Genomic DNA, 43188 nt, shown 5'->3' with positions numbered 1-43188 from the left:
CGCTTTATGGGGTAAGGGGATTTTGTGTCTGCGACATTTCTGTTGTGCAAGAAATATGTACAATAAAATGAATTTTGTCGCTTTGCAAGCAAAATCCCACTAAACCCTATAGGTTGCGGATTTGAGGTTAACAATAAAATAATCAGTAATAAAGAAGGTACACAAATGGAACTACGCAGCACATTTCAGTCAATCATTTCCTTGCACCAAGAGGAATTACCTTTTGCCTTGCAAGAGAGAAGCACCCAACTTCCGTTGGATGGAAACCGCATCGTGACTGTTACTGGCATTCGCCGTTGCGGAAAGTCATCATTATTGGGACTTACGATTAATCGCCTGCTACAACAAGGAATTCCAAAAGAGCGCATCCTCTATGTAGGTTTCGACGATGAACGTTTTCTTTCCATGTCGCCCGAAAATTTCGATGAATTGCTGCAAGCTTATCGTGAAATGTATCCTGACACATCGCTTAAGGATGTTTATATGTTTTTTGATGAGATACAACTCATAGAGGGCTGGGAACTCTTTGTTCTCCGGGTGTATAAGAATTATTGCAAGCATATCTATATAACAGGTAGCACAGCCAAGATGCTTTCAGAAGAAATGGCTTCCGCTTTGCGAGGATGGCCTGACGAATATCGCGAGTATCCTTTGAGTTTCAAGGAATATTTGGCGTTCAAAGGCACCAAGGCAAATCCATTTAGCGAAGCAGGAAAGGCAAAGATGGCTGTCTCCTTCCGCGGTTATTGCGAGGAGGGCGGTTTTCCAGAGGTAGTTCTCGAAAAAAGCAAGATGGAAAAAGTAAAAATCCTGCAGTCTTACTTCAACACCATGCTCTTCAGGGATATGGTGGAGCATTATCATATCGGAGCTTCTCCTTCGGTGGTGCGTTATTTCTTAAAGCGTGTGATGACAATCTCACGAAGCCGACTAGCGTGAACAATATTTATAACGACTTGAAATCGCAAGGCTTAAAGGTCTCCAAGGATTCCCTCTATCTGTGGCTCGACTATGCTTGCAACATTTTCATGTTTCGCAAAGTGGAAAAATACGATAAGTCGATGGTAAAACAGCGTTCTGCTCCTGCCAAGTATTATGTGGCAGACATTGCCCTGCGCAATGCCGTATTATTGCCTGAGAGCGAAGATGCAGGCAAGGCTTTGGAGAATATTGTTTATCTCAACTTAGAGAGAACACTTGGAGAAGAGGACGGGATATTCTACTTCTATGAATCGAAGGAATGCGACTTCGTTGTGAAAAAGGGCGAGCGTGTAGCTGAGCTGATACAAGTCTGCTGGACATTGAATGATGATAACGTAGAACGAGAGATAGGAGGCTTGATAGCTGCCTCCTCTGTTACAGGCTGCAAACAGGGTAAAATCATCACTTCCTCCCAACGGGAGACCTTCGAACGAGACGGAATAAGGATTGAGGTTATGCCGATATGGGAGATGGAATAGGAAAAGGGAAGTCGTTCTTTTCATCATTTTTCTTGTTTTTATGATTCTACTTTGTTCATAATACAACATCCCCCTGGAATCGGGTACGCCTATTTTTAAAATAATGTTGCAAAAGTACAAAAATAATAGGAGAGAAAGGAAAAACTCTCCTTTCTAAAAAGAAATAATTGCCGTTTTCTTTCCCTTTTAAAAGGAAAGTTTGTATTTTTGCAACCAAAAGTCCCTTGAAAAAGTGGCAGAATAGAGCAAAAAGTCCCTTGAAAAACGTGCACAAATTCAAGAAAAGTCCCTTAAAAAACGTGCACAGTATCAAGAGTAATACATCATAAATCATTAGAAAACAGATGTTTAAACGAAAAATCGAGAAATATCTCAAAGAATGGAAGAGTGATGAGCACAAACTCTCATTCTTCCCCTCTACATGGCTTTCCTGCTGAAAAACAAATAATCTTTGTTAAAATATCGGAATCCTAAGAATAATCCCGACAGAAATGATTAAATTTGCAAATAAAAACAGATACTGTAGATAAATGCAGAGGATAACGCATAAGAGAATCAGAATTTCCTGGCTGCTGCTATTGGTTTATATACCGATGCTGTTGGTTGTTACGTTTCACCATCATGGGGAAGCGCAGGGAAGTCAGGCTGGTTTCTATTGTGCAGATTGCGCCCATCATATTCATCACGACGGGCATCTGATAGCTCTGCAGAATACCATGCACGACTGTGTGCTCTGCCAATTGCAAAGCACTCCTTATCTGGCTCCATCCCTCGTGGTTTGGGTTGCCCTCGCCGTGCTTCATTTCTCCCCTCGCCGTGCCTACTGCTCTCCTTGCTTGTGTAGGGCGAAGGGGGTAAAATCTACCCGTGCTCCACCTTATTATCTTTTTCACTAATTGTTTTTCTTCTAAAGGATTGATTGTATCTAAACGATGAATCCCGGAAGATTTATCTCTAAACGATGAATCTCAGCAGGATTGTTTCTATACGATTTATCCCAGCTGAATAGTCTCTATATGATTAGTTGCAGGCGAATAGGCTCTGCGCGATGAATCCCAGATGATTTATCTCTAATCGATAGGAAAAAGAATAAAATAAGGTAATAAAAATAAATAATGAGAACAATATTGAAAGCAATATTGCTGATGAGTCTATGCTCATCGGCAACAGCCCCTGCTATGGCTATAAACAGAGCAAATCATGATAAGAAGGAAGCTAACATTCATGAAGAAGAGGCAAACGATTCTACCAGACACCAGCCGCTGACGGAATCGAGCGTGAAACTGAATGAAGTGGTGGTTACGGGATTGACGGGCAGCCAGAAACTGAAGCAATCGCCTGCACCTATCTCCTTCGTTTCTGCCCGCCAGCTCGAAATGCAACCTTCAACCAACATCATCGACGCCATCGCCCACCAGCCAGGCGTTTCGCAGATTACCACGGGAAGCGGAATTTCAAAGCCTGTGATCCGTGGCCTGGGCTATAACCGCGTGGTCGTGGTAAACGATGGAATCAGACAGGAAGGACAGCAATGGGGCGATGAACACGGAATAGAAATTGACCCGGCTTCGGTGCATTCCGTAGAGATTCTGAAAGGTCCGGCAAGTCTTATGTATGGCTCGGATGCGATGGCTGGCGTACTCATCTTCCATTCTGCTCCAACGCTTGCCAAAGGCGACATGAGAGCAAATTTCTCTACCGGTTATCAAACCAACAACGGACTTTTCGATTATTCGCTCAACTTTGCCGGCAACCAGGGCGGATTTGTATGGAACACCCGCTACAGCGGAAAGATGGCGCATGCCTACAAGAACAAATACGATGGTTACGTCTTCGGTTCATCACTCCGAGAACAGGCCCTTTCACAGCTCCTCGGCTGGAATTATCGCCAGGGACATTCGCATCTCACACTCGATTATTATCATCTCACTCCGGGCATCGTAGAGGGAGAAAGAGATGAGAAAACGGGCGAACTGGAAATTCCGGAAGGCTACGATGCCAAGAGTTACGGCAAGCCGATGCCTTATCAGCAGATTCGTCATTACAAGGCTGTACTTGATAATTCCTGGTTCCTGGGCGACGGCAATCTGAAGTTCCTTCTGGGTTATCAGCAGAACCGCCGTCAGGAGTTTGAGGAGGAAGAGAATCCGAAGGAATGCGGACTCGACTTCATGCTCCATACCGTGAATTACGATCTGCATTATCTCTCGCCGGAAATGAATGGATGGAAGTTCTCTATGGGCATCAACGGCATGTGGCAGCAGTCGATTAATAAAGGTTCTGAGTTCCTGATTCCAGCCTATCATCTCTTCGATTATGGTGTATTTGCCACGGTGAGCAAGGAGATAGGCAAACTGAACCTGAGCGGCGGCATCAGATACGATCATCGCCATCTGCACAGCGAGGCTTTGAGAGAAGAGGATGATGCAGAATCGCATCGTTCTGAATCGAATGGTTCTGAATCGAATGGTTCTGAATTGAATGATTCTTTCCGTTTCCAAGCCTTTAAGCGAAGCTTTGTGGGAGTGACCGGAAGCATCGGCTTGGCTTACGAAATCCTGCCCGATTTCAATATCAAGTTGAACTTAGCAAGAGGATTCCGTGCTCCAAATATCAGCGAATTGTCTTCGAATGGCGTGCACGAGGGAACCCAGCGATATGAGTTGGGAAACACCCGTCTGAAGCCAGAGAACAGCTGGCAATTCGACCTTGGTCTGGATTATTCTTCGCCTATCATCTCGGCTTCCCTTTCTCTGTTTGCCAATCGCATCAACCATTACATCTATAGCGAGAAGTTGGCAGATGAGAATAATCAGCCTGTCCTTATCGACGACACGCCTGCCTATCAGTTTACTTCGGGCGACGCCCGCGTCTTAGGTGGTGAGGCAAGCGTCGATGTTCATCTGTTGGAGCATCTTCATTTCTGCAACACCTTCTCGTATGTCAACTCCGTACAGTTGCATCAGCCATCCGAATCGAAGTATCTGCCATTCACCCCAGCTCCTCGTTGGGTTTCGGATGTAAGGTATGAGTTCCTCTGCAACAGCAAGATGTTCGAGCATCTCTTTGTCAAACTGGAGATGGATTGCAATCTCCGCCAGAACCATTATTTCGCAGCCAACGATATGGAGACCGCTACGCCATCCTATACCTTATTAAATATGTATGCAGGAACCGATGTGAAGCTTCATGGCAAACGCCTTCTCTCGCTCTATCTTTCGGGTGAGAACCTTACCAACCGTGCTTACCAGAACCACCTGAGCCGTCTCAAGTATCTTGACGTAAACCAGGTGACGGGCAGAAGAGGCGTTTACAATATGGGCCGCAACTTCAGCATAAAAGTAGTGGTTCCGATAGAGTTGTAATTCCCCTTTTAGAATAAGCAATTCCTCATCAGGAATCAGAATTTTGAATAAACAAGTGCCGATAAGGGTGCCAAAAGCTGCAGGAAAAGTAACTTTTGGCGCCACTATCGGCATTTTTTCGTCTAATTATTAGACAATAATGACCACTTTTCTATGATATTTCGTAACTTTGCACCATGATTAAGAAACAAGGAACGATATTGATTGTTGATGACAACCGCAACATTCTTACTACGGTAAGGATGCTGCTGGAACCCATATTCGATGGCATCATCACCATCGCCAACCCTAACTCCATCCCAGCCAAACTGAGAGAGGAGCACCCCGATGTGGTGCTGCTCGACATGAACTTCTCCAGCGGAATCAATTCTGGCAACGAGGGATTGTACTGGCTCAGGGAAATCAAGAGTCTCAACCCGAAAACCGAAGTGGTGCTCTTTACCGCCTATGCCGACATCCAACTTGCCGTAACAGGCATCAAGGAAGGTGCCGCCGACTTCATCGTGAAGCCTTTTGAAAATGAGAAATTGGTTCGTACGCTGATAGAGGCAAGGGATAAGAACAAGCCTACAGATAAAGCTATCAGCAGAAAAGGTGGAAATGATTCGACTGGCATGATGTATTGGGGAGATAGCGAAGTTATGAACAATTTGAGAAGTATTGTGGAAAAAGTTGCCGCAACTGATGCAAACATCCTCATTACGGGCGAAAACGGAACGGGTAAAGAGGTATTGGCTAATGAAATACATCGTATGTCCACAAGAAGTGCGAAAAAGATGCTGCCTGTGGATATGGGAGCCATTACGGAAACCCTTTTCGAGAGCGAACTCTTCGGTCATGTGAAGGGTGCTTTTACTGATGCCAAGGTGGATAAACCGGGCAAGTTTGAGCTTGCCGACGGCAGTACCATCTTCCTGGATGAGATAGGAAACCTATCCTACAGTCTTCAGGCAAAACTCCTTACCGCCCTGCAACGCAGAAGCATCGTAAGAGTGGGGGGAAGCACGCAGATTCCCATCAACGTACGACTGGTTTGCGCCACCAACCGCAACCTGCAGCAGATGGTAAACGATGGCGAATTCAGAGAGGACCTGCTCTATCGCATCAACACCATCCATCTGGAATTGCCTGCCCTGAGACAGAGAAAATCAGACATCGTTCCATTGGCAGAAAGATTCCTCCGTCAATATGGCGATTTATATAATAAGGAGAATCTCCGTCTTTCGGAAGAAGCAGAGAAAAAACTTACCAGTTTGCCATGGTATGGCAACATACGTGAACTTCAGCACGCCATCGAAAAGGCCGTGATTCTGTCTGATGGCGGAATGATTTCTGCCGAAGATATTGACGGCGGAAACCAGCAGAGAAGAGAGAAGCCTCTGGAAGAGGTTCAGACGCTCGATGAGATGGAGAGCAGAATGATAGAGAAAACCATCAGGGAATGTGAGGGAAATCTGTCGGTGGTAGCCGCAAGGTTAGGTATTTCTCGCCAGACGCTTTATAATAAGATTAAGCGATATGGGATTTAAGTGAAGAACGAAAAGTGAAGAATTCTATAGTTTTTTGAGGTATGGATATTAATAAGGTGATTATTATCGTGCTTTTGCTCGTGGCTGTAGTGGGTTACATTCGCCTCTACCGCCACTATCGCCGCAACATCAAGAAGGTAACCTTCCTTTTTGATGCGATAGATAATGGGGATTTCTCCTTCAACTTTCCTACGGAGAAGGGGTTTAAGGAAGATAAGATTCTGCACAAATCACTCAACCGCATCAAGCTCTTCCTGCAACATACGAGAGAGGAACAGATGGAGCGGGAGAAATATTACGAGCAGATTCTGAATGCAGTAGATACGGGCATACTGGTGGTAGATAGTCATGATAATATCCTGCAGCACAACCAGGCAGCCCTCCGATTGCTCGATACGGATGTGCTTACCCACATGAACCAGGTAAAAGGAAAACTGAAGGATGAACACCTGGCAAAACATGAGACGCAAGCCATGCTGAAAGACAAGCACGTGCGCATCATCGCCCTAAGCGACGTGAGCCACGAGCTGAGCAATCAGGAGGTGGATTCTTGGATTAAACTGATTCGTGTGCTGACCCATGAAATCATGAATACCATCACACCGGTTACTTCGCTGAGCGAGACTCTGCTTACCCGAGTTACAGAGGATAAAGACTTGAAGCAAGGCTTGGAAACCATCCACAAAACAGGAACCGAGCTGTTGGCTTTCGTCAACAACTATCGCCGCTTCACCCATGTTCCCCAGCCTCAGCCTGCTCTTTTCTATGTGGAACCATTCCTGGAAAGAATGGCGTTGCTCTGCAACCACGAAGTAGAGATTTCGGTTTCTCCCAAGGATTTGCTGGTTTACGCCGATGAGAGTCTCCTCTCTCACGTTGTAACGAATCTTCTGAAAAATGCCGTAGAAGCTTTCAAGGAAAAGGGAAAGTTATCTGCAGAAAGAAACAAGCAAGATGGAAATGAGCAGGGTAGGAACAAGCAGGAATGCCGCTCCGCAGATTTGCAATCCGCGGCAAGCAAGAAGGCATTTATCCGTCTCCAAGCCTACACCAATGCCCAGGAATCCATCATCATCGACGTGAGCAACAACGCCGGTCTCATCCCCGTAGATGTAGCCTCTCACATCTTCATCCCGTTCTTCACCACGAAGCCGGAAGGAAGCGGAATCGGGCTCTCCCTTTCCCGCCAGATCATGCGAGTAAGCGGCGGCAGTCTCTCGCTCCATCAGGACAAGGCACAGGGAATCACCACCTTCCGCATCATCATCCCATAAAAAAGTATAATTTGGGGGAGGAAAGTTTGGCACTTTCGCTTTTTTACCATATCTTTGCCTTTATAAAAGATTAAGCTTATGTCAACCGACGATAAGACCATATTAGAGTTAGTCATATAATTACTTACAGAAGATTATGGCATTCGAAAAGGAAATCAAGGAATACGAGGATTTGAGAGGAAAATATCAAACCCTTATCATCAATAAAATGGATAGAGAAGAGTACATCAAATATAATGAAGTACTCTTCTCTACCCATTCGTGCGCCATTGAAGGCAACTCATTCTCCGTAGATGATACTCGGGAACTGAAGGAGAAAGGATTAGGGATGATTCCTGCCGGAAAGACTCTTTTCGAGGCTTTCGAAATGCTCGACCACTTCGAAGCCTTCGAGTACGTGATGCAAAACTCGCAGCATCCACTCGACGAGAATCTTCTGAAAGAAATCAACAGGCGGGTTACCAGCCACACGCTTTCCTACCGTTCTCCAGAAGCCATTCCGGGCGAATACACCACCACGGACATGGCTGCAGGCGATACGGTATTTGGCGACCACGAAGAACTCATCGCCAGAGTTCCCAAGCTGTTGGAATCTACCGAAAAAGCCATCATTTCGGCTGCCGTTCATCCCATGATTCTTGCCGCCCGTTTTCATGGCTTCTACGAATATCTTCATCCCTTCCGTGATGGGAATGGAAGAACAGGACGACTCATCAGCAACTACATTCTCTTAAGATTGAATCATCCTCTCCTCATCATCCCATCCGAAGCTCGCCAGGAATACATTTCTGCCCTCCGCATGATTCGTACGGAAGCAACCGACGAGCACCTCATCCGCTTCTTCTTCAAGATGGCAATACAGAGAATGGAAGAAGAGCTGAAGCAGAAAGAGGCTAACACCAAGCGATTTATGACATTCCTCTTCTGATGAAGCATAGCGTCATACGCTCAGAAGTGACAGAAACACTAAAGCTGATTGCCCTCCTCCACAATCTGTCCATCAAACAGGCGGATGGTGCGATGGGCTATCTTGGCATCATGCTCATTATGCGTTACCATGACGATGGTGGTGCCCTCGTGGTTCAGCTCGGTAAGCAGATGCATCACCTCGGCACCATTCTTGGAATCGAGGTTACCCGTAGGCTCATCGGCAAGGATGAGCTTCGGACCAAAGACCACGGCACGGGCAATGGCTACTCGCTGTTGCTGACCACCTGATAGCTGGTGAGGGAAATGCTTGGCACGATGGCTGATGGCCATTCGCTTCATAATCGCCTGCACCTTTGCCTTGCGCTCCGCCTTCGGAATGTTGAGGTAAGTAAGAGGAAGTTCGATGTTCTCCTCTACATTCAATTCATCTATCAGGTTGAAGCTCTGGAACACAAATCCGATTTCTCCCTTTCTCACATCCGTGCGCTCTTTTTCCTTCAGGTTTGCCACCTCGTGATTACCCAGAAAATATTTTCCCGAAGTTGGGTTGTCGAGCAAACCGAGGATGTTGAGCAAGGTGGATTTGCCACAACCGGATGGTCCCATAATGGCGACAAACTCGCCGTCTTCTACTGTGAAAGATACATTATTTAAAGCAATCGTCTCCACATCTTCTGTGCGGAAAGACTTGCAAAGATTCTCTATTTTAAGCATTTTCTTATCTTTTTACTTTTTTACCTTTTTACTTTTAATATTATTCATCCTTGAGATATTTCACCGGATTACTATTCGCCACCTTGTAGCAGTTGATGACGACGGAAAGCCCGATGATGACGAGCAAGATGATGGTAACGCCGATAAACAACAAAGGCGTCATCGTAATCTTCTCGCTGAACGACATGAGCCATTGTCTGGCTATCAGCCAAGCCCCCAAGTCGCCCACGAAGATGCAAGGCAAGGCTATCTTTATGATGTCCTTTAGGAAGATGCGAAGAATGTCCTTCACCTTCGCCCCGTTCACCTTTCTGATTGCAATCTCCTTGCGGCGGCGGTTCACCTCATCACTCGTATAGCCCACCAATCCGAAGAGGGCGATGATCATCGTTACGATGCCTGCAACCAAGATTCCGTTGCGGAAATTGAGCTGGGAAGCATACTGTGTCTTGAACTCGGATTCATAGTCGAGTACCGTCACGGCATTATTTGGATACATCGACTGCACTTTATTTCTCAACTCTGTTAAGGCATCTTCCGTCAGATTATTGAACTTGACGAGCATATAAGAAGCTGTCCAAGGAGCATAGAAATATACGTATGATATATTCTTGAACTCTGCGCCCTCAGAAGTAACTGTTCCATATTTGATATTCTTGACAACACCACAAATCGTCATCGTTTCATCCTGATTACAATGTGCAGAAATCCAAATTCGTTTTCCTACAGCCCCATCTTTCCAATGTCCGAGTGTAGTTAATCTCTTAGCCAAAGCCTCATCAATAATCACTTGGCGAGAACTGTCATTGCGTTCTGTAAAGAACGAACCTTGCACAAAGTCGATTCCCATCATCCTGAAATAGTTGTCATCTACTCCCCCTGCATCATGGATAAGCTGAATCGACTTTCTATCATCTGGCAACTGCACATTATTTCCACTTACCGCATAGCTTTCCAACGGAAGAGAATAAGCAGAGGCTACCTCCTTCACATCCGGCATACGCTTGATTTCAGACAAACATCGACTGCGTTGATCACCATTGATAGCATCCACATGTACGATAGCCACATTCTCATAATTGTAACCAGGATTCATATTCACCATCAAACTATACTGTTGATTGACAACAAACAGCAAACTAAAGAGTAAGCCCGAAATAACGAACTGTACACCTAAAAGAGCTAACTTCCAACGGTTACGGTTTTCATTATATCCTCGGAATGCAATGGCAACGGGAATCTTATTGTAGAGCCAACCTGGAACCAATCCACCAACCAACAATACCAATAAACAGATGGAGACCAATATCCAACTGCCACGATTGAACACCAACGTGCTTACCGGGGCAGAGAGGAAATTCTCGATGGTTCCCTTGCAAAGAAACACGAGAACAGCAGCAAGGATTACCGCCAACCCCACATGCACCAAAGCCTCGGAAAAGATAATGGCATGAATATTCTTTGGTTCTGCACCATAACATTTTCGGACAGCCATCTCACGAGAGCGAGTCACGAGATTTCCTACGATGATAAGCAGATAGTTCATCACGGAAGTGAAGAGCAACACGAAAGCTATAATGCCTAAAATCCATCCCATCATCTTGATATAAGAATTCTGGGTAAACACCTTGCTGAGTATGGTAAATTCATAGTCAAGGGTGAATCCTGGCGTTTGAGTCGCCACTGCAGTAAAATGGTCTTTTTTCATTTTTGTGATGTAAGGACGAAGTTCACTTATTTCATGTCCTTTCGCCAAACGGATGTAAGAGAAATAGTTGTCATTTCCCACCCATTGATTTCTGCCATCATAGCCCCAAAGGTCTCCTATACTGCATAAAGACACCAGAATTTGTCTGTTATGTAGAGATGCGCCCCAAGGAAAGCTTTCGAAAATGCCACCTATAGTGAATGTTTTGTCTGGATATTCAGGAATAGTAAAATGCTTGCCTACCACATTTCCTCCCATTTGCTCTGCCAATTTGGAATCAATCATGCAATATAGCGGACGAGATAAAGTTTCCTTTGCCTTTCCCATCAATATCTTTTGCGGGAAAATATCAAAGAAACAACTGTCTGCCATCAAAACGTTAGCCTCCATGCTGTTTTGATTTTCCAACTTACATTGTTCTTTATCCATATCAACAAATCTTGTAGCAGCTTCTACCATTGGAGCATAATCCTTCACACCAGGGGCAATCGCTCCAGATGTCTGGTTAAAACTAAAAGGTTTACTACCATTGAAGCTTGGCATACTGCCCACTTCTGAAATCTGATACGTCCTTTCCCATCCAGGGAAATACGTATCGTAAGTCTGCTCGAAATAAATCTCGGCAATAATTACCGAACTGATTGCCAATCCGAGCGCCAGACACAAGATCTTCACGAAATTATGCTGGCCCCTCCGAGGCAGATTCTTGAATGCGTTAATAATATGTTTCATCGTATATTGTATATAAGGGCGTATGCCCCAATTTCACAGTTCTAATTTCTCATTTCTAATTTAACATTAGAATTTCATTATCCTTATAGGCCTCATAGCCGCTAACGATAACCTGCTCGCCTGGCTCCAAGCCCTCAATCACCTCATAATACTGAGGATTCTGGCGACCGATGGTTATCTTGCGGCGATAAGCCTTCTTGCCACTCTTGTCTAAAACAAAAATCCATTGACCGCCCGTTACACTATAAAACGTGCCTTTAGGGATAATTATTGCCTGCTTCGACTGACCGAGCTGCAAATCTACATAATAGGTCTGACCGGTTCGGATGTTGCCAGGTCGAACGCCTTTGAAGATGAAATCGATGCGGAATCTGCCGTCTCTTACCTCGGGATAAACCTTGCGGACCTGCAGGAGATAATGCTTGCCGTTCTGGTTGAAGGTAGCAGTAAGTCCCGGTTTTACCCGGTCGATGTAATGCTCATCCACCTGCGCCTGCACCTTGAAATCGCTGAGGTCGTTGATGACTCCAATCTTCTGTCCAGCCTGGATGCTCTGTCCTAACTCCACATCGAGCAAGCCTATCTCACCCGATATGGTGCTGCGGATGTTCAGCTTCTCCTTGCGCTGGCGAACCAGTTGCACATTCTTCTGCATGGCTTCCAGATTATCGCCCATCTGATCCATCTGCGAACGGCGGAGCTGTGCATCCTTCTTCAATCGCTTGCTGATGAGCGCATGCTTCTTGACGGCAAGGTCGTAATCTTCCTTAGCCTTCAGATATTCCTCGCGCGAATTGAGTTCTTCCTTGTGCAACGCCTCCTGATGCTGATAGGAGCGGCGCTTGGTAATGACATCCTGCGAAAGCGACAGTTCCTCGTTGCTATTGTTCAGACGGTCCTGCTCCATCGAAATCTGGGTGTTGCGAAGCATGTCCTGCTTTTCGGCAAGTTCACTTTCGGCATTCAGAATTTCCAGGTCGAGATTCGAATTGCTCAGTTTCACGATCACATCGCCCTTGTTCACGTGGGCACCTTCATCCACCACTTTCTCCAGAACAATACCGCCTTCCTCGGAACTGATCTGCACCACGGAGATAGGAACCACCTGTCCATCCACCGAAACATAATCGTTGAACTGCGCCTTCTCCACAGTTCCGATGCTCAATCCCTTCCTGTCCACCTTCAGGGTGGAAGAGAAATTGCTCAATCCCAACCAAATGAGGACTGCGATCAAAACCGCTCCTCCGCCAATCCATGCCCAATACTTGCGAGGCACGAGATATTTTTTCTTTTCTATCTTTATATCCATAATTTAAGTGAAGAGTGAAGAACGAAAAGTGAAGAATTCACTTGCATTCTCCAGGTTTATTTAATTAAATTTTCTCCCTGGTAATAAGCAACCAATCTCTGTTTGATAATGAGCAGCATCTGCATCTGGAGTTCTTTGATTCTGCTTTCCAGAAGCGTTTGGGCTGCGGTATGAAGATCGAAGGTGGAAAGCATTCCTTCTTCAAACTTCCAGCTCGACATGTGATAGGCGAGCGAATCGGAGGCCACCTTCTTCTGCATCTGATGCAACTCCTTGGCGTAACCCTCTGCATCCATCACCGCCAGGGCTATCTGGTCGTGAAGCTTGCGACGGGTTTCCTCCAGGTTTACCTGTGCCAGTTGCCAGTCGTTGCGTGCCTTCTTCACGCTGTGCCAGCGGTCACTATTATAAATAGGTATGGAAAGGGTCAATGCGAGGTATTCGCCCTGGTTGTTGCGAAACTGAGAGGCAAACCCATCGTATTGCCCTTTCTGAGAGAGATTCTTGTAATAGTTGGTAGAAATGCCGCCACCGAGAGAGAGTGATGGCAGCAATCTGCCTTTTGCTATCTTGTAATCATACCGTGCCCGCTCCACTTCGTATTCTGCCGACTTCAAATCGGGAGAAATATGCTGGAAACCCTGGTAAACGGTTTCGTAGTTTACTCCAGATTCAGGAACCTCTTTATTATCAGACGTTAACTTCAAATTCTGCTCCTCATTAATCAGAATTTTCAGCTCTTCATCCATCGGAAAATTCATCGCAGATTTCAAGGCGAGCAGACTCTGTTTTGCCACATTCTCCTGATGCGTAAGATTGTATTCGTCTTCCGCCACCTGCGATTCCATCTGCACCACATCCGGGCGGCCTTTCTCGCCCAGTTCATACAGGCGCTTCATCTTAACTAACATCCGCTTGCTTTCGTTCAGTTTCTCGCTTGCTATCTGAATACTTGTCTCAGCATAGGCAGCATCCACATATTTCTGCATCACGTCGATGGCACGGTCGTCCTGAATCTTCTGCATCGCCGTGGCTGAATAATCCCGGCTCAGCTTAGCCTGTTTCAAGGCGTTGATGGTGGCGAAACCATCGAAGACATTCAGTTCGGCATAAAGCTGATAATAGTTGTTGAATGTCGTTACATTATTATAAGTATTGGTTTCCGGGTCGATGTTTCGTCCCCAGGCGTACTGTCCCTGCACGCCGCCCGTAACGGTAGGCAGGAATCCTGCCACGGCATGCTGGTAATCCTGCTTGCGCTGGCGGGCATGTACCACCTCACGCTTCACCTCCGTAGCGTGCTCCACGGCGTATTTCATGCAGTCGTCAAGGCTCCAGCTCTGTGCCGAGACTCCAGCCGCCCAGACCAGCCATCCTATCAATATTCCTATTTTTTTCATAATCTTCTTCATTTTGGCATGATAAGGACAAGAGCCGTGCCAATATTTTAATCATGCTGATAATCAGGTTGTTATGTGAAATAGTCAATAAGTAAGCTGTCTAATAATTAGACATAACCGTCTAATTCTTGGACAGTAGATTGCAATCTAACAATTTACGGATTTCGATATATTTATTCTGAAATATTTTGAGAATTTCGCTAAAAGTCTTATCTTTGCATAAGATAAGCTGCACTCGGCAATTTGAAAACAAGTTTTCATTGCGCTCATTTGCATTATCTTTGCAGCAGAAACTACCTTTATAAAAAAGGAGTGGTGGATTAAGCAAAAAGTCCCTTGGAGACGTGCATAAGTTTAATAGAATAACAGAAAATCAGATATGAAAAAAGACAAGAAGATGATGCCCTGGAAGAGGAACTCAAAATGCCTGATGGCAACTGTGGCGTTCAGCCTTTCTTTCTTGCCGGCGCAAGGAGAGGCGGTTCATTTTACCATTCTTCCTACTTTGCCAGAGCAGCATATCCAGCACTTTGGCGCAAGTGATGCGTGGAGTATGCAGTTTCTCGGTCTCTGGCCAGAAAAGCAACAGGAGCAGATAGCAGACTGGTTGTTTTCCGTGGAAAATGATGAGATGGGGAAACCGAAGGGAATTGGTCTGTCGCTCTGGAGATTCAATCTGGGCGCAGGAAGCGAGGAACAGGGAGAGGCTTCGCAGATTCAGCGAGGAACCCGAACCCAATGCTTTCTGAATGCCGATGGAACCTACGACTGGAATAAGCAGGCGGGGCAACGACGCTTCCTGAAACTCGCCAAGCAGAGAGGAGTTCCTTATTTGCTGGCTTTCTGCAATTCTGCTCCCGTCTTTTATACGCAAAATGGACTCGCCACGAATACCGGACGGGGAGGAACCATCAACCTGAAAGACGACTGCTATCAGAAGTTTGGAAAGTTTATCGCCACTTCGCTCAAGGGGATTGAGGAGCACGACGGTATCCACATCGACTATATGAGTCCGATCAACGAACCCGATGGACATTGGAACTGGACGGGACCGAAGCAGGAGGGAAGTCCTGCTACCAACCGTGAGGTGGCCCGGGTGGTAAGAGAATTGAGCAAGGCCTTGGTGAAGGAAAAAATGAATACGCAAATCCTCATCAACGAGTCGAGCGATTACCGCTGTATGTTGGCTACGCATGAGACCGACTGGCAGAGGGGTTATGAAATCAACGCTTTCTTTACCAAAGACAGTACGAAAACCTACTTGGGCAACGTAAAGCAGGTGCCGATGCTGATAGGTGGTCACAGTTATTGGACCAATACGCCTGTACCTTATATGCGTGAAGTGCGTATGCAGATAAGGGAAGCCTGCCGACAGAAGGGCATTAAGTTCTGGCAGACCGAGACTTGCATCATGGGTAATGATGAAGAAATAGGCGGTGGCGGAGGTTATGATTTCTCCATGAAGACCGCTCTCTACGTAGCCCGCATTATCCATCACGACCTGGTTTATGCCAACGCCGAAAGCTGGAGCTGGTGGCGTGCTGCTGGTGGCGACTATCGCGATGGATTGCTCCGCATCTACAGTAAGGATGGCTGGCAAACCGGTTGGGCAGTTGATTCCAAACTCCTCTGGGCTTTGGGCAACTATTCCCGCTTTATCCGTCCTGGTGCCCAGCGCTACGACATTTCTGCTACTGATGCATCCGGAAAGCAGGTGGAGGAGGGATATAATGATCCTCGGGGCGTGATGTGTTCTGCCTATAGAAATGTGGATGGAAAATGGGTGATGGTGGCAATCAATTATTCTGAGAACGTCAAACCTATTACGTTGCAGGTGGCAGGAATGAGCCGGATGGAGTGGGAAATGTATCGCACCAGCGATGTTTCCTCCGAGAGTTTGGCTCCTGTAGGAAAATGTATGGAGAAGGCAGTTCTCGCACCTCGAAGCATTACGACGTTTGTGCAGGACTAATCAAACATCAATCTCAAATGGGGACTTATCCATTCTTTCAAAGTTTTATAGGATTTAATGGGAATTGATGAATAAAGAAGTTTAATCAATTCTGGAATTTGATGAATAAAGAAATTTGTTCAATCATGGAAATTGATAAATTCCTAATATGAATAAAATAAGCCGTTTAGAGAGAATCTCTGAACGGCTTATAATGTCCTTGGTCGGCAAAGGCGAGCATTTCCTTATCGCCACGACTGTCTCCGAACGCTTCGATTTCATATCGTGTACGGTCGAAATCGAGTGTTGAGGCTCCCTTTCCATTATTGATGGTACGAGTCAGGGCTTCGCAGATGCGATGAACTTTCTCCTCGCCATAGCAGTTGTTGGTCTTGAAATAGCCGGTTACTTTACCGTTGGCTATTTCTATCTGGGTGCCGAGAACTTCCACATCAGTTAGGTTTTGGAAGTCGAAGAAAGGCTTCACCCAGTTGTCGATACTGGCGCTTACGATCAATACCCGCTCTTTCTTGCGCTTAGCTTCTTGTATTTTTCCAATACCACTCAGACGCAGCAGGTAGAGATTTTTAGCAGCAAAATTGACGCAGTAATCATCAAAATCTTCGATGCTCATACCGCCGAAGAAGTGCTTGAAAATAATCTGCTTCGCTTTCCAGTTGGGGAAAAGATGCAGTTTCATCAGCACGAGGATGGGGCTATAGAGCAGGAAACCCATGAGGAAGCGCGTCTTCCCCATGCTGAATTTGATAAACTCGATAAGTGTATCTTTCTTTGTGAGCGTTCCGTCAAAATCGAAACAATATATTTTTTCTTTTTTCATCATTTCATTTCTCATTTCTCATTTGTCATTTATCTCAGTATTTCCTTTTTCCCGAAGAAATAAGTCAATTTTGTTTTTTCCATAACCTTGGCAATAGCGATGCTTCCTGCGATGGCAAGGATAATGGTAAAAGCAGCCAGGAGGATTTCACTCTTGTCGAAGGCGAACAGAGGATGATAGAATTTCGCTGCCATTGTGAAGATGGGATGGAAGAGATAAATCGGCAACGTGTTCTTACCTATATATAATAAGGTGGACTTTCCTATCATTTGCGACTTGTAATATTGGTTCAACCACATAAGCGCAGAAATGCAGCACCAGCAGGAGAAAGCAACAGCTATGTTCCCCCAGTCATAGAGGTCTTCCCTACAGAGGATGAAAGGCCAGAGAATGAACGCCAAGGGAGTAGGGCGGAAAACCTTGTTGAAGTCGATGCGGCATTGGCGGATAACGACTCCGGCAAAATAATAAATGGCAGCCGTGATGTTCAGAGCTGGGGTCTTGCTCATCAGCAGCATCAGAATCGCCAAGAGAAAAAGACGGGTTGTTAAAGACAGGGTTTCCTCCTCCGTCTTTCCCTTGTTTATATTGCTGCAAGAATCATTCCCCTTACTATTCTTATAAGAATTATTCTCCTTACTATTGCAGCAAGGCCCAATTTCCTTACTATTGCTACAAAAATCATTCTCCTTACTATTCTTGTAAGAATCATTCTCTTTATTATTCCTGCAAGAACAACGCCCCCTGTATTTGCTGATTATATCACAAGCCCGGAAGCTCCCGTAATACAAGATTCCACAGATAATCATGGTCTGGATAAACCAATATGGACCGATGGAAGTGACGAAAATCTTCTCGCAAATCTGTGTGAGGGAGAGTTCGGTAATGCCATCTCTTACTGGCAGGAAATAGGAGAGCACGGAAAATCCCGTCACCATGATGACGTATGGCAGAGCCAGACAAAGCAGATATTTGCCAAACTGCCTGCTCGTTTTCCCGATGTTCACCAGATAACCCGTGATGATGAGAAAGGTAGGCATCATGAACGAGAGAATGCCTGCCTTCAGATGAGGATAAGCATTCCCGAAACTCACGATATGGATGAGAATCATCAGTATGATGAGAATAGCTCGGATGAAATCTAAATCTGTATTCCGTTTCATGCCTTATGCGATATAGATGAGGAACAGGAAGGCTGCAAGCCAGGCTACTACGATAACCTGGGTGATGCGGTCGCGGAGTAGAATCTTGGTAGGGTCGCCACTCTGCTGGTCAACAACTGCTATTTGGATGTAGCGCAAGAGTCCTACCAGCACGAAAACCGTTGTGAGATAGAGTTTGTCGGTATGGAAATGTTCCAGAACCTCCGGACTTACTGTGTACATAATGTAGCAGACCAGAGTGACCGAGGCGGTAATGGTAATCGCCTGATTGATGAAAGTCAGATTGTAGCGGCTCGTATTCTTGCGTGGAGCCTCTCCGGTCTTTTCCATTCTTATCACATCATCGCGGCGCTTGGCAAAGCTCATGAAGAGGGTGATGAGGAAGGTCATCAGCACAATCCACTTGCTCAGTACCACGCCCGTTGCCACACCACCTGCCAGCAGACGGAGCACAAAACCGAAGGCTACGATGCAGACGTCTATGATGGCATACTGCTTGAACTTTGCGCAATAGCCTAAGTTCAGGCACCAGTAGAAAAGGATAATGCCCATCGTTTTCCAACCATCCAACAGACTGCTGAAACCGATGGAGAGTATCAGCATCAGAAACATCAGTCCATACGCCTGTTTTACCGATACGGCTCCGGAAGCTATCGGGCGATGGCATTTCACAGGATGACGTCGGTCTGCCTCCACATCGTAAATGTCGTTGAAACAGTAGATGCTGGAAGCAGCAAAACTATAGGCGAAGAAAGCGATGACTCCTGCCAGCAGGGCGCCGGTATTGAAAAGTTCTCCGCCAAAGAAGAGCGGCATAAAGATAAAGCCGTTTTTAATCCATTGCTTCGGGCGAATGAGGCGCATCAGAGCAGACAACCCCTTACTGTCCTTTTCTATATTATCTATTTCTTTTTCTTTCATAAAGTCCTATTTTGATTATTTTTTTCCTTTCGTTCCTCTTTTCCCTTTTCCAAAGTCCTTTTTCCTTTTCAAAAAAGTTCTCCTTTCTCCCTTCTAATTTCTCATTCTCCTTTCTCCTTCTCCATCAGGATTTTGCCTAATTCCTTAGAAATCCAGCCCACGATTTTTGCCAATATCCAGGAGGCAGGGAGCGTGATGGCGATGCAGGTGAAGAAGGTAGGCCAATAGCTCCAATGCCATTTCTCGATATAGTAGAGTACGAAGTGGATGTGGATGAGGTAAGCTTCCAGACTCAAAGCGCCCACAAACATGAATGCCTTGTTTACCCATTTCGGAGTGCGGCGGAAGATGCGGTTGAGCAGCAGAATGCTGGTTACTGTGAGCGGGATATAGAGCATTCTTTCCAGAAAGAGTGGGAATTGACCATGCTTCACCTGCTCCAGGAAGATGCTGGAGAGAAGCGTCATCAGAAACATGATCCAGATCATCCAGATGCTTGCCCCGTCGAGCGTATCCTTGCGGCGCACCATCTCGCCCATGTTGATTCCGATGAAGAATATAGGTACGCGACTCCAGAATATCTCCAGATGGCCTACTGCCTGATGGATAGGAGTAACGTATTGCACCAGGATGCACCACATCACCATGACCACAGGCAGCCAACGGTAGATAGGATGGCGCTTGATGAGTTCCATATAGCCTGGAGCAAAGAGATAGAGCATCATCGTGGCAGGAATGTACCAGAAGTTCAACTCATCGTGCAGCCAGAAACCCCAGTTGATGGAAATCTCTCCGAAGAGATAAATCCAGTCCCACGTACTTCCGCCATGAAAACGGGGAATGTAGAAGAGGCAGGCGATGATGAGCCAGGCAGGATAAATGCGGAGATAACGGCGGATGAAGAAACGCTTAACGTCAGGATTCTTGACCCATGAAAACCACAGACCGATTCCGCTGAGGAAGAGAAACATATCTACTCCCACATTTCCCATTCGGCGAAGTCCATAGAAAGCATCTTCACGTGGCAAACCCACATGAAAGAGGATGATGAAGAGCATGGCTGCTCCCATCAGTTCACCACGAAATCGGCTGATATTCGCCAGTTCTATATCTTTTATCTTCATAGGCGTAAGCTAAGTGGAGAGTGAAGAACGAAGAGTGAAGAATCCTCTTGTCTTCTTGTTTGTATTTTTATTATGGAGGTGGAAAACGAAAAAAGCTTCTAAAGCTTCGGATTTGGGATTTTCTTCATCAGTTGCGTGAACAACCAAGCCAGGCAGATGCTCGATACGATATAGAGGAGCAGACCTGCATACATATCTCCCTGTCGGCTGATAGGGATGAAAATCTTTCGTGTGATAGGGTGGCAGACGAAAAGTGCCGCCGAAATGCCGCCCATCCATTCCAATATCCTGTTGACTCCTGACAACCAGTTGACTCCTGAAAGAAATTTGGCGGTCAGTACGCTGAGCAGACAGATGAAGAGGGGTACGAAGGTCCATCCCATCATGCTGCCGCTGAGACTGTAGATGATGGAGCAGCAGAAGATGATGCCGAAGAAATTCGTCACGTTGTGATGGAAAGTCATCAATATCTTCTCGCCATATCGGGCATAGAGTACGCCTAACCCGAATGGCAACATTCCTCCCATGAAATTATAGCGGTAGCGGTTCATCGCCTCGCTCTCTGGATTGTCCCATCCCAACGCTATCTGTATCACTATGCAGACTACCATCAGTCCTACGGTGAATCCCCAATGTTTGCGATAGATGAACAGGCGATAGACAATATAGAGTTGGAGCATCAATCCGAAAAACCAGAATGGTCCTGGCCAGATGATGCGGTCTGGGTCGGGCAATATATTATTAAACATACCTAACATCGCCACAATATCAAGTGTAGCATACTTGTGCGGACCGTATGTGATGTAGTCGAGCATGGTGAAGGCCACGAATCCCACAATCATCATCTTGAAGAGTTTCAGATAATGATAGCGGATGAAGCGAAGCGGCTCTTTCCAGTTCCACATCGTCTTTCCGTTGATGTTGACAAATTGTGTCGAGGCATCAAGATGTGGCTTTGCTTCATATTTCAAGACCAGTCCGTATGCGCTCAGGAAGAGGAATACTGGTACGCCATAATGTCCGAAGAATGAGATGAGATGGAACGGCAGATTGAGGTCTGGATTGACCAATACCTGATTCAGCCAGTCCACATTATGTTGAAAATACTGATACTCGTTCTCCTTGACGATAGAACCTATCCAATGGCAGTAGTTGTGCAGGAAAATGCCGATAATGGCAAGTCCTCGCAGCACATTACATTCCGAACGACTTAAAGTGGGTGTATTCATATCTTATTTCTCCTATTCTTTATTTAATGATAGGGGCATATTCTTTTTTATGGGTGCAAAATTACGTATTTTGTTTTGAATATGCAATATTCCTATTTCTTTTTCTTTTTATGTCCCATGGCAGCTTCTGCATCCTTCAGCCTTTTCTGCTTCTCCATTTCCGCATCCCTCAACTTGTCATAGTCGGCGCTGTTTTTCAGGATGCGAGGGCGCATTTCGTCATACTCTGGGCTTAGGATGTTGTACTTCGGATTGTAGGTAGGAGTCTCGATGCCTGCTAAATATAATAATAGGTGAGGCAAGGCATCGGTCATGAAACGCTTGTCCTTCGCTTTGCGAATCTGGCGGTAGATGTCACGATGGCTGCTGATGTACTTCTGGGAACAGAAAATCCAGAAAGGAATCTCAAACTCGTAGTGAGCCAAAGGCCAGTCGATATTGGCAGAATGGTTGCGGCAGATGAAACCGCGGTTGCCTTCATAGCACTCCTCACCATGGTCGGGCATGTAGATGACGATGGCGTTCTTCTTGGAATAGCGCTTCACAATCTGCGCCACGATAGAGTCGTTGTAAAGGGTGGCGTTGTCGTAATGGCTCAGCACCTTGCGCTGCTTGTCGGTCAGCTCAGGGCGCTTGTCCTCATAACTGCCCGCCCAGAAATGGGTCTGACTGTGCTTGTAGCGGGTCTTGTAATCCACGTGCTGACCCATCAGGTGGAAGATGGTAAGATTGTACTTACTGTTGGTTTCAGCTTCCTTCAGTCCGTTGTCATAGTCCTCCAACAGTCCGTCGTCCAGGGCGTGCAGCTCCGTGTTGCGGCTGTCAAACTGCAACTTGCTGAGTTTCGGATTGTTGAGGAAGAAACCGCCGCTGAAGTCATATACGGCTTCCTTGGCCTGCGGCAGAAATTCATTGGTGATAAAGGTGACGTGGTAACCTGCCTTGCGGAAGATTTCCGGGAAGAGAGGATAGTCGCACCACTCGCCCTTTTCGCCGATGACATGGGTGGAGAATACGTTCTTGAAAACAAAGCTGGTGAGATTCCAGCAGGTCACGGCATCCGTAAATTTGGTCAGCTTCTTGGTCTTTTCCAATGCCACCTGATAAGGAGTCGTATCCATGAAATAACCGTATTGCTGGGAATGATGCTTGCCGAAGCTCTCGCCGATGATGAGTACAATCTGTGGCGAACGGTAGGTGCAGGTATCTACCTTCACCTTGTCGGCAGCATGAATCAGTTGGGTAATCTGGTTGGCTGCCAACTTATTGGCATAGATGCTGAAATTGAGACGGTAGATAGGCATGTAGAGATTGGCGCAGTCCTTCTCCGTGAGGGTGTGTTCCACTTCGCCGATAGTCTTGCCCGTCATCAGCTTGTGGATGGCCATCTTGTTGTGCCAGGAAGTGCAGGCGCTCCAGATGAAGAGGGCGATGCAGCAGATGCCGGCTACCTGAGGCAGGAGTCGGGTGATGCGGTCGATATGAATGGTAAGCCAACCGTAGAGCGGTTTGCTGAAGGAGGCAAAGAGTACCGATACTTTCCAGATGAAATGGCGGAAACGGCGGAAGGCGGTGAGTATCTGCACGAGGATAAGCAGCAATACCCAGCCCACACTACTGAAGATAACCTCGGTAGAGAGGCAGGCTGCGATGAAGTTGCTTGCCTCGCTGCTGTTGGTTTCGCCCACCAGCATGAGCATGGAAGGGTTGAGCGTGGAGCCGAAATTGACGAAGCAATAGACATCAGCTATCGCCACGGCATACAAGATGAGATAGAGTACACCTCTGATGCAGAAGCGCACTTTCTTAGGAATCAAAGCCAAGACGGCACAAACGATGTAAAGGTCGAAAAACAGTTCCAGATACAGGTTGTCGTAGAGTTCACCCCATCTCGGGAGCGTTACCACGGCAGTCAGTACGCCCAAAATATACATGAACGTAAAGAAGTTAGCATTACGTCGTATCGGTTCAAATGCCAGGCACAAAGCCTTCTTGATGTATTTCTTCCAATTCATATTTTCCATATTATAATTTCTCATTTCTCACTTCTCATTTCATAATATCTGCATGCCAAGTCCTCGATGGCTTCCGGCACCATTCCGTGGATACTTTCCCCCTGAAGAATCGCCTGGCGTATCTGGGTGCTGCTGATGTTGAGCAGAGGCGTTTCCACGATGGTTACTCCCTGCGGAACGGCTCCGATGCTTGCTCCCTGACGGGGATAGACCACGATAGGGTAGTGGGCGAGAATGTCGTCGTGATGAAACCACTTGTCGAAAGCGGCCCAGTTGTCTCCACCTATTAATAAGGTAAAGTCGATGTCGGGATAATCCTTGCTCAGCGCCTGGAGCGTATGCCAGGTGTAGGAAGGTTTCGGAAGATGGAATTCATAGTTACAAGCTTTCAGCTGGCTTTCCCCTTTGAGCGCCTTTTCCACCAGTTCGAAGCGCAAAGAGTCGTCAAGCAGGTCGGTTGCCGCCTGCTTGAACGGATTCTGTGGTGAAACCATAAACCACACCTCGTCCAGTCCCGCCTTTTCGCAGAGGCTCTTGGCCAAAGCAATGTGACCGGTATGTATCGGGTTGAAACTTCCTCCGAATATTCCTACTTTCTTCATTCTTCGTTCTTCACTTAAAATTCTTCACTTGAATTCTTCACTCTTCGTTCTTCACTTAGGATTCTTCACTCTTCACTTAAAAAATCCTTGATGAGCTGATAAACCTCCTGCTGCGCCTTCTCCAAGTTGTCGTTTACTACTACATGGTCAAACTGTGGAGCAAATGTCAGCTCATAGCTTGCCTTGGCAAGTCGCTGCTCAATCACCTCTGGTGCATCCGTACCACGACCATTCAGCCGTCGGCGCAATTCCTCTACCGAAGGAGGTTGCACGAAGATGCTCAAGGCACGCTCACCATAGAATTTCTTGATATTAACGCCACCCTTGACATCTACGTCGAAAATGACGGATTCGCCAGCATTCAGCTGGTTTTCCACCTGAGATTTCAGCGTGCCGTAGAAGCGGTCCTGATAAACCTCCTCGTATTCCAGAAACTCCTCATTAGCAATCTTAGCCTTGAATTCCTCAGGAGTGAGGAAGAAATATTCCACACCATTCTTTTCAGTACCACGAGGGGCGCGGGAGGTGCAACTGATGGAGAAGGCCAACTTCAATTCCGGGTGTTCCTTCATCAACCAGTTGACTATCGTGCTCTTTCCGCTGCCGGAAGGAGCGCTGAAAATTAACAATCCGTTCTTCATAATTATATCATTAATTTTATGATTCCAATTATAGTGCATTCAGCACCTGCTCCTTGATCTGCTCCAATTCGTCCTTCATCTTCACCACGATGTTCTGCATTTCAGCCTGATTGCTCTTAGAACCGGTGGTGTTGATTTCGCGCCCCATCTCCTGAGCGATGAAACCGAGTTTTTTGCCCACGCCGTGACCTTCCTCGTTCATGGTCTCACGGAAATACTTCAGATGGTTGGTAAGGCGCTGCTTCTCCTCGCTGATGTCGAGCTTCTCGATGTAGTAGATGAGCTCCTGCTCCAGGCGGTTCTTGTCGTAGTTGACTGAAGGAATCTGTTCCAGACCGCTCACGATGCTGGCACGGATTTTCTCCACACGGGCTTTCTCGTATGGTTCGATACTGGCAAGGAGTGCCTGAATATTATCCACTTTCTCCGTAAATTTCTTCTGGAGAGCAGCACCTTCCTGCTTGCGGAAGTCCACCAGATGACCGATGGCCTGCAAAATTGCACTTTTAGCAGCTTCCCACTCCTCTTCAGTCAATTCTTCCATTTCAGTTCGTGTTGTTACATCAGGAAGACGAAGAAGTGTGCCATACCAGTCAGTAGGCTCAGGAATACCGGTCTGAGCCGAAATCTGCTTGATTTGGTGGTAATAATTCTCTACAAGTGCAGCGTTGATAGGAGTCGCATCAGCACCCGCGCTTTTCTCTATCCAGATAGCAAAGTCAACCTTGCCTCTTTCCAGCATTTTAGCGATGATCTGGCGAATCTCCATCTCCTTTTCACGATAGAGAGGTGCTATACGTGTAGAGAGGTCAAAAGACTTGCTGTTTAATGACTTTATCTCTACATTAATTTTCTTTTCTTTGTAGGCAACGGTAGCTTTTCCGAAGCCTGTCATTGACTGTATCATATAATCTTTCACGTTAAATTTCTGCAAAAGTACAAAAAAAAGCGAGAAAATGATTAAATTTGCACCTTATTTAAGAATATATTTTTAAATTATGTCTTGTATATTGAATATTGAAACGAGTACCGACGTGTGCTCAGTAGCAATTAGTGATAATGGACAGGTGGTTTTCAACAAGGAAGATCACAGCGGTCCTAACCATGCAGTTAAGTTAGGTGTTTACGTAGATGAGGCTCTTAGTTTCATAGATGCCCATGGTATTCCTTTGGAGGCTGTGGCGGTAAGTTGCGGTCCTGGTTCTTATACCGGTCTTCGCATCGGAGTCAGTATGGCGAAGGGAATCTGCTATGGCCGTGATGTGAAGCTCATCTCCATCCCTACGCTCGAACTGATGGCTGTTCCTGTATTGCTCGGTGAGCATCCGGCTGAGGAAGATGCGCTTATCGTTCCTATGCTTGATGCCCGCAGAATGGAAGTCTATGCCAAGGTGATGGATCGTGCCCTGAAGGAGGTGCGCCCTATCCAGGCTGATATCGTGGATGCTGAAACCTACAAGGAGTATCTCGACCGTGGAACTGTCTATTTCTTCGGAAATGGAGCCGAGAAATGTATGGAGGTCATCAATCATCCGAATGCCCGACTCGTGAAGGGCATCGAACCGTTGGCGAAGAACATGGCTCCGCTGGCAGAGAAGCGCTTCGTGGAAGGCAAGTTTGAGGATGTGGCTTACTTCGTTCCTTTCTATCTGAAGGACTTTGTGGCCAAGATGCCGAAGAAACTGCTCTAAGGGAAGAAACTGCTCTAACGGCGGGTTTCTCATATATAATATAAAAAGAACATTCATCAATCATCATTAGAATGAATATAGAAGGATTAGATTACAATACCCAACGCGAAAAGTTGGTCTTGCCGGAATATGGCAGGGAGATTCAGAGTATGGTCGATCATGCCGTCGGCATCAAAGACCGTGCTGAGCGCCAGCATTGTGCGGAGTCTATTATCGCCATCATGGACCACATGTTTCCTGATGGTGCAGATGCCGAGGAACATCATCGCAAACTCTGGGACCATCTCGCCATCATGAGCGGTTTCAAGCTCGATATCGACTATCCCTTTGCCGTGAAGCAGGCTGAGGATATTGCCAAAAGACCCGATCCGATGGATTATCCGAAGACGAGAATCCCTGTGCGCCACTATGGCTCCATGATGTTTGAACTCTTCGACAGACTGAAGAATATGGAGCCGGGAAAGGAGCGTGATGAACTGGTGAAGCTGACTGCCAATCAGATGAGACGCGACCTGGCACAATGGAGCCACGGTTCCTGTGATGAGGAAAAGGTGGCTGCCGACCTGGCCCGTTTTACTGATGGCAAGATCCACCTCGACCTGAAGAACTTCAAGTTTGAGAAACTGGTGCTGGTTCACGATAATGTGATGCAGAAAAACAACAATGGGCAGAGAAATAATGCTCAGAAGAACGGTTCTCAGAAAAATAATAATGCTTCTCAGAAAAATAACAAGAAAAGGAATAATAAGTAGCTTATGGAGTCATTCATCATAGAGGGCGGCCATCCGCTCAAGGGAACGATTGTCCCACAAGGTGCCAAGAATGAGGCATTGGAGGTTATCTGTACCACGATTTTAACCAAGGATCCTGTGCGCATCAAGAACGTGCCGGACATCCTCGACGTCAACAATCTCATCAAGTTGCTGAAGGAAATCGGAGTCAAGGTGACACAGAATAGCCGCAACGATTATACTTTCCAGAGCGATGAACTCAATCTCGACTATCTGGACAGCATAGAGTTTGTGAAGAAATGCTCCTCTCTTCGTGGCAGCGTGCTCATGATTGGTCCGCTTTTGGGCCGTTGCGGAAAGGCTACGATTGCCAAGCCGGGTGGCGACAAGATTGGTCGCCGTCGTCTCGACACTCACTTCTTGGGTTTCAAATATTTGGGAGCCAAGTTTATGCATGATGACGAGCGCAATGTCTATCAGATAGAGGCAGACCACTTGAAGGGCTGCTATATGCTGCTCGATGAGGCTTCCGTTACGGGTACCGCCAATATCATCATGGCTTCTGTGCTCGCCAAGGGTACTACCACCATCTATAATGCAGCCTGCGAACCCTATATCCAGCAGCTCTGCCATCTGCTCAATGCGATGGGAGCACGCATCAGCGGTATCGCCAGCAATCTCCTCACCATCGTGGGCGTGGAGAGTCTGCATGGAGCCGAACATACCATTCTGCCGGATATGATCGAGGTGGGTTCCTTCATCGGAATGGCTGCCATGTGTGGTGCTGGTGTCCGCATCAAGGACGTATCGGTCAAGAATTTGGGAATCATTCCTGATGCCTTCCGCCGCTTGGGTGTGAAAATCAAGGTAGAGGGCGATGATCTCTTCATTCCAGAACAGAAGCATTATGTCATCGATTCCTTTATCGACGGCACCATCATGACTCTCTCGGATGCTCCTTGGCCAGGCTTGACTCCAGACCTTCTCTCCGTCCTGCTGGTAGTGGCTACCCAGGCTCGCGGTAGCGTCCTCTTCCATCAGAAGATGTTCGAGAGCCGTCTCTTCTTTGTGGATAAACTCATCGACATGGGTGCGCAGATCATCCTTTGCGACCCTCACCGTGCTGTGGTGGTAGGTCACGACCATAAGCTCACGCTCCGTGCTGGCAGAATGACGAGCCCGGATATCCGTGCCGGAATCGCCCTGCTGATAGCAGCCATGAGCGCCAACGGAACCAGCCGTATCGCCAATATCGCACAGATAGACCGCGGATATGAGGACATCGAAAACCGCCTCAACGCATTGGGTGCCAAGATTACCCGTGTGGAGGATTAATTTCTATGGGATATGATAAGACGTGACGACGTATATAAGATAGGTAAGCTCGGAAAGCCTCACGGCGTGAAGGGAGAAATCACCTTCGCTATTACAGATGATGTTTTCGACCGTGTGGATGCGGAGTATCTCGTGCTCGACATCAACGGCATCCTCGTTCCTTTCTATATGGAGGAATACCGCTTTAAGAATGATGAAAACGTACTGGTGAAGTTTGAGGATATTGATACGCAGGAACAGGCTCGCAACTATACAGGCTGCGAGGTGTATTTCCCGCGCCATCTTTCCGATAGCGATGGTGAACACATGAGTTGGGCTGAAATCATTGGTTTCCGACTGGTGGATGTTCCTACCGGCAAGGTGGTGGGCACCATCGATCATGTGGATGATTCCACTATCAATCTCCTCTTCGAGGTGACTACCCCGGAGGGAGAGGAAGTGCTGATTCCTGCCAGCAACGACCTCATCGAGGAAGTGAATGCAGAGAAGAAAGAAATCAGAATGGCGATTCCGGAAGGATTGCTGGAACTGTAATTTAAGTGAAGAGTGAAGAATTCAATGGCTTTACTCTTCTGAAGTTCTAATTTCAAGAGTAATGAAAAAACAACAGATATGTATTCTCGGTTCTACGGGAAGTATCGGCACACAGGCGCTGGATGTCATCGAACAGCATAGCGACCTTTATGAGGTCTATTGCCTCACCGCCAACCATCGTGTGAAGGAACTGGCTGCTCAGGCGCACAAGTTTCATCCTGCTGCCGTCGTCATCGCCGATGAGACACTTTATGAGGAGTTGCAGGATCTGCTCCGCGACGAACCTGACATCAAGGTCTATGCTGGTGCACAGGCTCTCTGCGACATCGTGGAGGCTGACCCTATCGACATGGTGCTTGCCTCTATGGTGGGCTTCTCTGGATTGGAACCAACCATCCATGCCATCAAGGCCCGCAAGAAAATCTGTCTGGCCAATAAGGAAACCCTCGTTGTGGCAGGTGAACTCATCTGCCAGTTGGCTCAGCAGTATCATGCGCCTATCCTCCCGGTAGATAGCGAACATAGCGCCATCTTCCAGAGTTTGGTGGGCGAGGATCAGAACGAGATCGACAAGATACTCCTTACCTGTTCGGGCGGACCTTTCCGCAATTTCACCCACGAGCAGTTGGAGAAGGTAACGGCAGCCGATGCCCTCAAGCATCCTACCTGGGATATGGGCGCCAAGATAACCATCGACTCCGCTTCTCTCATGAACAAGGGATTTGAGGTGACTGAAGCGAAGTGGCTTTTCGGCGTACCTGCCGACAAGATACAGGTGCTCATCCATCCGCAGAGCGTGGTGCATAGTGCCGTGCAGTTTATGGACGGAGCCGTCAAGGCCCAGTTGGGCGTGCCGGATATGCGCCTGCCTATCCAGTATGCCTTCTCCTTCCCTCAGCGCCTGCCTTTGAAGGGCGAGCGTCTCGACCTTTTCAAGACACAGGATTTGCAGTTCTTCGAACCAGACTACAAGAAGTTCAAGTGTCTGCAACTCTGCTTTGACGCCATCCGCAAGGGCGGTAATATGTCCTGCATCGTCAATGCAGCCAATGAAATCGTCAATGCCGGCTTCCGTCGTGGCGAATGTGGATTCCTGCAGATGGCAGACATCATCGAAGAGGTGATGGCGAAAGCCACCTTCGACAGTCAGCCCGACCTCGACGTCTATCTGCAGACCGATGCCGAGGCTCGCCGCATTGCCACCGAACTGATGCATCATATATAATAAGGTATAATCAATAATCAGAATAATCAATAATTAATGGAAGTATTTTTGATCAAAGCGTTGCAGCTGATGCTCTCGCTTTCCATCTTGGTGCTGCTCCATGAGGGCGGACACTTCTTCTTCTCCAAACTCTTCGGTGTAAGAGTTGAGAAGTTCTATCTTTTCTTCGACCCATGGTTCCACCTCTTTGAGTTCAAGCCAAAGAATTCAGATACTACTTATGGAATGGGCTGGTTGCCATTGGGAGGCTATTGTAAGATTTCGGGTATGATCGACGAGAGTTTTGATACCGAACAGATGAAGCAGCCAGAACAGCCTTATGAGTTCCGTAGCAAACCGGCTTGGCAGCGTCTCCTCATCATGATAGGTGGTGTGCTGGTCAATTTCGTCTTGGCTCTCTTTATCTATTCCATGGTGATGTTCCATTGGGGCGATACCTATGTGGCTACCAAGGATATGAAACAGGGTATGAAGTTCAATACCGAAGCCAAGAAATTAGGTTTCCAGGACCATGATATTCTCTTATCTACAGACTTGGGCGAGATTAAGACCTATGATGGCGACCTGTTTCGTGAGCTCTCCAAGGCGCAGCGTGTAGATGTATTGCGCAACGGCAAGAAGGTAAGCATCCAGACTCCAGGCGATCTGAACATGCTCGACATGATCAAGGAGACCCCTCGCTTTGTAGAGGTCTTCGTTCCGTTGCAGATTGATAGCGTGATGCAGAATTCTCCTGCAGCCAAGGTTGGTCTGAAGAAGGGCGACCGCATCCTGAGCGTCAACGGCAAGAAGGTGGATTCCTATAATGAGTTGACCGAGGAGTTGGGCAGAGTGGATGATGTGCTTTCCGTAGCGCAGACTCCTAAAGACAGTTTGAAGGCTCTTACTGGCACCCTGACTGTATTGCGTGCAGGCGTTGGTAATAAGAATTCTGCAGTAGATACCCTCAACTTGGCAGTACAGTTTGAGTCCACAGACGAAGGCGTGAAGTTAGGTTTCTACAATCATCCTGTGATGATGGACTACCAGCCAACCCATATCAGTTATGGATTCTTCGAGAGTTTCCCAGCCGGCATCAAGTATGGTTGGAATGTTTTGGCAGGTTATGTAGGCGATATGAAGTATGTCTTCTCCAAGGAGGGTGCCAAGAGCTTAGGCGGTTTCGGCGCATTGGGCAGTCTGTTCCCATCCATGTGGGATTGGCATGCGTTCTGGATGATGACAGCCTTCCTGAGCATCATCTTGGCGTTTATGAACATCCTGCCTATTCCTGCATTGGATGGCGGTCATGTCTTCTTCCTGTTGTATGAGATCATTACCGGTCGCAAGCCAGGCGATAAGTTCATGGAGCGTGCCGAGTTTGTCGGTTTCGGTATCTTGATTCTGCTGCTGGTAGTGGCGAATCTGAATGATGTCTTGCGACTGTTTGGAATCCTGTAAAAAGGAAAGAAATTATCTTAAGGAAAACATTACATAAAAACTCACCAGCCGCTTTGGAAGGTATATTGTAACCAAAGTAGAGCTGGTGAGTGCTGGTTGTGTGTTCAGTAAGATTCTAAGAAATAACGTTTAACGTTATTAAAACTCGGCTTCCACCAGCACTAATGAACAAACACTATGATAAAACGCTAACTAAATACCTACAAATTGATTTTTTTCTTGTTTGTTTCAGAAAAAAATATTAATTTTGCCAACGAATAAAGAAATCGAAAATGAGTCCAAAATTTAAAGAACAAAATGGATATACATTCAAGATTTATTCCAATGAGGAATCTCGAATACACATTCATGTGATAAAAGCCGAAAACGAATGCAAATATTGGTTGGAACCCGATATAGAACTTGCTGAGAACTTCGGATTTAGTAGCAAAGAATTAAGTTATATTGAAAAAATACTTAGAGAAAATGGAGACGATTTTAAATACAAATTTACAAGATATGTCGGTAAGCGTCTTGATGATCAACGATAAGGGAATCATGCTTTCCGTGAAAGGTAACGATTATTTCGTATCGTATAATCGTATTCCTTGGATGAAACACGCATGTATTTCTGATGCTCTTGATGTAAAAATGAGTGGAAGAAATTCTATCGAATGGCCAAAGCTTGATGTTGATTTGGAGATAGATAGCCTGAAGCATCCTGAACGTTATCCGCTCATCATGAAGAGAAATGAAGCAGAAATTCTGTAACTCTTTATATTGCCTTGTCGATTCTTGTATATATATAATAAGGTGAGAATGTAATGGACGGTGAGACTACCATTGAGGAACCTCTGAGTGACTCAGTATCTTGATTCTGTTGCTGGTAGTGGCGAATCAGGATGACTTGTTTGCGACTCGTATCTCCGAAAGATAGGAATCTGTGTTTCGGGTTTACGGGTCGTGTCTTACTTGGGCTCCTTTGTCGTTTTTCGGGGGCACAAAAGTGCTCTTGCCCGGGCGCAAAAGTGCCCTTACCTTGGCACAATAGAGCCCTTCCTTAGGCACTTTTCGACTTTAGCGAGACAAGAATATCTGCTTGGCGTTTTGTTCTCTGATTTCCTTATTATAGAAAATGTTTGTATTGGTTTTTATATAAAAATAGCGGTGGTAGATGTTTGGAAAAATCTTTATAGTAGAGAAAAATTAAAATCGAAATACGATTTTACCCTTCACCCTTCATCTTTTCGCCCGGAAAGCTGATAAACACAGAGGATTTGAGGATGAAAGGTAAAATTCAACCCTTCACCACCCTTCACCGTCCTTCATCTTTTTTGCCGTTTTTAGCCCTTTATTAGCTACGATTGACTGGTTATTCGTTAGATTTGAAATTTAGTTGGTTATGAAAAATATATACATATTATTTCTGATTTAGCTTCATCTTATGAGTCTATACAGTCGTCTATTAAGACCAGAGCTTACCTTAAGAGACGACCAATTTCAGCCTTCATAGTAGGTTTTTAGGCTAAATGCGTCTTTTAGATTGAGATGAAGGGTGGTGAAGGGTGGTGAAGGGTGATTTTAAGTTATTGTGCTTGTAAGTACTTGTTTATCAGATGTTTATGCTGATAGGGTGAAGGGTGAAGGGCTTTTCTCGTTTCGCTTTTCAAATTTCCGTTTTTGTAGCATTTCCCGCTATTTCGGTATAAAAATTTGGGGATTCTTCTTTTTAAAAACCAAAATCGTTTGGAGATTCTGGAGTAATATTTTCTGTTGAAAATACAACCTATTCTCTCTTTTTTTCAACAACATTAACGTTAGCCTCTCCTGAAATGATTATATAACGAAAAAAGCAGGAACCTCCTCCCAGAGATTCCTGCTTTATGGTTGTTATTGAAAAAGTATTGTTGTAAAGTCCTAAGATTAAGAGTAGCGGATAATCTGACCTGGAGTCAGCTTCTTATCCTTCTTGTAACCGTTGAGGCGGCAAATCTGATCTACTGTTACACCACGCTTCTCGGCGATGGAATTCAGAGTCTCACCATACTTAACCTTGTGGTAAAGCTTCTCGCCACCAGCGTTGGCATTGTATCTGCCCACTTCGCCACCATTAACCTGTTCACGGGTGTAACCACCATTACCAATCTTGCCACGAGCTGCATTGGCATCTGCAGACTCACGCTCGTAAGAGTCGCGACGGAAATCGTAAAAATCGCCAGTAACGTCCTGATTGCGGAAATCGAACATCAACGCAGGGTTGAGGGCTACACCGCAAAGACGAGTCTCGAAGTGAAGGTGAGAACCGGTACTACGACCTGTATTACCTCCCAAACCAATCACATCGCCTGCTCTTACCTCCTCGTTCTCAGAAACGAGCTGCTTAGAGAGGTGACCGTAGATGGTCTCCAAACCATTATTGTGACGGATGACGATGTACTTACCATAACCACCACCTTCATATCTTACGATGCGAACTTTGCCTGAGAAGGCTGCGCGGATTGTGTCGCCAATATAAACCTTGATGTCCATACCTTTATGTTGGCGGCCAAAGCTTGCACGGTAACCGAAGTTACTTGTGACAACGCGACTTGGAGTTGGCATGCAGAAATGACGGAGGTCGATACGGAAGTGCTCAGGAAGCGCAGTCCGGCGGTGAGCATACTTGTTGGAGAAATCCTGATACAACTCTGCTGAAGGATTCTCTCTATCTTCCATCATTCGATAATGAGATACTGCTAATGTGTCTATCGACTTCATGCGATGGTCAACTGGTGCCTGACGGGCAAGCAAGTCTTGACCAAATGACGGCACGGTTGTTAACGCCAACAATGCCACTACGGAAATCTTCTTTATTTTCTTTTTTAAACTCATACTTTTTAATTAATATTCTTTTTTAGGTTCGTCACCATTGAAATGAAATCATAAATGAAATTCCACTACAAAACACCTAAGTAAAAACCCCTTATGTGCGTGACTTTGTTAAATAGACTTTGCAAATATATGAAAAATATTCCAGTCTGCCAAGGCCATTAACACGAATAAGGGGATATTTAACGCGAAAAGTTGATGTTTAACTTTTGTTAAGAAGAAGCGCTTTTTGATTTAAATCAATTTTGCAGTATTTCGTTTTTGCAAAATTATGCAGGTTTCGTACGAAAGTATTTGCATTTTCTATTGAAATTACTTTCGTTTCCTCATGAAGCCTGTTTCATTCCTTTATGAAGTCTGTTTCATTCCCTCATGAAGCCTTTATCGTTTTTTCACGATAAATTCTGTGCTTTTTCTTTCAGCATTCGCAGCAGGGTGACGGCTGGAGAGTGACCCATAAAGATGATTCGCTTGACTTCCGGACTTGTAAAGCGGAGGCATTTCTGATAGGCCTGATACAGTTCACCGAGATTGATGGTGAACTCCTTGCCGGAACTTTCCCGGATGCCTATCAACATCTTGGCTGTGAGGTGGATACGGATGTATCGGATGCCTGTAGCTGTCTCTATCTCCGTAATACCTTCCAGAAGTTCTCTCATCTGTTCTGGCGTGAGGGGCGGTCTGTCTTCCGTCACCATAGAGCGCCTTCTTCCTCTGCGGCAGGGGGCATCTGTGGATTCTGTGCCTTCTGATGTCTGTGTGTCCGTTTCCTGCTTTCCGATTTCTTCTGCATCAAAAAGGAAGCCTTCTTCTATATTGTTTTTCTCCTTCATCTCTTGATTCCTTTTTATCTCTGATTTCTTTCTCAGTTATTCTCTTTTTAATCCTCTTTTTTAATCCCGGTCATGGTTTCCCTAACTGATTGCAGCCCAATTGATATGGGTTTTCTTCATTTCTTTCAGTCGGTTCCAGAGCAGGGCATTCTGAGGCAGGTTGCAATGTGGGTCGGCATCGATGATGGTCTGTGCTTCTGTGCGTGCCAACTGTACAATCTGTCCGTCTCTTGCAATATTGGCTATCTTCAGGTCGAAAGCCATTCCGCTCTGTTGGGTTCCTTCCAAATCGCCCGGTCCTCTGAACTTGAGATCGGCTTCGGCAATGCGGAATCCATCGTTCGTATCACACATGATATCAATGCGTTTGCGGGTTTCCTCCGACAACTTATAGTTGGTGACGAGGATGCAGTAACTCTGGTCGCAACCTCGTCCCACTCTGCCTCTGAGCTGGTGGAGTTGGGCAAGTCCGAAGCGCTGTGCATCGAGGATAACCATCACGGAGGCATTGGGCACATTCACACCCACTTCTATCACGGTGGTGGCTACCAATATCTGCGTCTCGCCCTTCACGAAATGCTCCATTTCTTCTTCCTTCTCAGCCGGTTTCATCTGTCCGTGTACCTTGCTGAGGCGGAATTCCGGGAAGGCTTCCTTCAGCGTTTCAAATCCTTCCTCTAAGTTCTTGAGGTCGCTCTTTTCGCTCTCCTTGATCAGCGGGAAGACGATATAAACCTGTCTGCCCATATTGATCTGGCGGCGGATGCTCTGGTAGAGGCTGGTCAACTGGTTGTCAAACTTATGCAAAGTCTGGATGGGTTTTCTACCTGGCGGAAGTTCGTCTATCACACTCACGTCGAGATCGCCATAGATGGTCATCGCCAAGGTTCTCGGGATAGGCGTGGCGGTCATCACCAATACATGAGGCGGATTCTCGCTCTTTGCCCATAGGCGGGCACGCTGGGCAACTCCGAAGCGATGTTGCTCGTCGATGACTGCTACGCCGAGATGGGCGAACATCACGGGGTCTTCGAGGATGGCATGTGTGCCCACCAATATCTGGACATCTCCACGAATCAGAGCATCGAGCACTTCCTTGCGCTTCTTTCCCTTCACCATACCCGTGAGCAGTTCCACCCGGATGTCCATCCCCTTGAGAAATTCACGGATGGTCTGCAAGTGCTGTTCGGCAAGAATTTCGGTAGGAGCCATCAGACAGGCCTGATAACCATTGTCGAGGGCGATGAGCATGGTCATCAGCGCCACAAGGGTTTTACCAGAACCCACGTCGCCCTGCAGCAACCGGTTCATCTGTCGGCCGCTGCACATATCGGCACGGATTTCATGCATCACCCGTTTCTGTGCGCCCGTGAGTTCGAAAGGAAGATGGTGGGCATAGAAATCATGGAAGATGTCACCGATGCGGTTGAAGATGTAGCCACGGTATTTGCGCCGCTGGTCGCTCGCGTACCTTAATATATTAAGTTGCACATAGAAGAGTTCCTCAAACTTGAGTCGCACCTGTGCTTTCTGCATCTCCTGATGGGTATGCGGATAGTGGATGAAGCGGAAGGCTTCATCGCGGGAAATCAGATGCAGGCGGGAGGTGATGGAGTCGGGTAATGTCTCGGGCAATTGAGGAAGCAGTCCTACCAAGGTCTTGGTGAGCTTCTCAATGGTGCGGGAGGAAAATCCGTACTTCTTCATCTTTTCGGTGGTATTATAGAAAGGTTGCATTCCCATTTCTGAAATCTGCAGGTTGCTGGCATCATCCATGTCTGGATGGGCAAACTGATAGCGGCCGCCAAAGAGGGCTGGTTTGCCGAAGACGATGTATTCGGTACCTACATGATAGGTCTTGAGAATGTACTGGGAACTGCGGAACCAGACTAAATCGACCACGCCGAAGCCATCGGAGAAATGGGCAACAAGACGCTTGTTGCGTTTGCCAGTATCAAACTCCTCGTAACTTAGTATTCGGCCTTTGATCTGGACATAAGGCATGTCGGGGGTGAGTTCGCTGATGTGGAAAATCCTCGAACGATCTACATATTTATAAGGGTAGTATTCCAGCAAGTCACCATAGGAGCTGATACCGAGCTCCTTGCTCAGTATCTCTTTCTTTTTGGGTCCTACGCCGGGCAGGAACATGATGTCTTGGTCTAAAATACTACTCATATTTTTAAGTGAAGAGAGAAGAATTCTCTTGTTCTTATTCTGATAACAATGCTTCAGCGATCTTGATGTCGAATGGGGTGGTGATCTTGATGTTCTCTCGATTTCCATCCACCATCGCTACCTGACAGCCGAGACTTTCTACAACGGATGCATCGTCGGTAAACTGTTCCTTGTAACCCTGGTTGAAGGCCTGTTTTGCCAAACTGATGTCAAAGGTCTGTGGAGTCTGCACGATGCGATAATCATCACGGAGCACATTCTTGCCACCGCCACGCTTGTCAATATATCTTAGGGTTTCAGTCACCGCATAGACAGGGATGGCTGCATATTCCTCGCGTGCCGTCTCGTAGCATTCGCTGATGACGTCGGTAGAGACGAATGGGCGCACACCATCATGGATTCCTACCACACCGTCCTCTCCATCGGGGATGAGTGCAAGTCCGTTTTTCGAAGACTGGAAGCGGGTGTCGCCACCATTGGCAATCTGATGCTTGATATCGAAATGATGCTCCTCGCAAAGCTGGTGCCAGTATTCCTGCTGGCTCTCCGGCAATACCAAGATGATATTCAGATGCTCATCGTATTCATGAAAGCGCTCGATGGTGCGCATCAGGATAGGCTTGCCTGCTACTGGCAAGAACTGCTTGGGAATCTCACTTCCCATGCGGAGACCTTTGCCCCCGGCTACTATAATTACGTAATCCATATTTTTCTTTTTACTTGCTCTTCATGAGATGATCATACATCATTCCGTCCTGCAGGGCAGCCACGGTTTCCTTGCTCACGAAATAACTCAATATCTGGTAGGCATAAGGAAGGGTGGCTGCAGGACCTTCACCTGTAATCACATTGCCGTCTTCCTGGAAGAGGGTGCCTGTATATTCTGTGCTGGCATCGAAATACTGTTCGAAACCAGGATAGCAGGTAGCTTTCTTGCCGTCGAGGATGCCTGTGCTGGCCAATACCATAGGCGCTGCGCAGATGGCACCTACACGTTTGCCTGCCTTGTGCTGGGCGATGAGAGCCTGGCGTACTCCCTCATGCTCATTGAGGTTGGTGCTGCCTGGCATTCCACCAGGAATCATCAGCATATCGGCATCTTCAAAACTCTCAACATCCTCGAAACGGAGGTCGGCCTTGATGGTAACTCCGTGGGAAGTTTCCACAAATTCACTACCGGTAACGCTGACCGTCTTGATATCTACGCCCCCTCTGCGGAGGATGTCAACAGGAGCCAAACCTTCGATTTCCTCGAAGCCATTGGCAAGAAATTCATATACCTTTGCCATAATTTTATCTTTTTTGTTGAATAATTCGATTTATATTATTACCTTTGCAAAAGTAACAATAATAATTGAAATGACAAAACAAATGGCAGAACAACATTTGAAATTTGCAATATTTGGCAATGAATACCAGGCTAAGAAGTCGGTTTCCATCGAAACTATCCTGGCTTTTCTGGAAAAGAAGAAGGCTGAGATCTATGTGGAGAATGCTTATTACGACTTTCTCGTACGCGACCTCCAACTGGACGTGAAGGTGGCGGGTGTCTTCGAGGATTACAACTTCGATGTGGATTACGTCATCTCCATGGGCGGCGACGGAACCTTCCTCAAGGCTGCCAGTAAGGTGGGGGCGAAGGGAACTCCTATCATTGGTATCAACATGGGCCGATTGGGATTCCTGGCTGATGTGTTGCCAAGCGAAATAGAGACTGCACTGGACAGCCTCTATGCTGGGGAATGCCAGATAGAGGAACATGCGGTTATCCAGGTAGAGGCGAGGGGCGGCGTATTGGCTGGCAATCCTTTTGCCCTCAATGATATTGCCGTTTTGAAGCGTGATGATGCTTCCATGATTTCCATCCGTACTCATGTGGATGGGGAATTCTTGGTTACCTATCAGGCGGATGGTCTGATCGTTACCACGCCTACGGGTTCTACTGCCTATAATCTCTCCAATGGCGGACCTATTATCATCCCGCAGAGTGGAAGTCTCTGTCTCACTCCTGTTGCTCCGCACAGTCTCAATATCCGTCCTATCGTAATCAATGATACGGCTGAAATCCAACTGGACATCGAGAGTCGCAGTCATAATTATCTCGTGGCTATCGATGGTAGAAGTGAGCGCATGACGGAGGAAACCAGTCTCGTCATCCGCAAGGCTGCACATTCTATCAAAATCGTGAAGCAGCGCAACCAGCGTTATTTCTCTACGCTGAGAGAGAAACTGATGTGGGGCGCTGACCAGAGGGAAAGATAGTTTAAGTGAAGAGTGAAGAGGGAAGAGTGAAGAATTCAAATGCTTAGATGGATGAAGATATTCAAGGTTCCAAAGTTTAAGTATGATGTCAAGACCTTGCTGATTTGGCTTTGGCAGGCATGGCGGGGCAACCAGTTGCAGGCTGTCCTCAATGCTTCCGTGGGTTTGCTCTCGGTGGGCGTGAGTCTGGCACAGGTTTGGGCGGTTAAGCGTGCCATAGATGTTGCTTCTCATGTGGTGGAAGGCGATATCTATTGGGCTGTTGCTCTCATGGGCTTCCTGATTCTTGCCGACTTCGCCCTGAATGTTTCTTCCGTCTGGATTCGTAATCTCTTGGGCATCAAGGCGCAAAACCGTATGCAGCAGCGCATGCTCGATCGTATCCTCCGTTCTGAATGGCACGGTAGGGAAAAGATGCATTCGGGAGATGTGCTCAACCGACTGGAGACGGACGTGAGCAATGTGGTGAATTTCCTGACGGAGACCATCCCGAATACGCTGAGCGTATTAGCGATGTTTCTCGGTGCCTTCTTCTATCTTTTCTCGATGGACAAGGTGCTCTCTATCGTTATCGTCATCATGATTCCGATTTTCTTGGCTTTCTCCAAAATCTATGTGGGAAAGATGCGCCAACTGACCCGCCAGGTGCGTGATTCAGACAGTAAGGTGCAGAGTGTGCTGCAGGAAACTATCCAGCATCGTATGCTCATCAAGACCTTGGAGAAGGATGATGCGATGGTGGATAAACTTGAGAATACACAGAAGGAATTGCGTGGACACGTGGTGAAGCGTACGATGTTTAGCGTGTTCAGTAATCTGATAGTCAACTTCGGTTTTGCCTTAGGTTATCTCGTGGCTTTCCTTTGGGCGGCCATTCGTATGAGTGCCGGCAGTCTGAGCTTCGGAGGCATGACGGCTTTCCTGCAGTTGGTCAATAAGATACAGGTTCCGGCAAGAAACCTTACCAAGTTGGTTCCTGCCTTCGTGAGTGTCTTTACGGCAGCAGAGCGACTGATGGAACTGGAGGAAAATCCGCTGGAGGAACAGGGAGAGCCAATCCTGATTCCTTCGCCTTGCGGCATCCGATTGCAGGATGTCTGCTACAGTTATAAGTTGGCTGAGGCTTCTCCAGAGGAAAAAATCTTGTATCAGAACCAGCCATTGGACAAGACGAATATCATCAATCATCTGAGTTTTGATTTCCGTCCGGGCAGTTGTACGGCTATTTTGGGAGAAACGGGTGCAGGAAAAACTACGCTTATCCGTCTGCTTTTGGCCTTGCTCCGTCCTCAGCATGGAAAAGTTGAGATTTATCATTCGTCGAAAAAGCAGGGAGAACTGTCGCCTCGCCACCGTTGCAACTTCGTATATGTTCCTCAGGGCAATACCCTGATGAGTGGAACTATCCGTGATAATCTGAGATTAGGCAAGTTGAATGCAACTGATGAGGAGATGCAGGCAGCCTTGCATACGAGTTGTGCCGACTTTGTGATGGAATTGCCACAAGGTCTCGATACGGTTTGCAGCGAGCAGGGAGGAGGTTTGAGTGAAGGACAGGCACAGCGTATTGCCATAGCCCGAAGTCTGTTGCGCAATCGCAGCATCATGCTTTTTGATGAGGCTACGAGTGCATTGGATCCAGAAACCGAGCGTCAACTCCTTCAGAATATCTTGGCTTCGCATGATAAGACCGTTATCTTCATCACGCATCGCCCTGCCGTAGTAGATTATTGTGATCAGGTATTGAAAATAGAGCGCACCCCGAGATAGAACGTATTTGAAGCAGTCAGTTTTCGTGTAATTATTATTAAAAATCTCGAAAACATTTGGCTATCTCGTTTTTTATTGCGTAATTTGCGTTGCGTAAAAAGCGCAATGGTTATTTGTGTAATGAATAATGATGAGATATGGCAACATTGAACAATCCTTTTGTTGTGTATGGTTATAAAGGAGCAGAGTATTTTTGCGACCGCCAGAAAGAAACCGAGAAGATGATTTCTACGCTGCATAATGAGCGTAACATCACGCTTGTCGCCCCTCGTCGTATGGGTAAGACGGGCTTGATACATCATGTTTTCCATCAGATGGAGGAGCAATATGAAGGGGTGAAATGTTTCTACCTCGATATTTTTGCCACCAAAAACCTGGAGCAAATGGTGCAAATCATGGCTTCTGAAATCATCGGAAAACTTGATACGGTTTCTCAATCGGCCCTTCGTAAAGTTCAGGAGTTCTTCAGTAGTTGGCGACCTACTTTGACGATAGATGAACTGACAGGAATTCCTACTTTTTCTTTAGATTTAAAGCCGAGTGAGGGTAAGGAGAGTTTGAAGCGAATATTTGAGTATTTGAAGCAGTCAGGTAAGCGCTGCTACATCGCCATAGATGAGTTTCAGCAGATATTAAACTATCCTGAGGATGGGGTAGAGGCAATGATCCGTTCTTATATCCAGTTCTTGCCAAATGTATATTTCGTATTTTCTGGCAGTCAGCAGCACATGATGCAGGAGATGTTTCTGTCTGCCAACCGTCCTTTCTTCCAGAGTTCTTTGGTGTTGTCTTTGCCTTGTATCGAAGAGCAGGTGTATTTGGAATTTGCCAATCGCCTTCTTTCTTCTCAGCACAGGTCAATAGATGAATCCACCTTTTCTTATATCTATCAGCAGTCGGATTGTGTAACGTGGTATGTGCAGGCAATATTGCATGGCATTTATGAGCATGGTTCTTCTGAGATTACGAAGTCATTGGTAGATGAGGTGGTTCAGGAGTTGATAGATGAACAGGCGATGGCTTATCAGAACTATTGTGCCTGGCTTACGGAGAATCAGCAGTTGCTTCTATTGGCAATAGCTCGAGAGGGACTGGTGAGTTCGCCTTTGAGCCAGCAGTTTATCAGATCCCATCAGCTTCCTGCTACGAGCAGCGTGAAAACTGCGTTGAAGGCATTGGTGGATAAGCAGTTGGTAAGCAAGACTCCTAATGGTTATTTAGTAAGCGACCGCTTCTTTGCGAAGTGGATTTGTATTCAGTATGCATGAGAAGTTCCTGCTATGCCCTTCAAGCGGTCCCTCGGGGATTGACTTATACTGATATAGATAGACACATTTATGGTTAATTAATAAAATGTGTTTAGTAATGAGTAAAAAGTACAAAAGTTACAGTAAGGAAGACAAATTGTCTTTACTTTGCGACTATTATCAGTCA

The 43188-nt window shown here is 46.5% G+C and carries 37 protein-coding genes; 19 read left to right on the top strand and 18 right to left on the bottom strand.

The window, feature by feature from the left end; genetic code table 11:
- Positions 1-165 precede the first annotated feature (165 nt).
- The 7 genes from EXN75_RS18280 (at position 166) to EXN75_RS11630 (ending at position 8556) form a co-directional block, all read left to right on the top strand.
- A complete protein-coding gene (locus EXN75_RS18280) occupies positions 166-939 on the top strand; it encodes an ATP-binding protein (protein ID WP_246031386.1) in 774 nt (257 codons plus the stop codon).
- A complete protein-coding gene (locus EXN75_RS18275; RefSeq protein WP_246031385.1) occupies positions 936-1460 on the top strand; it encodes a DUF4143 domain-containing protein in 525 nt (174 codons plus the stop codon). The genes EXN75_RS18280 and EXN75_RS18275 overlap by 4 nt, the downstream gene beginning before the upstream one ends.
- Positions 1461-1990: 530 nt before the next feature.
- Positions 1991-2356, top strand: a complete 366-nt coding sequence (locus tag EXN75_RS11650; RefSeq protein WP_134843951.1) for a hypothetical protein — start codon at positions 1991-1993, stop codon at positions 2354-2356.
- A gap of 219 nt (positions 2357-2575) precedes the next feature.
- Positions 2576-4825 carry a TonB-dependent receptor gene (locus EXN75_RS11645; RefSeq protein WP_134843950.1) on the top strand — a complete coding sequence of 750 codons (2250 nt, stop codon included), beginning with the start codon at positions 2576-2578 and terminating at the stop codon, positions 4823-4825.
- A gap of 176 nt (positions 4826-5001) precedes the next feature.
- Entirely contained in the window at positions 5002-6354 is a 1353-nt protein-coding gene (locus EXN75_RS11640; RefSeq protein ID WP_134843949.1) for a sigma-54-dependent transcriptional regulator, read from the top strand.
- A gap of 41 nt (positions 6355-6395) precedes the next feature.
- Entirely contained in the window at positions 6396-7628 is a 1233-nt protein-coding gene (locus tag EXN75_RS11635) for a sensor histidine kinase (protein WP_134843948.1), read from the top strand.
- Positions 7629-7764: 136 nt separating this feature from the next.
- Positions 7765-8556, top strand: coding sequence for a Fic family protein (locus EXN75_RS11630; RefSeq protein ID WP_134843947.1), 792 nt, complete (start codon positions 7765-7767; stop codon positions 8554-8556).
- Between the two features lie 38 nt (positions 8557-8594).
- Here EXN75_RS11630 and EXN75_RS11625 read toward each other — a convergent pair whose 3' ends face one another.
- From EXN75_RS11625 to EXN75_RS11610, 4 genes are read right to left on the bottom strand one after another with little or no spacing between them, the layout of a single operon-like run.
- Entirely contained in the window at positions 8595-9272 is a 678-nt protein-coding gene (locus EXN75_RS11625) for an ABC transporter ATP-binding protein (RefSeq protein ID WP_118117608.1), read from the bottom strand.
- Between the two features lie 40 nt (positions 9273-9312).
- The gene (locus EXN75_RS11620; RefSeq protein WP_134843946.1) at positions 9313-11712 is read right to left on the bottom strand and encodes an ABC transporter permease; all 2400 of its coding nucleotides are present in this window, start codon (positions 11710-11712) and stop codon (positions 9313-9315) included.
- Between the two features lie 55 nt (positions 11713-11767).
- Positions 11768-13021, bottom strand: a complete 1254-nt coding sequence (locus EXN75_RS11615; protein ID WP_134843945.1) for an efflux RND transporter periplasmic adaptor subunit — start codon at positions 13019-13021, stop codon at positions 11768-11770.
- 56 nt (positions 13022-13077) lie between these two features.
- The gene (locus tag EXN75_RS11610; RefSeq protein ID WP_246031384.1) at positions 13078-14421 is read right to left on the bottom strand and encodes a TolC family protein; all 1344 of its coding nucleotides are present in this window, start codon (positions 14419-14421) and stop codon (positions 13078-13080) included.
- Between the two features lie 430 nt (positions 14422-14851).
- Here EXN75_RS11610 and EXN75_RS11605 point away from each other — a divergent pair, with 430 nt between their 5' ends.
- Positions 14852-16393 carry a glycoside hydrolase gene (locus EXN75_RS11605; protein ID WP_134843953.1) on the top strand — a complete coding sequence of 514 codons (1542 nt, stop codon included), beginning with the start codon at positions 14852-14854 and terminating at the stop codon, positions 16391-16393.
- A gap of 166 nt (positions 16394-16559) precedes the next feature.
- Here EXN75_RS11605 and EXN75_RS11600 read toward each other — a convergent pair whose 3' ends face one another.
- From EXN75_RS11600 to EXN75_RS11560, 9 genes are all read right to left on the bottom strand, one after another.
- Positions 16560-17213, bottom strand: a complete 654-nt coding sequence (locus EXN75_RS11600) for an HAD family hydrolase (protein WP_118117655.1) — start codon at positions 17211-17213, stop codon at positions 16560-16562.
- A 29-nt stretch (positions 17214-17242) separates the two neighbouring features.
- Positions 17243-18376, bottom strand: coding sequence for an acyltransferase family protein (locus EXN75_RS11595; RefSeq protein ID WP_134843943.1), 1134 nt, complete (start codon positions 18374-18376; stop codon positions 17243-17245).
- A gap of 3 nt (positions 18377-18379) precedes the next feature.
- Positions 18380-19297: a decaprenyl-phosphate phosphoribosyltransferase gene (locus tag EXN75_RS11590; RefSeq protein ID WP_118117620.1), complete on the bottom strand. Its 918-nt coding sequence runs from the start codon at positions 19295-19297 to the stop codon at positions 18380-18382.
- Positions 19298-19398: 101 nt separating this feature from the next.
- Entirely contained in the window at positions 19399-20421 is a 1023-nt protein-coding gene (locus EXN75_RS11585; RefSeq protein ID WP_134843942.1) for an acyltransferase family protein, read from the bottom strand.
- 98 nt (positions 20422-20519) lie between these two features.
- Complete coding sequence (locus EXN75_RS11580) at positions 20520-21650, bottom strand: acyltransferase family protein (RefSeq protein WP_134843941.1); 1131 nt, start codon at positions 21648-21650, stop codon at positions 20520-20522.
- A 92-nt stretch (positions 21651-21742) separates the two neighbouring features.
- A complete protein-coding gene (locus tag EXN75_RS11575; RefSeq protein ID WP_134843940.1) occupies positions 21743-23665 on the bottom strand; it encodes a phosphoethanolamine transferase in 1923 nt (640 codons plus the stop codon).
- A 20-nt stretch (positions 23666-23685) separates the two neighbouring features.
- Positions 23686-24267: a nicotinate (nicotinamide) nucleotide adenylyltransferase gene (nadD, locus tag EXN75_RS11570; RefSeq protein ID WP_134843939.1), complete on the bottom strand. Its 582-nt coding sequence runs from the start codon at positions 24265-24267 to the stop codon at positions 23686-23688.
- Between the two features lie 65 nt (positions 24268-24332).
- Complete coding sequence (gmk, locus tag EXN75_RS11565; protein WP_134843938.1) at positions 24333-24908, bottom strand: guanylate kinase; 576 nt, start codon at positions 24906-24908, stop codon at positions 24333-24335.
- Between the two features lie 28 nt (positions 24909-24936).
- Positions 24937-25815 carry a YicC/YloC family endoribonuclease gene (locus EXN75_RS11560; protein WP_134843937.1) on the bottom strand — a complete coding sequence of 293 codons (879 nt, stop codon included), beginning with the start codon at positions 25813-25815 and terminating at the stop codon, positions 24937-24939.
- Positions 25816-25906: 91 nt separating this feature from the next.
- Here EXN75_RS11560 and tsaB point away from each other — a divergent pair, with 91 nt between their 5' ends.
- The 8 genes from tsaB (at position 25907) to EXN75_RS11520 (ending at position 32614) form a co-directional block, all read left to right on the top strand.
- Positions 25907-26599 (top strand): tRNA (adenosine(37)-N6)-threonylcarbamoyltransferase complex dimerization subunit type 1 TsaB, encoded by a 693-nt coding sequence (tsaB, locus tag EXN75_RS11555; protein ID WP_134843936.1) that lies wholly within the window; start codon positions 25907-25909, stop codon positions 26597-26599.
- A gap of 71 nt (positions 26600-26670) precedes the next feature.
- Positions 26671-27351: a DUF4290 domain-containing protein gene (locus EXN75_RS11550; RefSeq protein ID WP_134843935.1), complete on the top strand. Its 681-nt coding sequence runs from the start codon at positions 26671-26673 to the stop codon at positions 27349-27351.
- Between the two features lie 3 nt (positions 27352-27354).
- On the top strand, positions 27355-28665 hold the full coding sequence (gene murA, locus EXN75_RS11545) for a UDP-N-acetylglucosamine 1-carboxyvinyltransferase (protein WP_134843934.1): 1311 nt from the start codon (positions 27355-27357) through the stop codon (positions 28663-28665).
- A 12-nt stretch (positions 28666-28677) separates the two neighbouring features.
- Entirely contained in the window at positions 28678-29199 is a 522-nt protein-coding gene (rimM, locus tag EXN75_RS11540; RefSeq protein WP_134843933.1) for a ribosome maturation factor RimM, read from the top strand.
- Positions 29200-29260: 61 nt separating this feature from the next.
- Positions 29261-30424 (top strand): 1-deoxy-D-xylulose-5-phosphate reductoisomerase, encoded by a 1164-nt coding sequence (locus EXN75_RS11535; RefSeq protein WP_134843932.1) that lies wholly within the window; start codon positions 29261-29263, stop codon positions 30422-30424.
- 36 nt (positions 30425-30460) lie between these two features.
- A complete protein-coding gene (rseP, locus tag EXN75_RS11530) occupies positions 30461-31864 on the top strand; it encodes an RIP metalloprotease RseP (RefSeq protein ID WP_134843931.1) in 1404 nt (467 codons plus the stop codon).
- A gap of 272 nt (positions 31865-32136) precedes the next feature.
- Entirely contained in the window at positions 32137-32394 is a 258-nt protein-coding gene (locus EXN75_RS11525; protein WP_134843930.1) for a DUF4160 domain-containing protein, read from the top strand.
- On the top strand, positions 32381-32614 hold the full coding sequence (locus tag EXN75_RS11520) for a DUF2442 domain-containing protein (protein ID WP_134843952.1): 234 nt from the start codon (positions 32381-32383) through the stop codon (positions 32612-32614). Before EXN75_RS11525 ends, EXN75_RS11520 begins: the two co-directional genes overlap by 14 nt.
- 1152 nt (positions 32615-33766) lie before the next feature.
- On the opposite strand, the gene EXN75_RS11515 is transcribed toward EXN75_RS11520, so the two are convergent.
- The 5 genes from EXN75_RS11515 to EXN75_RS11495 form a co-directional block, all read right to left on the bottom strand.
- Positions 33767-34714, bottom strand: a complete 948-nt coding sequence (locus EXN75_RS11515; RefSeq protein WP_022109685.1) for a peptidoglycan DD-metalloendopeptidase family protein — start codon at positions 34712-34714, stop codon at positions 33767-33769.
- Positions 34715-35103: 389 nt separating this feature from the next.
- The gene (locus EXN75_RS11510) at positions 35104-35544 is read right to left on the bottom strand and encodes a hypothetical protein (protein WP_134843929.1); all 441 of its coding nucleotides are present in this window, start codon (positions 35542-35544) and stop codon (positions 35104-35106) included.
- 81 nt (positions 35545-35625) lie between these two features.
- Positions 35626-37722, bottom strand: coding sequence for an ATP-dependent DNA helicase RecG (gene recG, locus EXN75_RS11505; RefSeq protein ID WP_118119756.1), 2097 nt, complete (start codon positions 37720-37722; stop codon positions 35626-35628).
- Positions 37723-37756: 34 nt separating this feature from the next.
- Entirely contained in the window at positions 37757-38428 is a 672-nt protein-coding gene (locus tag EXN75_RS11500; protein WP_134843928.1) for a 2-C-methyl-D-erythritol 4-phosphate cytidylyltransferase, read from the bottom strand.
- 10 nt (positions 38429-38438) lie between these two features.
- Positions 38439-39011, bottom strand: a complete 573-nt coding sequence (locus EXN75_RS11495) for a DJ-1 family glyoxalase III (RefSeq protein WP_118119752.1) — start codon at positions 39009-39011, stop codon at positions 38439-38441.
- A gap of 82 nt (positions 39012-39093) precedes the next feature.
- Between EXN75_RS11495 and EXN75_RS11490 the strand changes: the two genes are divergently transcribed.
- From EXN75_RS11490 to EXN75_RS11480, 3 genes are all read left to right on the top strand, one after another.
- Positions 39094-39984, top strand: coding sequence for an NAD kinase (locus EXN75_RS11490; RefSeq protein WP_134843927.1), 891 nt, complete (start codon positions 39094-39096; stop codon positions 39982-39984).
- A gap of 51 nt (positions 39985-40035) precedes the next feature.
- Positions 40036-41754, top strand: coding sequence for an ABC transporter ATP-binding protein (locus EXN75_RS11485; RefSeq protein WP_246031382.1), 1719 nt, complete (start codon positions 40036-40038; stop codon positions 41752-41754).
- 137 nt (positions 41755-41891) lie between these two features.
- Positions 41892-43022, top strand: coding sequence for an AAA family ATPase (locus EXN75_RS11480; protein ID WP_022109672.1), 1131 nt, complete (start codon positions 41892-41894; stop codon positions 43020-43022).
- Positions 43023-43188 lie beyond the last annotated feature (166 nt).

The sequence above is a fragment of the Segatella hominis genome, assembly GCF_004535825.1.
Taxonomy (GTDB): domain Bacteria; phylum Bacteroidota; class Bacteroidia; order Bacteroidales; family Bacteroidaceae; genus Prevotella; species Prevotella hominis.
The sequence above is the reverse complement of the archived record's forward strand: the minus strand, read 5'-3'. Positions and strand labels throughout refer to the sequence as shown.

What these genes read in the sequence shown, in the direction of transcription:
- EXN75_RS11520 (WP_134843952.1), top strand. Translation starts at nt 32,381, where the DNA reads ATGATCAACGATAAGGGAATCATGCTTTCCGTGAAAGGTAACGATTAT.
- rimM (WP_134843933.1), top strand. Translation starts at nt 28,678, where the DNA reads ATGATAAGACGTGACGACGTATATAAGATAGGTAAGCTCGGAAAGCCT.
- EXN75_RS11595 (WP_134843943.1), bottom strand. Translation starts at nt 18,376, where the DNA reads ATGAAACGGAATACAGATTTAGATTTCATCCGAGCTATTCTCATCATA.
- recG (WP_118119756.1), bottom strand. Translation starts at nt 37,722, where the DNA reads ATGAGTAGTATTTTAGACCAAGACATCATGTTCCTGCCCGGCGTAGGA.
- EXN75_RS11560 (WP_134843937.1), bottom strand. Translation starts at nt 25,815, where the DNA reads ATGATACAGTCAATGACAGGCTTCGGAAAAGCTACCGTTGCCTACAAA.
- EXN75_RS18280 (WP_246031386.1), top strand. Translation starts at nt 166, where the DNA reads ATGGAACTACGCAGCACATTTCAGTCAATCATTTCCTTGCACCAAGAG.
- gmk (WP_134843938.1), bottom strand. Translation starts at nt 24,908, where the DNA reads ATGAAGAACGGATTGTTAATTTTCAGCGCTCCTTCCGGCAGCGGAAAG.
- EXN75_RS11580 (WP_134843941.1), bottom strand. Translation starts at nt 21,650, where the DNA reads ATGAATACACCCACTTTAAGTCGTTCGGAATGTAATGTGCTGCGAGGA.
- EXN75_RS11495 (WP_118119752.1), bottom strand. Translation starts at nt 39,011, where the DNA reads ATGGCAAAGGTATATGAATTTCTTGCCAATGGCTTCGAGGAAATCGAA.
- rseP (WP_134843931.1), top strand. Translation starts at nt 30,461, where the DNA reads ATGGAAGTATTTTTGATCAAAGCGTTGCAGCTGATGCTCTCGCTTTCC.
- EXN75_RS11485 (WP_246031382.1), top strand. Translation starts at nt 40,036, where the DNA reads ATGAAGATATTCAAGGTTCCAAAGTTTAAGTATGATGTCAAGACCTTG.
- EXN75_RS11630 (WP_134843947.1), top strand. Translation starts at nt 7,765, where the DNA reads ATGGCATTCGAAAAGGAAATCAAGGAATACGAGGATTTGAGAGGAAAA.
- EXN75_RS11515 (WP_022109685.1), bottom strand. Translation starts at nt 34,714, where the DNA reads ATGAGTTTAAAAAAGAAAATAAAGAAGATTTCCGTAGTGGCATTGTTG.
- EXN75_RS11590 (WP_118117620.1), bottom strand. Translation starts at nt 19,297, where the DNA reads ATGAAAGAAAAAGAAATAGATAATATAGAAAAGGACAGTAAGGGGTTG.
- EXN75_RS11550 (WP_134843935.1), top strand. Translation starts at nt 26,671, where the DNA reads ATGAATATAGAAGGATTAGATTACAATACCCAACGCGAAAAGTTGGTC.
- EXN75_RS11525 (WP_134843930.1), top strand. Translation starts at nt 32,137, where the DNA reads ATGAGTCCAAAATTTAAAGAACAAAATGGATATACATTCAAGATTTAT.
- EXN75_RS11650 (WP_134843951.1), top strand. Translation starts at nt 1,991, where the DNA reads ATGCAGAGGATAACGCATAAGAGAATCAGAATTTCCTGGCTGCTGCTA.
- EXN75_RS11585 (WP_134843942.1), bottom strand. Translation starts at nt 20,421, where the DNA reads ATGAAGATAAAAGATATAGAACTGGCGAATATCAGCCGATTTCGTGGT.
- EXN75_RS11625 (WP_118117608.1), bottom strand. Translation starts at nt 9,272, where the DNA reads ATGCTTAAAATAGAGAATCTTTGCAAGTCTTTCCGCACAGAAGATGTG.
- nadD (WP_134843939.1), bottom strand. Translation starts at nt 24,267, where the DNA reads ATGAAGAAAGTAGGAATATTCGGAGGAAGTTTCAACCCGATACATACC.
- EXN75_RS11600 (WP_118117655.1), bottom strand. Translation starts at nt 17,213, where the DNA reads ATGAAAAAAGAAAAAATATATTGTTTCGATTTTGACGGAACGCTCACA.
- EXN75_RS11610 (WP_246031384.1), bottom strand. Translation starts at nt 14,421, where the DNA reads ATGAAAAAAATAGGAATATTGATAGGATGGCTGGTCTGGGCGGCTGGA.
- EXN75_RS11605 (WP_134843953.1), top strand. Translation starts at nt 14,852, where the DNA reads ATGGCAACTGTGGCGTTCAGCCTTTCTTTCTTGCCGGCGCAAGGAGAG.
- EXN75_RS11620 (WP_134843946.1), bottom strand. Translation starts at nt 11,712, where the DNA reads ATGAAACATATTATTAACGCATTCAAGAATCTGCCTCGGAGGGGCCAG.
- EXN75_RS11640 (WP_134843949.1), top strand. Translation starts at nt 5,002, where the DNA reads ATGATTAAGAAACAAGGAACGATATTGATTGTTGATGACAACCGCAAC.
- EXN75_RS11635 (WP_134843948.1), top strand. Translation starts at nt 6,396, where the DNA reads ATGGATATTAATAAGGTGATTATTATCGTGCTTTTGCTCGTGGCTGTA.
- murA (WP_134843934.1), top strand. Translation starts at nt 27,355, where the DNA reads ATGGAGTCATTCATCATAGAGGGCGGCCATCCGCTCAAGGGAACGATT.
- EXN75_RS11490 (WP_134843927.1), top strand. Translation starts at nt 39,094, where the DNA reads ATGGCAGAACAACATTTGAAATTTGCAATATTTGGCAATGAATACCAG.
- EXN75_RS11615 (WP_134843945.1), bottom strand. Translation starts at nt 13,021, where the DNA reads ATGGATATAAAGATAGAAAAGAAAAAATATCTCGTGCCTCGCAAGTAT.
- EXN75_RS11575 (WP_134843940.1), bottom strand. Translation starts at nt 23,665, where the DNA reads ATGAATTGGAAGAAATACATCAAGAAGGCTTTGTGCCTGGCATTTGAA.
- EXN75_RS11480 (WP_022109672.1), top strand. Translation starts at nt 41,892, where the DNA reads ATGGCAACATTGAACAATCCTTTTGTTGTGTATGGTTATAAAGGAGCA.
- tsaB (WP_134843936.1), top strand. Translation starts at nt 25,907, where the DNA reads ATGTCTTGTATATTGAATATTGAAACGAGTACCGACGTGTGCTCAGTA.
- EXN75_RS11535 (WP_134843932.1), top strand. Translation starts at nt 29,261, where the DNA reads ATGAAAAAACAACAGATATGTATTCTCGGTTCTACGGGAAGTATCGGC.
- EXN75_RS11645 (WP_134843950.1), top strand. Translation starts at nt 2,576, where the DNA reads ATGAGAACAATATTGAAAGCAATATTGCTGATGAGTCTATGCTCATCG.
- EXN75_RS11510 (WP_134843929.1), bottom strand. Translation starts at nt 35,544, where the DNA reads ATGAAGGAGAAAAACAATATAGAAGAAGGCTTCCTTTTTGATGCAGAA.
- EXN75_RS11500 (WP_134843928.1), bottom strand. Translation starts at nt 38,428, where the DNA reads ATGGATTACGTAATTATAGTAGCCGGGGGCAAAGGTCTCCGCATGGGA.